The organism is Pseudomonas sp. 5.2, assembly GCF_059025405.1.
The window spans coordinates 57672-115342 of sequence record NZ_JBYBHH010000005.1 but is presented as its reverse complement, the minus strand read 5'-3'; the positions used below and the strand labels follow the sequence as shown (position 1 = coordinate 115342).

45 protein-coding genes (2 of these 45 cut by a window edge) are annotated in these 57671 nt (G+C 59.7%); 25 read left to right on the top strand and 20 right to left on the bottom strand.

Annotated features, from left to right (window positions below; genetic code table 11):
• The 7 genes from AC5PZ0_RS09780 to AC5PZ0_RS09750 form a co-directional block, all read left to right on the top strand.
• Nucleotides 1-1007, top strand: the 3' portion of a protein-coding gene (locus AC5PZ0_RS09780; RefSeq protein ID WP_027596759.1) for a GNAT family N-acetyltransferase. It extends 148 nt beyond the left edge of the window; 1007 of the gene's 1155 nt are visible here — the last part of the coding sequence; its start codon lies off the left edge, out of view; its stop codon occupies nucleotides 1005-1007.
• A 43-nt stretch (nucleotides 1008-1050) separates the two neighbouring features.
• Nucleotides 1051-2169, top strand: coding sequence for a glycosyltransferase 61 family protein (locus AC5PZ0_RS09775; RefSeq protein WP_493854811.1), 1119 nt, complete (start codon nucleotides 1051-1053; stop codon nucleotides 2167-2169).
• A 410-nt stretch (nucleotides 2170-2579) separates the two neighbouring features.
• Complete coding sequence (gene eppA / locus AC5PZ0_RS09770; RefSeq protein ID WP_077068395.1) at nucleotides 2580-2756, top strand: EPS-associated small membrane protein EppA; 177 nt, start codon at nucleotides 2580-2582, stop codon at nucleotides 2754-2756.
• Between the two features lie 347 nt (nucleotides 2757-3103).
• Nucleotides 3104-3661, top strand: a complete 558-nt coding sequence (locus AC5PZ0_RS09765) for a polysaccharide biosynthesis/export family protein (protein WP_493854810.1) — start codon at nucleotides 3104-3106, stop codon at nucleotides 3659-3661.
• Nucleotides 3662-3684: 23 nt separating this feature from the next.
• A complete protein-coding gene (locus AC5PZ0_RS09760; protein ID WP_085273383.1) occupies nucleotides 3685-4800 on the top strand; it encodes a hypothetical protein in 1116 nt (371 codons plus the stop codon).
• Between the two features lie 20 nt (nucleotides 4801-4820).
• A complete protein-coding gene (locus AC5PZ0_RS09755; RefSeq protein WP_085273382.1) occupies nucleotides 4821-6380 on the top strand; it encodes a GumC family protein in 1560 nt (519 codons plus the stop codon).
• A gap of 11 nt (nucleotides 6381-6391) precedes the next feature.
• Nucleotides 6392-7198: a CpsD/CapB family tyrosine-protein kinase gene (locus AC5PZ0_RS09750; protein WP_027596764.1), complete on the top strand. Its 807-nt coding sequence runs from the start codon at nucleotides 6392-6394 to the stop codon at nucleotides 7196-7198.
• A gap of 453 nt (nucleotides 7199-7651) precedes the next feature.
• On the opposite strand, the gene galE is transcribed toward AC5PZ0_RS09750, so the two are convergent.
• From galE to AC5PZ0_RS09735, 3 genes are all read right to left on the bottom strand, one after another.
• A complete protein-coding gene (galE, locus tag AC5PZ0_RS09745) occupies nucleotides 7652-8620 on the bottom strand; it encodes a UDP-glucose 4-epimerase GalE (RefSeq protein WP_493854809.1) in 969 nt (322 codons plus the stop codon).
• Nucleotides 8621-8728: 108 nt separating this feature from the next.
• The gene (locus AC5PZ0_RS09740; protein ID WP_493854808.1) at nucleotides 8729-11335 is read right to left on the bottom strand and encodes a cellulase family glycosylhydrolase; all 2607 of its coding nucleotides are present in this window, start codon (nucleotides 11333-11335) and stop codon (nucleotides 8729-8731) included.
• Entirely contained in the window at nucleotides 11335-12861 is a 1527-nt protein-coding gene (locus tag AC5PZ0_RS09735) for an O-antigen ligase family protein (protein WP_099454023.1), read from the bottom strand. The genes AC5PZ0_RS09740 and AC5PZ0_RS09735 overlap by 1 nt, the downstream gene beginning before the upstream one ends.
• Nucleotides 12862-12955: 94 nt before the next feature.
• Between AC5PZ0_RS09735 and AC5PZ0_RS09730 the strand changes: the two genes are divergently transcribed.
• The 11 genes from AC5PZ0_RS09730 to AC5PZ0_RS09680 all read left to right on the top strand — a co-directional run bounded on the left by AC5PZ0_RS09730 (nucleotide 12956) and on the right by AC5PZ0_RS09680 (nucleotide 25105).
• Complete coding sequence (locus AC5PZ0_RS09730; RefSeq protein WP_238211729.1) at nucleotides 12956-14332, top strand: oligosaccharide flippase family protein; 1377 nt, start codon at nucleotides 12956-12958, stop codon at nucleotides 14330-14332.
• Between the two features lie 275 nt (nucleotides 14333-14607).
• Nucleotides 14608-16074 (top strand): FAD-dependent oxidoreductase, encoded by a 1467-nt coding sequence (locus AC5PZ0_RS09725; protein ID WP_099429447.1) that lies wholly within the window; start codon nucleotides 14608-14610, stop codon nucleotides 16072-16074.
• 106 nt (nucleotides 16075-16180) lie between these two features.
• On the top strand, nucleotides 16181-16798 hold the full coding sequence (locus AC5PZ0_RS09720) for an acyltransferase (RefSeq protein ID WP_238211725.1): 618 nt from the start codon (nucleotides 16181-16183) through the stop codon (nucleotides 16796-16798).
• Nucleotides 16791-17747: a glycosyltransferase family 2 protein gene (locus AC5PZ0_RS09715; RefSeq protein ID WP_238211723.1), complete on the top strand. Its 957-nt coding sequence runs from the start codon at nucleotides 16791-16793 to the stop codon at nucleotides 17745-17747. The genes AC5PZ0_RS09720 and AC5PZ0_RS09715 overlap by 8 nt, the downstream gene beginning before the upstream one ends.
• 8 nt (nucleotides 17748-17755) lie before the next feature.
• The gene (locus AC5PZ0_RS09710; RefSeq protein WP_027596772.1) at nucleotides 17756-18286 is read left to right on the top strand and encodes a serine O-acetyltransferase; all 531 of its coding nucleotides are present in this window, start codon (nucleotides 17756-17758) and stop codon (nucleotides 18284-18286) included.
• A gap of 5 nt (nucleotides 18287-18291) precedes the next feature.
• The gene (locus AC5PZ0_RS09705; RefSeq protein WP_493854807.1) at nucleotides 18292-19269 is read left to right on the top strand and encodes a glycosyltransferase family 2 protein; all 978 of its coding nucleotides are present in this window, start codon (nucleotides 18292-18294) and stop codon (nucleotides 19267-19269) included.
• 7 nt (nucleotides 19270-19276) lie between these two features.
• A complete protein-coding gene (locus AC5PZ0_RS09700; protein ID WP_085273372.1) occupies nucleotides 19277-20278 on the top strand; it encodes a VirK/YbjX family protein in 1002 nt (333 codons plus the stop codon).
• 49 nt (nucleotides 20279-20327) lie between these two features.
• Nucleotides 20328-21530, top strand: coding sequence for a glycosyltransferase (locus AC5PZ0_RS09695; RefSeq protein ID WP_454243662.1), 1203 nt, complete (start codon nucleotides 20328-20330; stop codon nucleotides 21528-21530).
• A complete protein-coding gene (locus AC5PZ0_RS09690) occupies nucleotides 21527-22714 on the top strand; it encodes a glycosyltransferase family 2 protein (protein WP_493854806.1) in 1188 nt (395 codons plus the stop codon). Before AC5PZ0_RS09695 ends, AC5PZ0_RS09690 begins: the two co-directional genes overlap by 4 nt.
• On the top strand, nucleotides 22714-23478 hold the full coding sequence (locus AC5PZ0_RS09685; protein ID WP_027596777.1) for a WecB/TagA/CpsF family glycosyltransferase: 765 nt from the start codon (nucleotides 22714-22716) through the stop codon (nucleotides 23476-23478). The genes AC5PZ0_RS09690 and AC5PZ0_RS09685 overlap by 1 nt, the downstream gene beginning before the upstream one ends.
• Before the next feature lie 211 nt (nucleotides 23479-23689).
• The gene (locus AC5PZ0_RS09680) at nucleotides 23690-25105 is read left to right on the top strand and encodes an undecaprenyl-phosphate glucose phosphotransferase (RefSeq protein ID WP_085273370.1); all 1416 of its coding nucleotides are present in this window, start codon (nucleotides 23690-23692) and stop codon (nucleotides 25103-25105) included.
• 32 nt (nucleotides 25106-25137) lie between these two features.
• Here AC5PZ0_RS09680 and AC5PZ0_RS09675 read toward each other — a convergent pair whose 3' ends face one another.
• Nucleotides 25138-26073 carry a LysR substrate-binding domain-containing protein gene (locus AC5PZ0_RS09675; protein ID WP_085273369.1) on the bottom strand — a complete coding sequence of 312 codons (936 nt, stop codon included), beginning with the start codon at nucleotides 26071-26073 and terminating at the stop codon, nucleotides 25138-25140.
• 146 nt (nucleotides 26074-26219) lie between these two features.
• Here AC5PZ0_RS09675 and AC5PZ0_RS09670 point away from each other — a divergent pair, with 146 nt between their 5' ends.
• Nucleotides 26220-27596, top strand: coding sequence for an L-serine ammonia-lyase (locus AC5PZ0_RS09670; RefSeq protein WP_265969040.1), 1377 nt, complete (start codon nucleotides 26220-26222; stop codon nucleotides 27594-27596).
• 165 nt (nucleotides 27597-27761) lie between these two features.
• Here the strand turns inward: AC5PZ0_RS09670 and AC5PZ0_RS09665 are convergent, their stop codons facing one another.
• Nucleotides 27762-28439, bottom strand: coding sequence for a DUF3313 domain-containing protein (locus AC5PZ0_RS09665; protein ID WP_265969038.1), 678 nt, complete (start codon nucleotides 28437-28439; stop codon nucleotides 27762-27764).
• A 251-nt stretch (nucleotides 28440-28690) separates the two neighbouring features.
• On the opposite strand from AC5PZ0_RS09665, the gene AC5PZ0_RS09660 reads away from it, so the two are divergent.
• Nucleotides 28691-29074, top strand: coding sequence for a type II toxin-antitoxin system RelE/ParE family toxin (locus AC5PZ0_RS09660; protein ID WP_493854805.1), 384 nt, complete (start codon nucleotides 28691-28693; stop codon nucleotides 29072-29074).
• Nucleotides 29055-29360, top strand: coding sequence for a helix-turn-helix domain-containing protein (locus AC5PZ0_RS09655; protein ID WP_186676873.1), 306 nt, complete (start codon nucleotides 29055-29057; stop codon nucleotides 29358-29360). Before AC5PZ0_RS09660 ends, AC5PZ0_RS09655 begins: the two co-directional genes overlap by 20 nt.
• A gap of 131 nt (nucleotides 29361-29491) precedes the next feature.
• Here AC5PZ0_RS09655 and AC5PZ0_RS09650 read toward each other — a convergent pair whose 3' ends face one another.
• The 3 genes from AC5PZ0_RS09650 to AC5PZ0_RS09640 all read right to left on the bottom strand — a co-directional run bounded on the left by AC5PZ0_RS09650 (nucleotide 29492) and on the right by AC5PZ0_RS09640 (nucleotide 33377).
• Entirely contained in the window at nucleotides 29492-30787 is a 1296-nt protein-coding gene (locus AC5PZ0_RS09650) for an NAD(P)/FAD-dependent oxidoreductase (RefSeq protein WP_493854804.1), read from the bottom strand.
• 14 nt (nucleotides 30788-30801) lie between these two features.
• Nucleotides 30802-31890, bottom strand: coding sequence for a polyamine ABC transporter substrate-binding protein (locus AC5PZ0_RS09645; protein ID WP_027596783.1), 1089 nt, complete (start codon nucleotides 31888-31890; stop codon nucleotides 30802-30804).
• A gap of 128 nt (nucleotides 31891-32018) precedes the next feature.
• Nucleotides 32019-33377: a glutamine synthetase family protein gene (locus AC5PZ0_RS09640; RefSeq protein ID WP_027596784.1), complete on the bottom strand. Its 1359-nt coding sequence runs from the start codon at nucleotides 33375-33377 to the stop codon at nucleotides 32019-32021.
• 152 nt (nucleotides 33378-33529) lie between these two features.
• On the opposite strand from AC5PZ0_RS09640, the gene AC5PZ0_RS09635 reads away from it, so the two are divergent.
• Together AC5PZ0_RS09635 and AC5PZ0_RS09630 are read left to right on the top strand one after the other, a co-directional pair.
• Nucleotides 33530-34429, top strand: a complete 900-nt coding sequence (locus tag AC5PZ0_RS09635) for a helix-turn-helix domain-containing protein (protein WP_099429435.1) — start codon at nucleotides 33530-33532, stop codon at nucleotides 34427-34429.
• Nucleotides 34430-34510: 81 nt separating this feature from the next.
• The gene (locus AC5PZ0_RS09630) at nucleotides 34511-36424 is read left to right on the top strand and encodes a DEAD/DEAH box helicase (RefSeq protein WP_252824250.1); all 1914 of its coding nucleotides are present in this window, start codon (nucleotides 34511-34513) and stop codon (nucleotides 36422-36424) included.
• A 36-nt stretch (nucleotides 36425-36460) separates the two neighbouring features.
• On the opposite strand, the gene AC5PZ0_RS09625 is transcribed toward AC5PZ0_RS09630, so the two are convergent.
• Nucleotides 36461-37846, bottom strand: a complete 1386-nt coding sequence (locus AC5PZ0_RS09625) for an aldehyde dehydrogenase family protein (RefSeq protein WP_493854803.1) — start codon at nucleotides 37844-37846, stop codon at nucleotides 36461-36463.
• Between the two features lie 106 nt (nucleotides 37847-37952).
• On the opposite strand from AC5PZ0_RS09625, the gene ptrR reads away from it, so the two are divergent.
• Nucleotides 37953-38843 carry a putrescine utilization regulator PtrR gene (ptrR, locus tag AC5PZ0_RS09620; protein ID WP_099430907.1) on the top strand — a complete coding sequence of 297 codons (891 nt, stop codon included), beginning with the start codon at nucleotides 37953-37955 and terminating at the stop codon, nucleotides 38841-38843.
• A 77-nt stretch (nucleotides 38844-38920) separates the two neighbouring features.
• Here the strand turns inward: ptrR and AC5PZ0_RS09615 are convergent, their stop codons facing one another.
• The 7 genes from AC5PZ0_RS09615 to tssF all read right to left on the bottom strand — a co-directional run bounded on the left by AC5PZ0_RS09615 (nucleotide 38921) and on the right by tssF (nucleotide 50413).
• The gene (locus tag AC5PZ0_RS09615; RefSeq protein ID WP_493854802.1) at nucleotides 38921-39184 is read right to left on the bottom strand and encodes a PAAR domain-containing protein; all 264 of its coding nucleotides are present in this window, start codon (nucleotides 39182-39184) and stop codon (nucleotides 38921-38923) included.
• A 64-nt stretch (nucleotides 39185-39248) separates the two neighbouring features.
• Nucleotides 39249-39650 (bottom strand): hypothetical protein, encoded by a 402-nt coding sequence (locus tag AC5PZ0_RS09610; RefSeq protein WP_493854801.1) that lies wholly within the window; start codon nucleotides 39648-39650, stop codon nucleotides 39249-39251.
• 148 nt (nucleotides 39651-39798) lie between these two features.
• Nucleotides 39799-40287, bottom strand: coding sequence for a hypothetical protein (locus AC5PZ0_RS09605; protein ID WP_157767035.1), 489 nt, complete (start codon nucleotides 40285-40287; stop codon nucleotides 39799-39801).
• Complete coding sequence (locus AC5PZ0_RS09600) at nucleotides 40284-44777, bottom strand: RHS repeat-associated core domain-containing protein (RefSeq protein WP_493854800.1); 4494 nt, start codon at nucleotides 44775-44777, stop codon at nucleotides 40284-40286. Before AC5PZ0_RS09600 ends, AC5PZ0_RS09605 begins: the two co-directional genes overlap by 4 nt.
• Before the next feature lie 64 nt (nucleotides 44778-44841).
• Nucleotides 44842-47586, bottom strand: a complete 2745-nt coding sequence (locus AC5PZ0_RS09595; RefSeq protein WP_493854799.1) for a type VI secretion system Vgr family protein — start codon at nucleotides 47584-47586, stop codon at nucleotides 44842-44844.
• A 243-nt stretch (nucleotides 47587-47829) separates the two neighbouring features.
• Nucleotides 47830-48633, bottom strand: coding sequence for a type IVB secretion system protein IcmH/DotU (gene icmH, locus AC5PZ0_RS09590; protein ID WP_493854798.1), 804 nt, complete (start codon nucleotides 48631-48633; stop codon nucleotides 47830-47832).
• A gap of 16 nt (nucleotides 48634-48649) precedes the next feature.
• Nucleotides 48650-50413, bottom strand: a complete 1764-nt coding sequence (gene tssF, locus AC5PZ0_RS09585) for a type VI secretion system baseplate subunit TssF (RefSeq protein ID WP_493854797.1) — start codon at nucleotides 50411-50413, stop codon at nucleotides 48650-48652.
• 285 nt (nucleotides 50414-50698) lie between these two features.
• Here tssF and tssM point away from each other — a divergent pair, with 285 nt between their 5' ends.
• Nucleotides 50699-54367 (top strand): type VI secretion system membrane subunit TssM, encoded by a 3669-nt coding sequence (tssM, locus tag AC5PZ0_RS09580; RefSeq protein WP_493854796.1) that lies wholly within the window; start codon nucleotides 50699-50701, stop codon nucleotides 54365-54367.
• A 65-nt stretch (nucleotides 54368-54432) separates the two neighbouring features.
• Here the strand turns inward: tssM and tssK are convergent, their stop codons facing one another.
• The 4 genes in view from tssK to tssG are tightly spaced (at most 30 nt apart) and all read right to left on the bottom strand, a layout consistent with a single transcriptional unit that may run on beyond the window.
• Entirely contained in the window at nucleotides 54433-55767 is a 1335-nt protein-coding gene (gene tssK / locus AC5PZ0_RS09575) for a type VI secretion system baseplate subunit TssK (RefSeq protein WP_493854795.1), read from the bottom strand.
• Between the two features lie 30 nt (nucleotides 55768-55797).
• Nucleotides 55798-56580: a type VI secretion system lipoprotein TssJ gene (tssJ, locus tag AC5PZ0_RS09570; protein WP_493854794.1), complete on the bottom strand. Its 783-nt coding sequence runs from the start codon at nucleotides 56578-56580 to the stop codon at nucleotides 55798-55800.
• Nucleotides 56577-57146 (bottom strand): FHA domain-containing protein, encoded by a 570-nt coding sequence (locus AC5PZ0_RS09565; RefSeq protein ID WP_493854793.1) that lies wholly within the window; start codon nucleotides 57144-57146, stop codon nucleotides 56577-56579. The genes tssJ and AC5PZ0_RS09565 overlap by 4 nt, the downstream gene beginning before the upstream one ends.
• A protein-coding gene (gene tssG / locus AC5PZ0_RS09560) for a type VI secretion system baseplate subunit TssG (protein ID WP_412764773.1) crosses the window boundary here: on the bottom strand, nucleotides 57143-57671 show its 3' portion. Its footprint extends 482 nt past the window's final position; only the last 529 of its 1011 coding nucleotides appear in the window; the start codon falls outside the window, past its right edge; the stop codon is at nucleotides 57143-57145. Before tssG ends, AC5PZ0_RS09565 begins: the two co-directional genes overlap by 4 nt.

Sequence of the window (57671 nt, the reverse complement as noted above, 5' to 3'; positions counted from 1 at the left end):
AAAGCCCCTACGAAATCCTCTACATCGGGCGCAAGCAGCAGCGCGAGATGGCCAAGCTGCTGATTGGTGGCAAGGCTCCGGGCAATGCTCCGGTTGCCGGCAGCAGTGCAGAGCCAGACGCGTCGAACCATGTGGTGGTGGTGAGTGAAATGCCCACCACAGGGGCGTTGTCCGTGCCGCACTACCTGAGTGCCGTGGTACCACTGGGGCGAACGCTGGATGACATTACCGCCCGCTACGACAGCGAGTTGCGCCGTAGCATTCGCAAGAACCGGCCGCTTTATCAGATGAGGCAGACGCTGTCGGATGAAGAAATCGCAATGGCTGACAGCCAGTTGCTGCGCCCCTATGCCACGGCCAGGCAGGGTATTCATGCTGCGCAGTTTCCCACGGACGATGTGTTCCGCATTGCCAAGAGCGTTGGGCGCCTGGACCTCATCACCTTGGGCGACGAAGTGATCGGTTGCCACCTGGGTTGTGAAGTCACGCGCGGTGGCAAGCGCTACTGGAGCACCCTGCGTTTTGGTTATAGCGAAGCGGTGTTTTCAGATGCGAAAAAACTGCGTGAGGTGAACTCCATCACCACCTTCATGGCGCTGGAGTGGGCGTTGCAACATGGCTTCGATTATTACGACATTGGCCTGTGCCTGGCGCGGCCGGATGACGGTTTGCTGAAGTGGAAAAGAAGGCGCGGTGGCGACATTGATTCGTTGGGCAACCACGCCTACCTGTTCGTGCGGCTACCCAAGACCGGGACGGCGAAATTTCTATGGGAAACGCCAATGTTCGCGGTTGAAGGCGACAAATTGACACTGCACCTGGGCTTGCCGGACGGGCCGAGCGATGAAGAGGTCGCCAGCCGGTACCACGAGATGGTCTTTGGCGGCCTGCACAAGATCTACCTCTATGGTGACCAACGTTCGGGCGAGTCGTTTATCGAGACCTTGCGCACGCGTTACGCCAATTTACAGTCGCCGCCGACGATGGAAAGGATCACATCCAACTGAGTCGTTCAAAGGCTTGTGACCACGCCACCCCGGGGAGCACTTCATGGGCAGCGATATCTCCAAATTCAGCGCACCGTCTGCCGGTAAACGGCATAAGTGGACCCTTGCCGCGTACAAATACATGGCGCGCAAGCGGCTCGCACGTAATTCTGCCATCGACCTGAAAAGCATCGCGTCAAAAAGCTGGGATATCGCGCCTGGTGAAACAACAGTTTCCCCGCCCGCCTTCTATTTGCCCAATCAGCTGGAGCGGGTGACGGGGTGGGAGGCAAAGCGCTTCTACCCCTACGTGCATCCCGCCCGCACGATGGAGGGTGGGCTCAGCGTGGCGCAGGGCCCTACACGAGGGTACCTGATCAAGGACGTGTGGTTGGTCGATGGCGCGCTCTACAAAGGCAAGGCCAGCCACTGGTTATCCTTGAAACCGAGCACCTTCCCGCGGGTTGTGGTGGAGCACGAGATCGAGCGCGCGGCCATCTACTGCACGCAAAATGGCAACTCCTGGTTTGGCACCTGGTTGATGGAAGACTGCGTCACCTATGCCCTGGCCTGCAACGAGGGCGTACCGGTGACCACTGCGCCCTCTGCGCGCTACCCACTGTTTACCCAGGCGCCGGCTTATGAAGACTGGCTGGGCATGAAGCCCCTTCGTTTGCGCAGTGCGTTTTTCCGTGAGCTGGTGCTGTTCGACGACCAGAGCAACAACCAAAGCCGCCACTTGCGCTACCGAGCCATGGGCGAAAAGCTGCAGTCGCATGTGCCCCACGAACCACACCCCGGTGTGTTCATATTGCGTGGTGGCGACGGCGACTTGCGCTTCCTGCGCAATGAAATGGCCGTAGCAGAGCACTTGCGCACGCACTGGGGCTTTCGCATTGTCGACCCGCTGAAAACCGACGTGCCGAGCATTATCGCGGCGTGCGCGGGCGCCAGAGTGGTGGCCGGGGTCGAAGGTAGCCAGCTGGTTCATGGCGTGAACGTGCTGCAGGCCGGTGGCTCAGTATTGACGTTGCAGCCACCGAACCGTTTTGTCAGTTATTACAAATACCTGACAGACCGCGACCAGCAGCACTTTGGCTTTGTGGTGGGCATGCCGGAAGGCGACGGGTTCAGGATCGACATCGATGAGGTGGAGCGCACCCTGGATTTGATGCCGGTGTAGCTACCGGCCAAGCCTCAGGTAAACGCGCCAGATTTCGGTTCGGAAGGCCAACCATTAGCATTTGGTTTCTCAGCGATGAAACGCAAGAGCTTGCCTCCTTCACGTCTTCGTTTGATGAGCAATCACGATAGCGCCAGCCGCCGGGGTCTCCTGTGCGGCTTCTATCGCAGAAAAGTTCGCTATATCAGCGCCTTACACTTAATTGACCATTATCTAGCAGTACCGAGAAATGCCTGCAGTTTATGTGTGACGGCATTTTGACGAAGCCACCCCTTGCTCATTGAATTTTATTATGGTGTCGGATCATTGACGTAGTGTCATTGTGCCCATAAGCTCAAATCAACAGCGAGGAAGTCTCCCGCTAAACCCACCAATAAATATTTTTATTATCCTCTTTATAGGAGGGGGTTATGCGCTCGACACTGTTCATTAAATCAATATTCTTGTTGGTGCTTTTAAGTGGCGCTGCCCGTGCTGCTGATTCGTATGTCAATCAAAACAGTGTCATTCCTGTCGCAACGGCAGGGTGGTTCTTCGCCTTTGCAGTGATCGGTTTTGTTGCCGTTGCCAATAGAAGAAAGATTTAAACGTTCTCGCGTGGCAAAGGTAATAGGGGGCTTTAACAGTTGATCAATTACGGGGCTTTTTTGGACTGTCGGTAAATTGACGTCTGAGGTTTGTTGTTGATGGCTTCGCAGCCGCTGACAGCTTGTCAATTTTCCAACTGTTGCTATATTCCAGTGGCGACTCATCGCCATTAGCCGTAGGGTGTCGCAGCGGACGGGTCAGGCAGGGTGTCGAGGTGTCAAGGTACAGGGCCTCCAGGAAGGTTGAGGCCATCGCAGCAGGCAGTGCGGTTGCGAAGTGGAGCGAGAGTTGGTGTGCCGTTCTCATTTAGTGCTCTTTGTCAGGCCAGTAGGCCGGAGGGACCCTCATGGTACGTTCATTGTGTTCCGCTTTTTGCGTGCTGATGCTGTGGTCTGGTACCGGCAACGCGGTCGAAAATAGCGCAGCTTATCGGCTCAGCCCTGGCGATGTGGTGATGGTGTCCGTCTGGCAAGAGGACAGCCTGCGTCAAGAAGCCACCGTGCTACCCGATGGCAGTATCACCTTCCCCTTGGCAGGGCGGATCGATGTCGCCGGCCTTGATGCCACGGCCGTTGAAAAACAGGTCGCTGCCAAACTCGAAAAATTCCTCCCCGACCCGAACGTCAGCGTTGTCGTCAAAAGCATCGCCGGCAACCTTGTGTACGTGCAGGGCAAAGTGATCAAGCCAGGGCCCGTACAAATGGCGGGGCCCACGGCCGTATTGCAGGCCTTGAGCATGTCGGGTGGTTTGGACAAATTCGCTGACGAAAGCGACATCAAGGTGGTCCGCGGCCAGGGGGCTTCCCAACGGATTCTGCCCGTGAGATATAAGGACCTGGTTTCCGGGCGTGACATGTCCACCAACATTCAACTTCAGGCTGGCGATACGCTGGTCGTTCCTTGATCTTGCCTTAATAAGAACACTTAATGCCTCTTCTTAGAACAACTAGCATTGCAACGGCAATCATGGTCTTGCCGTTTACGGACGCGGTCCAGGCAGCAAATTGGCAGTCATCGGTGGTGGTACCGACCTCGGTCGAATACGACAGCAACCCGTTGTTGCTGTCGTCTGAAGAAAAGGGTGTGACGCGCACCATCATTGCGCCCGACTACACCCTTGTCGGTACCTTCGACCGCGACGAATTACGGTTGGGTCTTGGCATGCACGTGTTGCGTTCTTCAGACACGGACATCGTCGACGACCGCGAAGACCCCAATGTAAGCCTGGGCTGGCAACGCGACACCGAGAAAGGGCGTTTTGGCCTGGTGGCTCAGTACAACGAAAGCTCTACGTTGTCCGGCATTGTCCAGGACACCGGTGTGGTAACCACCGACGGCACGCAGAAGCTGTATACGCTGGCAGGCAATTGGAGCAGCGCCATCACCGCGCGCAGTACGTTGTCCAACGAAACCAAGTACAGCCGAGCGCGATACGACATCAACACGCTGACCGGCTACAACGAGCTGGGCAACGTGACAACCTGGACCTACGCCTGGAACGAGCGGGCCGATGTGTATACCCGGTTTGGGGTGAGGCGCTATGAGCCCGAACAGGACCTTACTGCGACCGCCTCTAACAGCTACACCCCTGCAGTTGGGGTGAAGTATCAGTTCTCCGAGCGCCTGAGTGCCGATGCGCACGTTGGCGTCAACCAGGTGTCCGGCTCTGAAGGCGGTCGGCGCGGGGAGGGCGGGGCCTCGCTGCTGTATACCGGGGTGCGTTCCGACCTCAGCTTGAGTGCCGAACGCAGCACGGTCGCCAGCGCGGAGGGTGGTTTTGCCGAGCTCGACATGGTGCGCGGTATCTACAGTTACGCGGTCAACGAGCTGACCCGCGTCGGCGCCGATGCCACCTGGCAAGACAGCAAAGGGCAAACCCCCAACACACTGCAAATGTACAGTGTCTGGGCCAGCCGGGAATTTTCGCCTTTTTGGGATCTGCGCCTATCGTTGATGTACAAGGAGCGGCGGCAGGACGATGCACCCACTGCGGACGCAACAATTGTTGGTTTGACGTTGACGTATAGGTACCCCGACCTCTGAACTTCAGCCTGGTGGCCTTTATGAAGTCTGACTACGAGCTTTCCCTTAAAGATTACATCGCCATCATCAAGGATAGGGCCCTGTTATTAGGGATCAGTATCGTAGTCATTCTTGCCGCGACCGTGGTGGTCGCGGTCAGCGTGCCACCGATCTATCAGTCCACCGGGACCATTCTGGTGGAGTCGCAACAGATCTCCCCCGAGCTGGTATCGGCGAACAACAACAGCTTTGCCGATGAGCGCATCGAGGTCATTCGCCAGCGCGTCATGACCCGCGAGAACCTGCTGCGGATCATCGACAAGTACAGCCTGTTCGCTGACAAGCGGCTCAGCGAAAGCGACAAGATCGACCAGATGCGCAATGCCATCGTGGTCGCTACCCTCAGCACGTTCGTCAGAGGGCGGGGTGAGGCCACAGTCGCATTCAATGTGTCCTTCGAGCACAAGCAAGCGCAGGTGGCCAAGGATGTCGCCAACGAACTGGTGACGCTGTTCCTCAACGAAAACCTCAAGCAGCGCACCGAGCGCGCCAACGAAACCACCGAATTCCTGACCCAGGAAGCCAACAAGCTGGGTGCCGAGCTTGCCAGCCTGGAAAACCAGCTGGCGGACTTCAAGCAAGCCCACGCCAATGCCTTGCCTGAGCACCAGTCGCTGCGCATGAGCATGTTGTCGCGTTCGGAGCTGGAGTTCCGGGAGGTCGACCGCGATTACAAGACCGCGCAAGAGGAACTGCGTTACCTGGAGCTTGAATTGTCGGCGGCCAATGCCGGCTTGACCACCAAGGCTGACGGTACCCGGCCGTCCAGTGTCGACCAGCCACAAGACCTGCCCAGCCTCAAGGCCGAGTACGCCCGGCTGCTGACCAAATACAAGGACGCGCACCCGGACGTAGTTGCGGTCAAGCGCAAGATCGATGCCCTGCAGGCCAGCGGCGGCGGCAGCAAGGCTGCGTCGTCGGTCAGCCTGGATGTGGCGAGGGTGCGTGCGCGGATTGGCGCGGCCCAGGAGCGCATCACCTCACTGGCGGAGCAAAAGCGTGAGCTGGTGAAGAAAATGGAAGGCTACGAGGCGGAGATTCTTGAAGCCCCGCAAGTGGAGCGTGGCCTGGTCACCTTGATGCGCGACCACGACAACGCGCGCAAGAAGTACGAAGAAATCCGTGCCAAGGAAATGGGCGCGAAAATTACCGAAAGCCTGGAACAGGAAAACAAGGCAGAGCGTTTTGTGCTGCTGGAGCCACCGCTGCTGCCTGAGAAGCCGATCAAACCCAACCGCAAGAAAATCGCCGCGCTGGGCCTGGTGCTGGCACCGGCAGGCGGTGGCGCGTTGGTGATGCTGCTGGAAATGCTCAATCAGCGGGTACGGGGGGTGGGGGCGTTGGAGAGCGTGTTGGGCAAGCGTGTGCTGGTGACGGTGCCCTTCATTACCACCCAGGCGGAACTGGCAAAGCGTAAACGTTGGCGCAACCTGCTGATCCTGGCGGTGCTTGTGCTGATTGCTATGATGGTAGTGCTGGTGCACGTGTTCTACATGCCGTTGGATGTGTTGCTGTTCAAGGCTATGGCGCGGTTTGAATAGGGAAAGCAGTGATGGACAGGATCAAGCCGGTAGTTGGCAATGGTATTCATCAAGTTTCTCCAGGTGCTGCCCAGGCACCGCAAACCGCCCACGGGGCGGAGCCTCCAGAAGTGCCAGGGCAATTCGATTACGTGAAGACCAAGGTGGTGCCGTTGCGTGCGGAGCACCTTGAGCGCAATCGGATTGTCGCGTTCAACAAGAACTCGAACATGAGTGGGCCGATCGACCTGTTGCGCACGCAGGTGCTGCAGGCGATGGAGGAAAACGGCTGGCGTACCTTGGCCATCACCTCGCCAACGCCCGAGGCGGGCAAGACGGTGCTGGCGATCAACCTGGCCATGAGCATCGCGCACCATACGACCAAGACGGCGCTGCTGGTGGACTTCGACCTGCGTCGCCCCAAGGTCGGCAGCAGCCTGGGCTTGCCGATGGAAAAGGCCCTCAACGAGTTGCTGTCTGACCAGGCCGGGCTGGAAGAGGTGCTGGTCAACCCGACGTTGCCGCGTTTTGTCGTGCTGCCGACGCGGGTGCCTATTCCGATGTCTACCGAAATGCTGTCCTCCCCCCGGGTGAACAACCTGATCAGCGACTTGCGCAGCCGCTATGAGTCGCGCATCTGCATTTTCGATTTGCCGCCATTGTTGAGCTCGGACGATGCAATCACCGTGATGCCCAAGTTCGACTGTGTGTTGTTGGTCGTCGGCAACGGCATGAACAGCAAGCAAGAGATCGAGGAATGCCTGCACCACCTGGCGACAGTCAACCTGATTGGTACGGTGTTGAACAAGGCGGATGAAAAGCCGCGCACCTATTACTGACTATTCACTATCGAGTGTAGGAGCAGCCTTGTGCTGCGAAGAGGCCGGTGACAGCAGCGAAGATTCGCTGTGTTTTCACCGGCCTCTTCGCAGCACAAGGCTGCTCCTACCCCCGATAGTGAATAGCTGAATGATTACGGCCGATGCCACGGGTACTGCAACTCCCCCCCAGGCATGCGCCACGATCTGCTCCGCGGTATCGATCACTTGCTGCACGGAAAAGCTCAGGCCATTGCCCAGGTTGACGCCGTGCTGGGGCCGCCAGCGACCAGGCACGGTGTTGAACAAGGCGGATGAAAAGCCGCGCACCTATTACTGAGCTATTCACTATCGGGGTAGGAGCAGCCTTGTGCTGCGAAGAGGCCGGTGACAGCAGCGAAGATTCGCTGTGTTTTCACCGGCCTCTTCGCAGCACAAGGCTGCTCCTAAACCCGATAGTGAATAGCTGAATGATTACGGCTGACGCCACGGGTACTGCAACTCCCACCCCCAGGCATGCGCCACGATCTGCTCCAGCGATGCATACGCTGGCCGCCAGCCCAACACACTCATCGCTTTGCCAGCATCCGCCACCAACCTGGGCGGGTCGCCCGCACGGCGGGGGGCATCGAGTGTGAGTATCTGCCGCCCCGTCACTGTGCGGGCGGTGTCGATCACTTGCTGCACTGAAAAGCCCAGGCCATTGCCCAGGTTGAACGCCGTGCTGGGGCCGCCAGCGACCAGGTAGTCCACCGCCAGCGCATGTGCCGAAGCCAGGTCGGCGACATGCACATAATCACGAATACAGGTGCCATCGGCGGTGTCGTAATCCCGGCCAAACACCGTGACCGCCTCACGCCTGCCAGCGGCCGCCTGGAGGATCAACGGTATCAGGTGGGTTTCCGGCTCATGGCGCTCGCCCAGCTCCCCGTCAGGGTCAGCCCCTGCGGCGTTGAAGTAGCGTAGGCACACTGACTTCAGCCCGTATGCACGGTCGAAGTCCTCGAGAATTTGCTCGACCATCCACTTGCTGAGCCCATAGGGGTTGATCGGTGCCTTGCCATGCGCCTCGTCGATGGGCACATACAGCGGGTTGCCGTAAACGGCTGCGCTGGAGGAAAACACCAGCCGCTTGATGCCCGCATTCACCATCGCCTGCAGCAATGTCAGGGTGGCCGCTACGTTGTTCTGGTAGTACTTGCCAGGGGCGCAAACCGACTCGCCCACCTGAATGAACGATGCGAAGTGAAAGACCGCATCGAAGTGGCACTCGGCGAACAGCACATCCAGCGCCGGCTCGTCGGCAATGTCGAGCTTGGCCCATTGCACCCCAGGCCCTGGCGACACAAGGTCCGCCACCACCACATCATGGCCCGCGGCCAGCAAGTGCTTGACCATGTGCGAGCCGATATAACCTGCGCCACCGACAACCAGAAACTTCATCCGTGCCTCCTGGACTCTGCTGTTGTACAGACGCCGCGGGTCGTCCCTGAATCGAACAGGTGGGAGTATCAGCTACAGGTCTCTTGAGACTGTAGATGGCCAAATGCCCTATTTCAAGAACAGCCAGTTGGACATGTACTGGCCATCGAACGTGATCACATAGCGCCCGTTCTGGTACGCCACTGGCAATTCCTTGAGTTGCGCTTGTGCATCGCGCGCGAACAGTTTCAGGCCGGCCGCTGCCTTGATGGCCAGCGTGCCTTCGAAGGGCTCGACATTGAACGGTGTCTTGTCGTCGGCCTTGGGCACAGCCCGGGTGCCCAGTGAGATCAGCAGGCTGCGAGCCTGGCCCAGCGGTTTGGCATCCAGGCTCTGCACGACGACACTGGCATAAGGCGTCTTTGCCTGTACCTCGACCTGCCCAAGGTTGAGGGTTCGACCGCCCAGCCAGCCGGTCGCCGCCTGGGTCAGGGGGGTATCGATGGTGTAGAGGCCTTGTTGCCAGTTGCGCTTGAGCTCCCCGGTATCGGTTACCGACTCGGTGGCGTCAGGGGGCAGCAACGATTGGGCAGGGTCACGCAGCACTTGGGCATCGGCCGGGATGATGCTGGGTTTCAGCCAGGGCAACTCCGGCGTCTGCGGCATGGCGATCTGCAGCCTGCCTTTTTCCATGGCGGTGCGCAGCAGCAGCGAGTTGCGCGGCGTGATGTCCTGGTTGAACAAGGTGGCGGGTGTTGGCGCGAAGACGTAACGGGTGGTGGCTTGCTGCACGTCCGCACGGCGGTAGAGCAGGGCAGCCGCGGGGAGCGTGGCCAGCATGGCTGGGTCGTTGTACGCGTGCCAGTTGTCTGCCGTGCGCCAACCGCTGTTGAAGGCCTGCTGGCTATAGGCATATTGCATCATGGCGTCCCAGCCTTGGTGGCTGGCCGTGCCCGCCACATACAGGGGCAGCGAATGGCGGTCGGGCAGGGGGAAGGGTTCAGCGTTCCATTCGGTGACCGTCAGGGGCAGGCCGACGACCTGGGCCGCGGCAATCCAGTTGATCATCCCGTCGCTGGTCAGCGGGTTCTTCTCGAGCTGGCCGATGGCGCCGTAGCTGTGCGCATCGATCACATCGCCCGAGGTCAGCGCGGGCAGCGCGCTCAGGCCATTGCCGCCCCAGGTGCTGGTGGTGGCAATGGGTACCTTGACCCCCAGACTGCGCAGGTGCGCAATCATGTCGACATCGAAACGGCGTTCCAGATCATTCAAGAAGAGCTTCGACGGACCATGTTCCCAGGCGCGCCAGGTGCGGTCTTCAGACAGGTTATTGCGCTGGGCGAAGGCATCTGCCTGCTCCCGGTAAAGCTTGGTGTGTGCGGGGACTTTTTTGTCCGGCATCAGGGCGTTGCCGTAGTGCTGGGTGATGTCGTTCTCGTTGGTGATCAAAACCGCAGCAATGGCCGGGTCGTCTTTGTAGGCTAGGCCGGTGTAGGGGTTCACATGGGTCATGTACTGCTCAATAAAGCGTTTCATGGCCTTTTGAATGCTCTGGTTCACATAGGCGTAGCCTTTAAGGTCGACCCTGGGCTCGCCCTTGGCCAGCTCATCGAAATCTTCGATGTTGTCATTGGCGGTAAGGGCGCGCTGTACGTGCATGTCGAGCCAGACGTAGATGCCCTCGTCCTTGAGGCTTTTGACCCACAGGTCGATCTTGCGCAGCGACTCGGCATTGAGCTGCTGGGTATCGCGAATCAAGGTGCCGTCGCCAAACACGTTCGGGCTGACCCACGGGGAGTCGTGGTGGTGCAGCCGGACGAGGTTGAAACCCAGTGCCGACAGGCGTTTGGCCTGTTTGATGATTTCCTCGTCTGGCGTCTTGAACAGCGAGTACGCAGACAGGTTGGTGCCCCAGAAACGCACGGGGGTGTTGTCCTCGAACGCCAGTTGCTCGCCGGAGGCCTTTACAAAGCCGCGCTTGCCTGCTGGTTTCTCGGGTGCGTTGAGAAAAGACAGGTCGACCGGCGAGGTTTGCCAGTCAAGCTGGTCGTCGGGCCACTGCGCGGGGTCTTGCAGGCCAAAGCGCTCGGTGGGGGTTGGGCCCAGCTCGATATCGCCCGTCACGTTCAACGTCGCCTTGATCTGCTGCTGGCCGGCGCTGATGGGGTCTTTGTAGAAGAACGCGCGGATCTCGGCATTGCTACCCGGTTCGAAGTACACCTTTGCCAGTGCAGGTTCGAAGCGCATCTCGATGCGCCTGCCTTGCGCATCCTTGCCCCAGGACCAGCCACGGTTGTCGGGCAACAGCACGGGCGCGCCCATCTCCCCATTGAACAGGGCCGGGTCGAACTGGAAAACGATGCCGCCGCCCATCACGTTGGACTGCCTGCTGTGTGCGGTCAGGTCGAACGCCCAGCTCAAGGTTTGTGTTTGCGGCTTGCGGATATCCGCCGTCAGGTCGAAGTCCAACTGCTTGTTCTTGCCCTGCAGGGTGTAGCTGTAGGGCGCATTGACCTTCATGGCAGTGTAGAAGCCAGTCCAGCTCCAGTTAGCCGCCCAGAAGTCGAACTTGGCTTTCATCACCTGCCCGCCACCGCGTGTCACGCTGGGCAGGCCGTTTTGCTCTTCGACGCTGACGACCCACCCGGAGGCCCAGCCAGCCTGGGACATGACGGCCAGGCCAACGAACAGGGATACCCGCATGAAGGGGCGCAAGGGGAAACGGCTCATGGGCATCACCTGGTTTGAAGGCCGGCAGCGGGAAGGTCGCTGGCCTGGCTGGAACGGAGCCTGCGCACCCGCTGTATGTAGGCCACCCCAAGCCCTGCGACCGACCAGTACACGGTGGGGATGATAGTGATGCTGCTGACGGTGAAGATGATCACCAGGATCCCCACCAGCGTCGCCAACAGCGCCCGGCCCAGTTGCCGTTGCTCGTCATCCTTGTCGGGGAACGCGCGCATGGCCTTGCGGATGCCCAGCAACACGGTGACGAAAAACGCCACGAACAGCGCGAGCCCGACCAACCCGACCCGCAGGGCCAGGCTGACGTAGGTGTTGACGATGTCGATAATGCCTTCCCCCTGAATCATCGACTGCATTTCAGGGGTGTTACGGAAGTCGAACGAACCGAACAAGGGGTTACGCTGGATCACGATCCAGGAGTTGTCGATCAAGCGTTCCCGGTAGGTGATGTTCTCTTTTTCGATATTGCCGATGAAAGGCAACAGGTCCAGCACCTTGTCGCCCCCAGGTAGCACAGTCAGCAGCGGCAGAGCCAGTACGCCGGCAAGGGCAAGCACAGTCAGGCGCTTGATGGCGCCTTTGCCCATGGCAATGAACACCACGACGATGACCACGGCGCCAATCCAGGGGCCGCGGGACAACGGCGCGAAAAGCCCGGCAGCCAGCAGCAGGGCGCCGAGCACCCGCTGCAGCTGGCTGCGCACATACCCCTGGACGAACAGGTACAGGCCGATGGCCACACTCATCACGTAGCCCAGTGCAATCGCCTGCCCGGTGGTGGCGCTGGCGCGCAATGAGCCGCCACGGCTCAGGTAGCCGGACATGCTCCACTGCACGCCCATGGCATCGATCAGGGCGTTGTACAGCAGCCAGTGGCGGACGAACTCGGCAACGCCGATCAGTGCCAGGACGAAGGATGCCAGCACGAATGCCAGCATGGCGTCCTTGAAATCGCTGATTTCCTTGAGCCCTCGGCTGGCGACGTAGTAGGGCAAGAACACATCGACATACAGGTAGAGCGCCTGGCGCAAGGTGTCGGTCAGGGTGGTTTCACGCAGGTACAGCACACTCATCAGCACCAGGCTGGCCGCCAGCAGCTTGTCGGGCCAGGTGCGGCCAAAGCGCAGGGTATCGCTTTGCCTGCTCAGGGCCAGCGCTGCCGGCAGCAACACGCACAGCGTCAGCAGGCGAACATGGTTGAGGTCGACCAGGTAGTTGACCACGCCAAACCCAGGTATTTGCACCGAGGCCGGCGGAATCAGGAACAGCAACATGAAAAACAGCGCCATGGCATTGCGTTCGCGCCGCCCGGCGATGTACATGATGAGCCCGGCAGCGGCCACGTACACCCAGAAGCTGTGGGAGGCGAAGGCCACCAGCGTCAGGACGAACCACAGGTTACGCCGGCGCTTGAAGTCGCTGTAGGGGATGAGGTCTGTCGCCGGGCGGCGCGCCATGACAAAAACGACGCCTGCCAGAAACAGAATGACGATCAACGCACGAAAATGTTCAGGCATTGGCTAAGGACACCTTTCCCTTGGTGGGCACGGCTAGCATCATGGCTAATTGAAACTATAGTGACTTTTAGCCAATCAGTCAGAGATTGAAGTCATGCCGTCGATTGATGTGTCAGCCTCCGCGAGCCTGCGCAAGCGCGCACTGAAGGCCGGGTCATGGAACCTGGTGTCGCTGGTGGCGTCACAGGTCATGCGCCTGGGCGGCAACCTGATCATGGCCCGTTTGCTGCTGCCGGAAATGTTCGGTGTGATGGTCATCGCCACCACGGTTTCGGTACTCCTGCACTTGCTGTCCGATGTTGGCCTGCGCCAGAACATCATCCAGAGCCACCGGGGCGACGACCCCGAGTTTCTCAATACCGCCTGGACCGTCCAGATCATCCGCGGCTTCGTGCTGTTTGCCCTGACCTTGCTGCTGGCCGCCGCCTCCTGGTTCGCGCAGCTGGCCAACCTTTGGCCGGCGGACTCCACTTACGCCGCGCCCGAGCTGCCGATGGTGCTGGCGGCGACTGGCCTTTCGGCCATCATCTGGGGATTCCAATCGACCAAGATAGATGTCGCCGTACGAACTTTCCAACAGAAGCGCGTGGTATTGGTGGACCTGGCCTCGCAAGTGGTCGGTTTGATCGCGATGCTGGTGATCGGTTATTTCACCCGGTCGATCTGGTCGCTGGTGATCGCCGGCCTGGTCAGCGCCCTGGCGGGGACCTTGCTGGGGCACCTGGCGCTGGAAGGGCCGAACAACCGCCTGCAGTGGGACCGAAGCGCGCTGAACGAGCTGATTGTGTTTGGCCGCTGGATCCTGCTGTCGTCGATGGTCGGTGTACTGGCCATGTACGGTGACCGGATCTGGTTTGGTGCGAGCATGACAGCGGGGCAGTTGGGGGTGTACTCGATTGCCGTGCTGATCCTCGGGTCCGTGCAGACCGGGTTGCTGAAACTGGTGGGCTCGGTGGCGCTGCCCGCGTTCAGCGAAGCCGCTCGGGAAGGTGACAAGGCACGCCTGAAGGCGCTGTACTACCGTTTCAGGTTGCTGGTCGACCTTGTGATGCTGTTTGCCTGCGGGGTGTTCCTGACCGCCAGCCCGCTGTTGATCGGCTGGATGTACGACGCGCGCTATACCGAGGCGGGTACGATTCTTGCGATTCTTTCGCTGTCGTTCTTCACGCTGCGCTATACCTTGGCACATCAGATATGGATTGCCCTGGGCCTGACGAAATACCAGGCCATGGACAACATCATCCGGCTAGTCTCGTTATGGGGGTTGTTGCCACTGCTGCTGGCGATTGGCGGTGTCGACTACGCAATCTGGGGGGTGGCCCTGCATACCTTCCCGACGCTGCTGTTGATCGTCTACGTTAACTGCAAGCTGGATATCTTCAGTGTCAAACGCGAGTTGGTGGTACTGCCGATGGTGGCCGTGGGGGCACTCTGTGGGCTGTTGGCGACCCGTTTCTTCGAGTGGCTGTGATGAGGCCAGAGGCGGGCGATGGTGCAATGTGGGGGCGGTCGAGTGACTGATTGTTAACACTTCATCGAGATAGGTCTGGGGATCATGGGGAAGCTTACGTTGTGTACTCCGCAGTTGGGTCGTAGGGGTTTTCTCCAGAGCTGTGTCCTGCTGGGCGTTGGCGGCGCGGTGTTTGGGGTGGCCGCAGACGTTGCACGCAAACCCGTCGAAAAAACCGGGTTCGTGGTGATCAACGGCTGGGTGTTGCCTTCTCAGTACTTCCGGAACGAGCCAGCATGATCAAGGACTATCAGCAGCAGAAAACGCTGCGTGACGACTATGATTTTTGCATCATCGGGGCCGGCCCCGCTGGCATTACCCTGGGCCTGCGGCTGGCAGCTGCGGGTTGGAACGTGCTGCTGGCCGAGGGCGGTGGGCGTGAGTATTCGCCGCACTCGCAAGGGCTGTACACGTGCGCCTCGACGGGGCTCGAACTGTACGCCGCAGAAACACGCCTGCGTTACCTGGGCGGCACGTCCAACCACTGGGCAGGGCGCTGCCGGCCGTTCACCCCCTCAGACTTCGCCATGGCGCCGCCCGGCGACTTGCCCGGCTGGCCGATCCCCTACTCGGAGATCGAGGGCTACCTGGCTGCGGCCATGGACATCGTCGATTTGCCGCCAGGCTCGGAGTTTCACGCGATGAACACCGGGCTTGCGGGTGATGACTTCGAACCCGACCGCTTCCTGCTGAGCCCCCCAACGCGCTTTGCGCAGAAGTACGCGACTGCACTGAACGAAACCCACGGGCTGGACGTATTCATCAATTGCAACTGCGTCGACCTGGAGTTCGACAAAGCCTCGGGCCATGTGGTGGCTGCGGTGGTGTCCGATTACGACCGTCATCGTCAGCGCGTGGTGGCCAGAAACTTCATCCTGGCGACGGGCGCCATCGAGAATGCCCGGCAGTTATTGAACAGTGAATCCCTGTTGGCCGCGGGTATCGTCAACAAGGAAGGGCTGACCGGGTGTTGCTTCATGGAGCACCTGAACATCGACATGGGCACGTTCATCCTGAAGTCGGACCAGGACACCCAGATGCGTCAGTACTACACCACCGACGCCTTTGTTGAGGAATACCAGGCCGGTAAAGGCAATATCACCGCTGCACTGCTCTCGGACGTGCAGACGTATGGCCGCACGGCCGAGGTCAAACACTTTCTGGAAAACCTTGCCTGTGACATGGGCGTTGCCGACAAGATCGCCTTGGTCGCCAAGTTCAGTTGCCCGGGCGACGGTGTGATCGGCACCATGATCGAGCAGTTTCCCAACCGGCAAAGCCGCATTTCATTGCTGAATGAGAAAGACGAGCTGGGGGTGGCCAAGGTCAACGTGCATTGGGCACTGAGCGAAAGTGACAGGCATACCATCAAGTGCATCGGCACCGAACTGGCCAAGCAATTTGCCGACATGGACTTGGGCTTCGTCAAGCTCAACGACTTCGTCTACGACACATCGGTGCCGTTGAAGATGGCGCCACATGCCCATCACATGGGCACCACGCGCATGGCTGCGTCACCTGAGTTCGGTGTGGTCGACGCCAATTGCAAAGTGTTCGGCACCCAGAATCTCTATGTGGCGGGAAGCAGCATCTTTGCCAAGGGCGGCGCGTCCAACCCGACCATGCCGTTGTTGCAGTTTGCCGTCAGGTTGGCGGACCACCTCAATGAAAAGTTGAAATCGGCTACGGGTGCCGCGGTGTAACGCACGTTGTAAACGGGTTGAGTGCGAGGCGGTCAGCACCAAGAAGAATGAGACCGAAGTCGCCTCAGGGACAGTTCAGAATCGCTTTGATTGTGAGGCTCGCAGAATGAATGGATGGATACGGAGTGCACTGACGCGTTATGTCAACTCGACCGGGCGGGGAAGCTCGACGTACAAGAAGTTGTGTAATCCAACGGGGCGAGAGTGGGGGAGCTATCTAACCCGTTGGGGTAAGTTTCATTCGGTAGGGGCCAACTTTCATATGAACCCAGGGTGCAACGTGACCGACCCTGCGCTGGTGCGCATCGGTAACAACGTCGGCCTGTCGGATTGCACACTGATCGGCCACGACGGCGTGGTGGCATTGATCGAGCTCTGCTACGGGAAACACCTCGACTCGGTCGGCTATATCGACATCAAGGACAACTGCTTCATCGGCCATGGCGCGATTGTGATGCCCCGCGTGACCATCGGGCCCGATGCGATCGTCGCTGCCGGTGCGGTGGTCACCAAGGATGTGCTGCCGGGCACCGTGGTGGGTGGCAACCCGGCCAAATTCATCTGCACCACCGAAGCACTGATCAAGAGGGTGGAGGAGCGCTGCGAAAGCTACCCGTGGATAGAACTGGTCAAACAGCGCAAAGGTGCCTTTGACCCGACCGTGGAGCCTGCCCTTGCCGCGCAACGACGGCAGTACTTCTTCGGGGACAGTAGCAATGGATAGAAAACCCGTCGATGTGATGGTGGTCAATTTCAATACTGCGTCCTTGCTGCAGCCCATGTTCGATGCGCTGCGCCAGGCCGACAGCGAAAAGCTCGCCAGTTACCTGGTCGTCGACAATGCCTCGGTCGATGATTCTGTGGAACGCATGGCCAAGGTGTGCCCCGAGGCGCTGTTGCTGAGCAACAAGAAGAACGTCGGTTTCGGGCGCGCCAACAATCAACTGCTGGCGCACTTGAAGGGCAAGTACGCACTGCTGCTGAATACCGATGCCTTCGTGGCGGCCGATTCACTGGCCAAGACCATCGAGTACATGGACAACCACCCCGAGTGCGGCGTGCTGGGCGTGCGCCTGGAGGGCCGCGATGGCGACCTGCAACCCAGTTGCCGCTACTTCCCGACACCCCTGAACGTTTTTGTCGGCCGTACCGGGCTGGGCCGTTTCTTCCCAGGGTTGAAAATGGTCGATGAGATGACCTGGGACCATGGCTCGGTACGTGAATGCGATTGGCTGCCCGGTTGTTTCTACCTGGTACGTCGCGAAGTGTTGGACCAGGTGGGCCTGTTCGATCCGCGCTACTTCCTCTATTACGAGGAGGTTGACCATTGCAAGCGGGTCAAGGAAGCGGGCTGGAAGGTCGTCTTCTATCCCCATACCACGGTGGTGCATATCGGCGGCGAAAGCTCCAAGTCGGTCAGCGAACTGGAAGCGGCCAGCCGGCAGATTTCCAGCTACCAGATCGAAAGCGAACTGCTGTACTTCCGCAAGCACCACGGCGTTGCCGGGCTGGCGCTGCACATGCTGCTGGTGTGTGTGGGTGACCTGGTACTGGCACTCAAGGCACTGTTGAAGGGGCGAGGTCGCGCGGCGATCCGGGCGTGCTGGCGGCACTGCCAAACTACCTGGTCGCTGTTGTTCAAGACACGGTTCGCAAGCCAACCCACACGGTAGGTGACGTCATGTTCGAGAATATCCGCGCCGACTTGCGTGCACACGGTGGTGATTGGGGCGCCCAGGGGTTTTGGGTATTGCTGGTGTATCGCTTCGGGCGCTGGCGCTATAGCGTGCGCCCAGCACTGTTGCGCAAACTGTTCTCCATCCTCTACAAGATCCTGTTCAAGTTCGTGCAGATCATCACGGGTGTTGAATTGCCCTGCGAGGTCGTGATCGGCCGCAACTTCGTCATCGACCATTTCGGCGGTATCGTAATCAGCGGTTATGCCCGCTTTGGCGATGACTGCCGGATTCGCAACGGCGTGGTGGTGGGGCTGAAGAATGTCAGCGAGCCGATTGCGCCGGTGTTCGGCAATAACGTCGATATTGGCACAGGGGCCAAGGTGCTGGGCAACATCCGCATCGGCAACAACGTGGTCATCGGCGCCAACGCCGTGGTGCTGGTGGACGTGCCAGACAACGCGTTGGCGGTCGGCGTGCCTGCGACCATCAAACTGCGCAACCCCACCGAGGCGGCGCAGTGCACGGTCGAGTGAGGCCCATGGAGACAGGTATCGGCGTTGTAGTGATTGGACGCAACGAGGGCCTGCGCCTGGAGCGCTGCCTGCGCTCGTTGGCGCACGGTGCGGACCGGGTGGTGTACGTGGACTCAGGCTCCACCGACGGTTCCGTGCAGATGGCACAGGCCCAAGGGGTCGAAGTGCTGGCGCTAGACATGAGCCGGCCGTTTACCGCAGCCCGGGCCCGCAACGAGGGCTTCACCCGCCTGCAACGCCTGTTGCCGTCGATACGCTACGTGCAGTTTGTCGACGGCGACTGCGAGGTGGATGCGGCCTGGCTGGGCAATGCCCAGGCCTTTCTTGATGCACGCCCAGACGTAGCGGTGGTATGCGGGCGGCGCCGTGAGCGGTTCCCGCAACGCTCGGTGTACAACCTGCTGTGTGACCTGGAATGGGACACGCCCATCGGTGAGGCCAAGGCCTGTGGGGGGGATGCGTTGATGCGCGTCGATGCCTTCACGCAAGTGAGCGGCTTTCGCCCGGACCTGATCGCCGGCGAAGAGCCGGAACTGTGCGTTCGCTTGCGCGCGAAGGGGTGGAAAATCTGGCGCCTGGCCGCTGAGATGACCTTGCACGACGCTGCCATGACGCGTTTCAGCCAGTGGTGGCGGCGCAGCTTGCGCGCCGGCCATGCCTATGCCGAGGGTGCCTTTTTGCACGGGCGGGCGCCAGAGCGCCATTGGTTGCGAGAGTCCCGCCGCGCTTGGCTCTGGGGCTTGGGCATCCCCCTGGCGATCGTGTTTGCCAGTGGCCTGCTGGGTGTGTGGGCGCTGCTGCTGTTGCTGATCTACCCGCTGCAAGCGGTGCGCCTGGCGCGTCGCGCTGGCAAGCCGACACGCGAGCGCTGGCTGCAGGCGGTGTTCCTGGTGCTCGGCAAATTCCCTGAAATGCTTGGGCAGGTAAAGTTCCTGATGAACAGGTTCTCTGCCGGCAAAGCCGTGCTGATCGAGTACAAATGAGATTCCTATGATTGCCAGATCGATAGTGAAAAGTGTGCTCACCCTGCAGCCCGGCTACTCGCTGCGGGCCTTGAACAACAAGGTCAAGCTGACGCGGCAGATCACCCGCGAGTGGCCCGCGCTGAAGGCCTTCATGCAGCGCATGTCGACAGCGCTGGGTGATGACCGATTTGCAAGGCTTGGGGTCGATTGCATTGGCGTCGTGCAGTGGCCCTACATCAGCAAGGGCTGGGAGGCGCAGGAGCGGCTCGGTGTGGTGGCGTCGCATTTTGAGGTGGTTGCCCGGCAGTTTCCCACGTTGCTGCTGCTCGGTCGCGACGAGCGCCTGACCCTGTGCGACCTGTCGGCCTATTCGAAGGGCTGCGCCCTGGTGCTGGACCGGCCGATCTGGTTCAAGCGCGAAGGGGAGCTGGTGCTAAACCTGTTCCAAGGGGATTTGCGCGTGGCGTCGCTGGCGTTCAGCCTGTGCCGCCAGCACGGTGAGCTGTGCGTGTTCATCGGCGCCGTGCAGGGCATTCACAAAGGCATCGACAGCGAAACTTCGCTGAACATCTACCGTGACCTGACCAAGGACTTCGAGGGCCTGCGCCCGCGCAGCTTCCTGCTGGAGGCCTTCAAGTGCATCGCCAGAACGCTGGGGGTGGTGCGCATCTACGCAGTTGGCGATGCGCACCGGCATCATCGCCATCCTTACTTTGGCGCTGACAAGGCGCACGACCTGGCCGCCCATTACGATGCCATCTGGCTGGAAAACGGCGCAACGCCTTCGGAGCGCGACGACTTCTTCAGCCTGCCGCTGGCCGCTGCCAAACGCGCCGCAGACGACATCGCGCCCAAGAAACGTGCGATGTACCGCCGCCGTCATGCCTTGCTGGATGAGGTATTCGCGCGCGTTGAAGCGGCTTTATCAGGCAGCGAGCCCGTCCATGGGCTACAAGGGATGAAGGGGGATGTGCTTGAACGTGCATCGGCAGGGAGCCCGCCGCCGGCGATCGACAGCCTGAAGTAACGGGTTGCAGTTGGTAAGGCTCATTACGCAGGCATTGATCTGGATTCCTATGCGCATTGCTTACTTCATCAATCAGTACCCGAAAGTCAGCCATAGCTTCATTCGACGCGAAATTCTGGCGTTGGAGCGCCAGGGCATGGAGATCCAGCGCATTGCCTTGCGGGGTTGGGATGCCGAACTGCAGGATGACGAGGACATCGCCGAGCGGGGCAAGACCCGCTACGTGTTGCAGCATGGCCTGAAGGGGTTGTTGGCGCCCACGCTGCAGGTGCTGCGTGCCGAGCCACGACGCTTTTTCGCCACCCTGTGGTTGGCCCTGCGCCTGGGCCAGCGGGCGGACCGCGCCTGGCCCTATCACCTGGTGTACCTGGCCGAGGCCTGTCAGGTACTGCTCTGGTTGCAGGCCTTTGGCGCGAAGCATGTTCATGCGCATTTTGGCACCAACTCCACCGAGGTGGTGATGCTGGCCCATGCCCTTGGCGGGCCTGCCTACAGCTTTACCGTGCACGGGCCGGAAGAATTCGACAAACCACAGTTTCTGCACGTGGGCGAAAAAGTCCGGCGCGCCGCGTTTGTGGCGGCGGTCAGCTCGTATGGGCGCAGCCAGTTGTTCCGTTGGGTGGCGCACGAGCACTGGGAGAAGGTGAAGGTCGTGCATTGCGGCCTGGAGCGCGACTTCCACGCGGTTGCCGCCGTTGTCGCACCCTCGGCGCCACGCCTGGTGTGCGTCGGGCGCCTGTGCGAGCAGAAGGGCCAACTGTTGCTGATCGAGGCGGCCCACCTGCTGGCCACCCAAGCCATTGCATTCGAGCTGGTATTGGCGGGTGATGGCGAAATGCGCGAGCAGATCGAGGCCTTGGTCACTCGGTATGGTCTGCAGGCGCAGGTACGCATCACCGGCTGGATCAGCAGCGCCCAGGTGCGGGAGGAAATCCTCGCTGCCCGTGCGCTGGTGCTGCCGAGTTTCGCCGAAGGCCTGCCGGTGGTGATCATGGAGGCCATGGCATTGCGCCGGCCGGTGCTGACCACCTACGTGGCCGGCATCCCGGAGTTGGTGCGCCAGGGCGAAAACGGCTGGTTGTTCCCCGCCGGCACGGTAGAGGAGTTGGCTGCGGCAATGGCCGACTGCCTGTCGCAACCGGCCGACGTGTTGCAGCGCATGGGTGAAGCCGCTTACCAGCGGGTGCTGCAACGCCACGATATCGACACCGAGGCCGCCAAGCTGGCCCGCTACTTCAAGGCATCCGCATGATCAGCATCGTGGCGTGGTTATTAAGCCTGGTGGCGTTTTGCATCTTCGTGCCCGCGCTGGTGCTGTTTGCGCAGGTACTGCTGGCGTGCCTGCCGGTGCGATCACGACCTGGGGCGGATGGCAGGCGCCCGCGCGTGGCGGTGCTGGTGCCCGCGCACAACGAGGCCTTGATCATTCGGTCGACCCTGGCCAGTGTCGGCCCGCAATTGCTGGCGCATGACCGCTTGCTGGTGGTGGCGGACAACTGCACCGACGACACCGCGCAGTTGGCACGCAGCGCGGGCGCTGAGGTGGTGGAGCGCGACAACGACCTGTTGCGCGGCAAGGGGTATGCGCTGGACTTTGGTGTACGGCATCTGGCGCAGCGTCCACCCGAGGTGGTCATTATCGTTGACGCCGATTGCCAGGTGGGCGAGGGCACCATAGACCTGCTGGCACGCCGTTGCCTCGAAACTTCACGGCCGGTACAGGCGCTGTACCTGATGCGCGCGCCCGCCGGCGCGGGCCTGAAGGTGCAAATCGCGGAATTTGCCTGGCGGGTCAAAAACCTCGTTCGCCCGCGTGGTTGGGCACGCTTGGGCTTGCCCTGCCAGCTGATGGGCGCGGGTATGGCCTTCAGTTGGCGCGACCTGGCTGCGGTCGACTTGGCCAATGGACACCTGGTGGAAGACTTGAAGCTTGGCCTGGACTTTTGCCGAATCGGCAAACCGCCGCTGTTTTGCCCGGATGCGCAGGTCACCAGCCAGTTTCCGCTTAGCCAGGAAGGCTTGAGCAGCCAGCGCACCCGCTGGGAGCATGGCCACCTGGGGGTGATCCTGGCCGAGGTGCCCAAGCTGCTGGTGAGCGCGGTCACTCGGCGTAACGCGCCCTTGCTGGCCATGACCCTGGACCTGCTGGTGCCGCCATTGGCGTTGCTGGTCATGGCCCTGGTAGGGGTTGCATGTGTTGCCTGGCTGGCCGCGCTGCTGTTCGGTATCACTGCACCTGCATGGGTCGCCACGGGTGCCCTGGTCATGCTGGGTGTTGCAGTTCTGCTGGCGTGGGGCCGGTTTTCTCGTGAACTGATCCCCTTTTCGGTCTTGCTTTACGCCCCGTTCTACGCCGCGAGGAAGATACCCCTGTACCTGGGGTTCTTGATCAAGCGACAGGTGGAGTGGGTGCGCTCGAAACGGGATGACAGCTAATGGGCGAATGGCAAAGCAGCTGGAAAGCGATTATCGGCAAACTTCAGACCGTGAGTGACCCTGCACACGAGCAGCGCTTGCTCGAGGCCCTGTGCCAACCTGAGGCGCCCACGGTGCTGGGTTTCGTCAACGCCCACGCCATGAACCTGGTCGCGGGCAATGCCAATTACTGCCAATCGCTGGCCTCGGCCGATGTGCTGCTGCGCGATGGTGCCGGCATGTCAATCCTGTATCGCCGCCTGGGGCTGGCTCCTGGGCTGAACATGAATGGCACGGATTTCATCCCCAAGCTGCTGGCGGCCTTCAAGGGGCGGCGGGTGGCATTCTGGGGCACTCAGGAGCCGTTCTTGAGCCGGGCCGTAGCGTGCAGTGAGGCGCGGTTTGGCGTGTTGCCGGTGTCGGTTCACGACGGGTTTGCTGAAATGGCCACCTACCTGGAGCTTGCGCGGGCAACGCAGCCAGAGCTGATCGTGCTGGGCATGGGGATGCCCAAGCAAGAAGCCGTTGCCGCTCGCCTGGCTGCCAGTGGGGGGCCGTGCCTGATCGTGTGTGGCGGGGCGATTCTGGATTTTCTCGGCGGCAAGGTCAGCCGGGCACCGCAATGGCTACGGCGATTGGGCGGGGAGTGGGTCTACCGCTTGCTGAGGGAGCCCAGGCGCTTGTTCATGCGCTACGTGGTGGGCAACCCGCTGTTCCTGTTGCGCACCCTGTTGTGCACCAAGGCAATGACGCTCGAGGCCCGAAACACCCCAAGGCGCATCTGATGATTCTGCCACCTGAATCGTCTGAAACGGCCAAAAGCCAGGGCAGGGGTGATTCTGCCCGCTGCGTGGGCGGGCGACTGCTACAGTAATAGCAAGCGCCCAGGGGGGCGGCGAAGACCATTCAGTGTACAGGATCATATTTTAAAGGCTGGTATTGATTGACTGAATAAGCTGCCGGGCATTTGCTACGCGCTAATTAATGAGGTCTGAAATGGTTCTCGAACCCAGAAGCAGTCGTTCCTTACTTCAACGAAGAAGCAGCGTAAGTAACGCCATTCAGGCCGGCCTTGATGGGATTGCAGTCACCGGCGTCGCCTGGTACTTGATCTACGATCAGTTTGGTCACATTACTTCGGATTATGTGATCATGCTGCTCTTGTTGATTGGGGCGCTGGCCGTTATTTATGATCATTATGCGATCTATCGGACCAACGTTGGCTTGTCCATCAAGGCGTTCAGGTTATTCAAGGCCTGGTCAGCAACGTTTTGTTTTCTGGTGGTCATGGCGTTTTTGACCAAACAGAGCGAAACGTATTCGCGGTTGTTGGTGGTGCAGTTGTTTGTCATTGGTTATGTCGTGCAGTTGTTTTTGCATTTTGCAGTGCGTGAACTGCAAAAACGGTTTACCGCGCACGCCCGGCTGGACAACGCACTGATTATTGGCGCCGGCGACCTGGCCAACTTCCTGCACCAGAAGATCAGCAACAACCCGTGGTTCGGTGAGCGTGTGCTGGGGTGTGTGTTGATAGACGATGTGGCTGAGCAGGGCGCGCCTGATGCAAAGCAACGCCTGCCTGTGCTGGGCCACGTCGCTGACCTTGACGAGATCGTTGCCAAACATGCCATTCGCACGGTGTACTTGGTGACGCCATTAGGCGGCTCGGCGGTCATTAACGAAGTGTATTTGAAGTTGCTCGACAAGTGCATTGCAGTGAACTGGGTGCCGGATATCTTCTCGCTGCGTTTGATCAACCACAGCGTCCGCGAAATTGCCGGTATCCCGGTATTGACGTTGTCAGAAACGCCGTTGACCGGTATGAGCCTGTTTCTTAAAAACCTCGAAGACCGAGTACTCGCCGCACTGATATTGTTGTGTGCATCGCCGGTGCTGTTGGCAGTGGCCATTGCGATCAAGCTAGACAGTCGCGGCCCGGTATTCTTCAGGCAAGAACGCATGGGCTGGACCGGTGAATCGTTCCGCATCTGGAAGTTCCGCAGCATGCATGTTCACCAACCGGAAAACGGTGTGGTCAAACAGGCCCAGAAGAACGACCCGCGGCTGACCCGCGTTGGGGCTTTTATTCGCAAGACCAGCCTGGATGAACTGCCGCAGTTGTTCAATGTATTGACCGGCGAAATGTCGTTAGTGGGGCCGCGCCCGCATGCACTTCAGCACGACACGCTGTATTCGCAGGATATTGTCGACTACTTCGCGCGACACAACATCAAGCCCGGCATGACAGGCCTGGCACAGGTCAGGGGGTTCCGGGGTGAAACCAAGGACATCGAGCAGATGATCCAACGGGTCGACTCGGACATCGAGTACATCAACAACTGGTCCTTGTGGCTCGATTTCGTCATTTTGGTGCGCACGCTGAATGCTTTTACCGGCAAGCAGGCCTATTAGCCGGGGCCGACCAGCGGCCCCGTGGCAGGCACTCAACCCAACGGGTGCAATTCCCTGAACCCACGGGCCTCTTCCACCAGCCAGTCATGCACCGCGCGGGCACCGGGCTGGGTCAGCCCGCCCGGTGGGTAATGCACCACGTAGCGCTTGTGGTTGGCGATCGCCACGCCGAACGGCACGATCAGCGCCCCCCGTTCCAGTTCATCGTTGAGCAAGGTCCGCCGCGCGATTGCTACGCCAACCCCGGCAATCGCCGCTTCGATGGTCAGGTGGTTGCGGTTGAAGGTGTGGCCCCTGCGCACGTCCAGGCCACCTGCGCCAATGCCTTCCAGGTAGAACTCCCATTCAGCGTATTCCGAGGCCCCCCGCCAGGCGGTGATGTCGTGCAGCAGCGGGTAATGCGCCAGGTCAGCCGGCCCGTGCAGCGGCGGGCGACCGCGCAGCAGGGCGGGGGAACAGACGGGAAAGATCTGCTCGTCCAGCAATGGCGTCGACAACATGCCAGGGTAACTGCCGTCGTTCAGGTCGATGGCCAGGTCGAAGTCGCCCGGGTGCAAGGCTTGCGCACTGTCTTCGGCCACCAGCCGCAACTCGATGTCCGGATACCGCTGTTGAAAGCGCGGCAGGCGCGGCGTCAACCATTTGGCCAGGAAGGAGGGGATCGAGCGCAGGCGCAGGGTGCCGCGGATCTCGCCGGCGTCCAGGCGCAGCAGCTCGGCCTCGATGCTGCCATAGGCCTCTGAAACCGTTTGCGCCAGGCGTTGACCTTCAGCGCTCAGCTCAACCCCACGGGCGCGGCGCAGGAATACGCGATAGCCCAGCCGTTCTTCCAGCTGGCGCATTTGCTGGCTGACGGCGCCAGGGGTGATGTGCAGTTCTTCGGCGCAGCGGGTAAATGACAAATGCCGGGCCGCACAGGAGAACACATGCAACCAGACGAACATTTGGCCATTGAGTTGTCGTCGCATCGTTTAGTACCACTAAAGGCTTGCTTAGGAAGTTTCGTTGGTCATCCACGCGGGAGCAGGTCAGTATCGCTCAAGTTCGCAGTAGTGTTCAATTTCCCCAGAGAACCGCGCATTGGCGATTCTGCCCAACGCGGTCAGGCATTAGTATGGCTATCAGTGTTTTCGACCTCTTCAAAATCGGCATCGGCCCTTCCAGCTCTCACACCGTAGGCCCGATGCGTGCAGCGGCAACCTTTGCCCAGGCCCTGCGTGAGCGTGGTTTGCTGGCCCGGGTCAGCCGCGTCGAAGTGCGTCTGTATGGCTCGCTTTCGGCCACGGGAGTTGGCCACGCCACCGACCGTGCCTGCCTGCTTGGCCTGATGGGGCAGTGGCCCGACCGGATCGACCCGGCCACGATCGAGCCACGCATCGGCCAGGTGATGCAGGAGCAATGCCTGATGCTCGATGGCAGCCATCCCCTGGCGTTCAATTACACCCGCGACATGCTGCTGCTTGAGCAAAGCCTGCCGTACCACCCGAACGCCATGAGCCTGGAAGCACTTGACGGGCAGGGCAGCCTGTTCAGCCAAACCTACTATTCGGTGGGCGGTGGTTTCATCGTCGAGCAGCAAGAAATCGATGCCCCCCAAAGCGAGGCGAATGCGGTCGAACAGCCGTATCCGTTTGCCAGTGCGGCTGAGCTGTTGGCGCTGTGCAAGGCGCACGGAATGGGCGTGGCGCAGCTGATGATGGCCAACGAATGCGTCTGGCGCCCGGAAGCCGAGGTACGCGAAGGCTTGATGCGCATCTGGGCGGCGATGCGTGAATGCGTCGACAATGGCCTGCGCAATGAGGGCATCCTGCCGGGCGGGCTCAAGGTCAAGCGCCGGGCTGCACGTTTGCACCGCAGCCTGCAGGAGTTGGGCAAACCAAACGTGATCGGCTCGACCCTGAGCGCCATGGAATGGGTCAACCTGTTTGCCCTGGCGGTCAACGAAGAAAACGCCGCCGGCGGGCGCATGGTGACAGCGCCCACCAACGGTGCGGCGGGGATCATCCCGGCCGTGTTGCACTACTACATGAAGTTCAACCCGGATGCCTGCGACGACGATGTGGTGAGGTTCCTGCTGGCGGCGGCCGCAGTCGGCATCCTGTGCAAGACCAACGCGTCGATCTCCGGTGCTGAAGTGGGTTGCCAGGGTGAAGTGGGCTCGGCGTGCTCAATGGCAGCCGCTGGCCTGGCCGAAGTGCTCGGTGCTACGCCGCCGCAACTGGAAAATGCCGCGGAAATCGCCCTGGAACACAACCTGGGGCTGACCTGCGACCCGGTGGGTGGCCTGGTGCAGGTGCCGTGCATCGAGCGTAATGCGATTGCCGCGGTCAAGGCGATCAACGCGGTGCAAATGGCCCTGCGCGGTGATGGCGAGCATTTCATCTCGCTCGATCAGGTTATCCGCACCCTGCGCGACACCGGTGCGGACATGCATTCCAACTACAAAGAAACCTCGCGCGGCGGCCTGGCCGTCGCCTTTGTCGAGTGCTGATTCGCAGCCCGAGGTTTATTCAGGGGGCCGTTGCCTTACTCGATCAAGGGCATTGACACGCTACCCGGTAGGAGCAGCCTTGTGCTGCGAAGAGGCCAGTGAACACATCATCAATTTTCGCTGCTGTCACTGGCCTCTTCGCAGCACAAGGCTGCTCCTACACGGTCAACGGCTCTTCTGTTTCAGTGTCAGGAAGCTCGCGCGCATGTCTTTGGCCCAGCCGTCGAGCACCGGTTTGACGTCATTGAGGGTGAGTTTCTGGGTGTCGTTCTCCAGCTCCTTACCCGCGCCCTTGCGCACCACCTGAGCGAGCACTTTCTGACTGGCACCGTCCAGGAAGGCCGCCTCTACGCCAACATCTACTTCCTGGTCACGGCCGCCCATGGCGGTATTGACGCCCGCCGAGATCAGCGCAATAGGGATGACCTCATAAGGCTTTAGGCCTTCGTTGCTGGTAGACACCGCGGTGATCGCCGGGCGTACCACGATGGTGCCTGGGCCGGGGGCTTTGGCCAGGGTCAGCACGCTGCCCAATTCACGTCGCATGGCCTCGTTGAAGTAACGGGTAATCTCCTGCAGCGTCTGCGCCGAAATAACCGCTGTCGGTTGCGGCTTGGGGTAGAACTGGCTGGGCTCGATGAACACCTGGCTGTATTGATTGACGTTGACCTTGGGGTCGATCCAGCGCATCACCGGCGCGCCGGATGGGCTTTCAGCGGGCTGCAAGCGGCTGTAGTCCTTCAGGAAACCGGAGTAGTCACTGGGGTCCACGCGGTTGCTGGAGCAGGCGGCTACGGCAAGCAAGGCTGCGCACAACAAGGTGATGCGGGGCAATGATTTCATGATCGTGATGCATCCATGAGAGGTCGGCCAGAACAACGCTAGCAGGTGCAGGGCAGTTGGCCAGTGGGCAGGGCAATCTTGGGAGCTGGCGCAGTGGTGTAATGGGGCGAAGGCGCCTTCGATTGGCGTAAATGCCCGAAGCCCGATGTGTAACAGAGAAGATTCCTACGCCACAGTAGGATCACGATGGCTTTTCATCTGCGCTCGCTATTGGAAAACTATGCCCGTAACGGGTATGGTTGGAGCGAGTCATGGAGATTTTCAAGCGCAAGGATTTCGCGCGTTGGCAAGTCGGGCAAAGGCTTACTGACAGTATGTTGTGCAAGGCGGTAGAAGGAATGCGCAGAGGGTTGGTTGATGCCAGCTTGGGTGGCGAGTTGTACAAGCAGCGCATTGCGGGCCACGGCGCAGGTAAACGCGGCGGTTTTCGGACTGTGCTCTCTGCTCGGATAGGCAGCCGTTATGTTTTTCTGCATGGGTTTGCCAAAGGCTGCAAGGCGAATATCACGCTGGAAGAGCAAAGGGCGCTGCGCTTTGCGGGCAGGGTTTTTCTCGAGTTGTCATCTATGGCGCTCTGCTGGGCGTTACAGTCAGGTGTATTAATGGAGGTCTGTTGTGAGCAGCAAACTGATTGAGTCGTTGCGTGATGACCTTGCCCTCCTGCATGAAGCAGGTGCCATCGGCAAGGTCACCCTACGCGATTTCGAAGCAATCTGCCCCGCGCCGGTGCGGGATTTCAGCCCGCTGGACATAAGGCATTTGCGTGAGGCGCTGAATTTCAGCCAGCCAGTGTTTGCCATGCACCTGCACACGAGTGCTTCAACCGTTCGAAAATGGGAGCAAGGCGAGACACGTCCAGCAGGGCCGGCGCTTAAACTCCTTAACGTAATACAATTCAAAGGCTTACAGGCTATTCTTTAAGTATTTTATTCGTAGTGGATTCTAACGTTAATCAATAGAATTCAATAAGTTAACTATTACTCTTCATGTACTGTCTTATTGTCGTCGCCCTCATCGTGCAAGCGTCCACGACGAGGGCACACAGGCAGCACTTACCCCAGCACCTCGCGCAACCGGTACCACAACATCCCCAACGCCAGCAGCGGTGAGCGCAATGCCTTGCCGCCCGGGAAGGTCAGGTGGGGTACCGCACTGAACACGTCCAGCCCTTGGCTGTGGCCCACGGCAATACCCTCGGCCAGCAGCTTGGCTGTCCAGTGGGTCACGTTCAGCCCGTGCCCTGAATAGCCTTGGGCGTAGTAAACGTTAGGGTGCTGGCGCAGCCGCCCGACCTGCGGGAAGCGGTTGGCCGTGATGCCGATCATGCCGCCCCATTGGTAGTCGATGCGTACTTCGGCCAACTGCGGGAACACCTTGAGCACTTTCGGCCGCATGTACGCGGCGATGTCCTTGGGGTCGCGCCCGGAATAGTGGCAGGCACCGCCGAACAGCAAACGACGGTCGGCAGTGAGGCGGTAGTAGTCCAGGCCGACCTTCTGGTCGCAAAGCGCCATGTTTTGGGGGATCAGGCTATTGGCGAGCGCCTCGGGCAGTGGCTGGGTGGCCACCACGTAACTGCCGGCCGGCAGCACCTTGCCGCTCAGGCGCGGCTCCAGTTCATCGAGGTGCGCGTTGCAGCCAAGCACCAGGCTCTGTGCCCTGACCTTGCCGCGGGCGGTATGCAGGGTCACGGTCGGGCCGTGCTCGATGCGTAGCACCGGGCTCTGCTCGAAAATGCGCACGCCAAGGGCTGCGGCCGCACGTGCTTCGCCCTGTACCAGGTCCAGTGGGTGCAGATGGCCCGAGCCCATGTCGACCAGGCCGCCGGCGTACTGGTCGCTGGCGACGATCTGGTGCATGTGCTCGGGGCTGACCAGGCGGGTTTCGTGGCGATAACCCAGCGCGGCCAGGTCCTCCTGTTCTGCCTTGAAGGCGGCAAACTGGGCGGGGGTGTTGGCCAGTTCGCAGAAGCCCCACCGCAGGTCGCAGGCAATGCCGTATTGCTCGATGCGCCTGGCCACCAACGCCACCGAATCGATGCCGGCCTGTTGCAGGTAGCGCACGCCGTCCTGGCCGACATAGCGGGCAAAACCACTGACGTCATGGCCGATACCGCGGATCAGCTGGCCGCCATTGCGCCCACTGGCACCCCAGCCGATGCGCCTGGCTTCCAGCACGATCACCGAAAGGCCGCGCTCGGCAAGCTCCAGTGCGGTATTGACCCCGGTCAGGCCACCGCCGACCACGCACACGTCGGCGCTCAGTTCGCCGTCCAGGCTGGGGTAGGGCGCCGTGTCGCGTGCCGTGGCGGCGTAGTACGAAGCAGTGTGCAGGGTATCGAAAGGCATGGTGCGTTCTCGGCTCAACGGTTGGACTTGATCTTGCTCCAGGAGCGGGTCATCACGCGCATAATCTTGGGGCTTGGCGTGCTAGAGATGTACAGCTTGTCCAGCACTTGCTGGGGTGGATAGACCTCGGGGTTGTTCACCAGGGACGCATCCATGTAGGCCTGGGCGTCGGGGTTGGCGTTGGCATAGCCGACCGTGGCACTGACTTTGGCGATTACTTGAGGCTCAAGCAGGTAGTTGATGAACGCCAGTGCCTGGTCCGGGTTGCTGGCGTCCTTGGGGATGGCCAGCAGGTCGAACCACAGGTTGCTGCCTTCCTTGGGAATGCTGTAGGCAACCTTGACGCCGTTCTTGGCTTCCACTGCGCGGTTGGCGGCCTGGAACACGTCGCCGGAGTAGCCGAAGGCCACGCAGACATCGCCGTTGGCCAGGTCCGAGACATATTTGGAAGAATGGAAGTAGGTGATGTAGGGCCGCAGTTCGAGCAGGCGGGCTTCAGCCTTGGCGTAGTCCTCGGGCTTTTCGCTGCGTGGGTCCATGCCCAGGTAGTTGAGAATGGCCGGGAACAGCTCGTCGGGCGAGTCCATGAAGGCCACGCCACACTGCTTGAGTTTTTTCAGGTTCTCGGGCTCGAACAGCACCGCCCAGGAGTCGATGTGGTCCACGCCCAGCGCAGCTTTGACCTTGTCGACGTTGTAGCCGATGCCATTGGTGCCCCACAGGTAGGGCACCGCGTACTGGTTGCCGGGGTCGTTCTGCTCAAGCTGTTTGAGCAGTTTAGGGTCCAGGTGCTTCCAGTTGGGTAGCTTGCTGCGGTCCAGCGGCAAAAACGCACCGGCCTGGGCCTGGCGGGCGAGGAAGTGGTTCGAGGGCACGACCACATCGTAGCCAGTGCGGCCGGCCAGCAGCTTGCCCTCCAGGGTTTCGTTGGAATCGAACACGTCATAGACCACCTTGATCCCACTGCTGGCCTGGAAGTCGGCCAGTGTCGTGTCACCGATGTAGTCGGTCCAGTTGTACACGCTGACGGTCGGAGCGGCCTGGGCAGCTGCGCCGAACAGTAAGGTGAATGCAGCGGGAACCAGGGATTGCAGATGACGCATGTCGACACCTCGTTGGTCTTGTTCTTGGGTTCGGTGTATCGGGGGCTGCGTTGCAGCCCTTTCGCGACGCAAGGCCGCCCCACAGGAAAGCGTGGCCTTGCGTCATCGCACGGGCAGTGCCCTTGGGTTTAAACGCTGAGCATCAGGAATTCACGTTCCCAGGAACTGATCACCCGTTTGTAGTTCTCGTGCTCGGCACGCTTGACCGCTACATAGCCTTGGACGAACTGCTTGCCCAGGTACTGCTGCACGGTTTCGCAGTCTTCCATGTGCTGCAGGGCATCCTCGATGGTGATGGGCAGGCGCAGGTTGCGTCGCTCATAAGCCCGGCCCTGCACCGGCGCACTCGGGTTGATCTTCTCGACCATGCCCAGGTAGCCACACAGCAGGCTGGCAGCAATGGCCAGGTAAGGGTTGGCATCGGCGCCCGGCAGGCGGTTTTCCACGCGCATTGCATCGGGGCTGGAGGTTGGTACACGCAAGCCGGCGGTGCGGTTTTCTTCACCCCACTCGACGTTGACCGGTGCCGACGTGTCCGGCAAGAAGCGGCGGAACGAGTTGACGTTAGGTGCGAACATCGGCAGCAGCTTGGGGATGTACTTCTGCAGCCCGCCGATGTGGTGCAGGAACAGCTCGCTCATGCTGCCGTCTTCATTGGCGAACACCGGCTTGCCGGTCGCGATGTCGACCACGCTCTGGTGCAGGTGCATGGCACTGCCAGGTTCGTCAGTGATCGGCTTGGCCATGAAGGTGGCCGCCACGTTGTGCTTGAGCGCGGCTTCGCGCATGGTGCGCTTGAACACGGTGATCTGGTCGGCCAGGTCCAAGGCGTCGCCGTGGCGGAAGTTGATCTCCATTTGCGCCGGGCCGTCTTCATGGATCAGGGTGTCCAGGTCAAGGCCCTGCAGTTCGCACCAGTCATAGACGTCCTCGAACAGCGGGTCGAATTCGTTGGCGGCATCGATCGAGAACGACTGGCGACCGCTTTCTGCGCGGCCCGAGCGCCCCAGGGGTACCTGCAGCGGCAGGTCTGGGTCTTCGCAACGCTTGGTCAGGTAGAACTCCATCTCCGGTGCGACAATCGGCTGCCAGCCTTTGTCGGCGTACAGCTTCAGCACCTTCTTCAACACGTTGCGCGGCGACAGCTCGATCGGGTTGCCTTGCTTGTCGAAGGTGTCGTGAATCACGATCGCGGTCGGCTCGATTGCCCAGGGGATCTGGTACACCGCAGTCGGGTCAGGGCGGCAGACCATGTCGATGTCGGCGGCATCGAGCAGGCTGTAGTAGATGTCGTCGTCAACGTAGTCGCCGGTGACCGTCTGCAACAGCACGCTCTCGGGCAGACGCATGCCACGTTCGTGCAGGAATTTGGCGGTCGGTGCGATCTTGCCGCGGGCGATGCCGGTCAGGTCGCTGATCACGCATTCAACTTCGGTGATCCGGTGTTCTTTCAGCCACGTGGACAGCTGATCGAAGGGGGCGTTCATACAGACCTCTTGGTTGGGTTTTTGTGTGCGCGGCGGGAGCGGGTGGCTTCCCAGGTGACGCGCTGGAGACTATCTTGGTCGCAGCCCCCCGGGGCGATCTATCCACTTTCTACGCTAATCAATGCACCAAAAGAGTGCATACAGGACAATGCGTGACAACGCTCAACGCCTTGCAGGTTCAGGCTTTCCACACCACCGACGTCACCGAGCAGGTGCGTGCCACCCCTGGCTGGCAACAGCAATACCGGCAAATGTCGCCCGGGCATTTCAGCGGCGAACTGCGTTGCCTGGGGCTCGATGGCGTGGAGGTTTATGAAGAGCGGCTCAATACCCGAGTCGAGCAGTTCTTTCGCCCCCCCAGTGGATCGCTGGCGTTCTGTTTCGACCGCAGCGAAAACAGCCTGTACCTGCTCAACGAGCAGAGCCGCAATATCTGGATCACCCCGGAGAACTACGAAGAGGTGGCCGTGGTGTTCGACCAGGCGTTTCTGGCCCGTCATGGCCTGGATACGCAGCGCCTGGAAGGCTTGTTCATGGTGCCATTGGGCAGTGGCCAGAACGCCTTGTTCGGCAGTTGGCTGAGCGCCACCCTGACCCGTTTGGGCAACGCCGATTGCCCGCTGCAGGGGCAGGCGCTGGCGGAGCAGTTGCTGGAAGACTGCCTGTTCATCCTCGACAGTGCCTGCCAGCGGCTGGACAGCGGTGCGCTGGGCAGGCGCAGTGAAGAGCGCTCGATCATGCGCCGGGTCAGTGAATGGGCGGCGGACTGCCCCGAAGAAACCCTCAACCTGGTGGCACTGGCTGACGTGGCCGGCGTTTCGCTGCGCCAGTTGCAGCAGGCGTTCAAGGCCTTTACCGGTATGCCGCCGGGGACCTGGCTGCGGTTACGCCGGCTAAACGGTGCGCGACGGGACTTGTTGCGCGGTGGCGAGGTAACGGTAGCGGAAGTCGCCATGCGCTGGTCGTTCTGGCACCTGGGGCGGTTTTCCGAGAGTTACCGGCAGCTGTTCAAGGAGTTGCCGAGCGAGACCCTGAAACGGCGCAGGGGCTGAGGGCCGGCAGCCGGCACATTGAACCCAGCACCCCCCACGGAAAGTTGCTATCGTGCCGACCTGTTTCCACCCGAGGTCCCGATGTTCTACCTGCCATTGCCCAGCGACCAAGCCGACCGCCTTGCCAGCGAACCCACCGCCAGCGACTTTTTCCCGACTGCCAGTTTGCTGGAGGCCGCGGCGGTGCTGTTCGTGCAAAACCTGCCACGCCAGCCCGCCACTGCAACGGCCGACGCTCAGGAGCGGCGCTTTGCCGAAATCGTGCGCATCGCCAACGAGGTCGAAACGGCCGCGCCGGGGCGCTTTCAAGGCCAGGTAGCGCAGCACTTCGACCGCGAGGCATTCGCCATGGGCCTTGGCATGCTGGGTGAGAATGGCATCGGTTTGCTGTCCGCCGAGGTCAAATACGACGTCGAGGACCTGCACGATGACCAAGGCCAGTGGAGTTTCCAATTTGCCGATACCTACCGCCAACAGGTCACGCCGCTGCACCCGGTCTATCTGCCATCGCTGGCCAGCGACCTGCTGCTGAGCGATCAACAAAACCGCCTGCTGCGCGAGTTTCTGTCAGGTGTTGACGAGTCGGTGGCGGTGCAAGGCTTTGCCGGCACCGGCAAGACGTTCCTGATTCACCAGTTCGCCCGTTTGCTCGACCCCCAGCGCACGCTGCTGCTGGCCCTGACCGAGGGCCAGCTGCGCGCGTTGCAGGCACGCGTCAAGGACGCCCAAGCCTACACCGCACTGACCTTCGGCCAACTGGCAGACGAGCTTCTCAACCGAGACCTCACCAGCAACGGTTGGCGCTTGCGTGATCCGTACCGCACTAAATTGTCCTGGCGCCCGCAGGAGGCGCAGGTGGTGAAGTGGCTGAATATCCCCGATATCGGCCCGCTCGCGGCCCGCGACGTGGTTGCCTTGTGCATCAAGGCCGTGCGCAGTTTCTGCCGCAGCGGCGATGCAGAGGTCCAGCTTCACCATTTGCCCTGGGCCGGGCCGGGCACCTCGCCACTGGACCAGGAAGTGCTGCTGGAAAAGGCCCGGCTGTACTGGCAGGAGCTGATTCGCCCCTCAGCGCGGGAGATTCAACTGCCGGTGCGTGATTACCACCGGGTCAAACTGCTGTCGCTGACCGCTGACATGATCGACAGTCGGTACACCCACGTCATCGTCGACGAGGCCCACGAGCTGTCGGCACCGATGCTCGCCGTGCTGGACCGCAGCCCGCAGTCGATCATCACCCTGGGCGACGAGCTGCAGAACCTCAATGGCCTGAGCCCGCACCACGGTGGCTTCATCCGCCAGCGTTACATCGACCATTCGCTGCGCGCCGGGCCCGCCATGGATAACGTCCTCAACCCGCTGATCCAGGCGCATCCGGCCAAGATCCAGGCGGCATTCAGCGGCAGTGCCGAGCACTACACCCGGGTCAGTTTCTTCGACACGGTCACGGTGCCAGAGCAGCCCACGGCACTGATTGTCGATGACGAGTGGGGCCTGTTTGGCTGGTTCCAGCGCCTTACGCACCAAGGGGTGCCGTTCGTGTTGTTGAAGAGTGCGCGCAAGGATTTCGAGCTGTTCGTCGAAGATTGCATCGAGCTGTACCGCTACGGCACCCGGCCGCGTCACCCCATGCTGTTCCGCTACGCCAGTTGGCAGGCGCTGGAGCAGGACAAGGGCGACGACAAAGCCTTCGTGGCGGTCGCCAACATGCTGCGCAAGGGCTATACGCCAGAGCATTTCGCCAAGGCCAAGAGCCGTTATCGTTGGGACAAGGCGCCCAAGCTGTTCCTGGGGCGGGTGCGGGACGTGAAGAACATGGAATTCGCCCGGGTGATGGTGTCACCGGAGCTGATGGTCGCGCCCGTGGCAGCGGGCAATCGCAACGAACGGGCGCGGATGCTGGCGGGCCTGTATACCGCCTGTTCGCGGGCACGGCATGAACTGATCGTGCCGGGGGGGATGCTGGACTGGGTGAAGGACCAGGTCAGGGACTGAGGAAATCGGGGCCGCCAAGCGGCCCCGATTGTCCCGTCAGTTACGGTCCAGCCAAACCGTTTGCGCGTTGGTGAATTCCCGCACGCCAAAGTGCGACAATTCGCGGCCAAAACCACTCTTCTTCACACCGCCAAAGGCGACGCGGGGGTCGGATGCGCAGTAGCCGTTGATGAACACGCCACCGGTATCCAGTGCTGCGGTCATGCGTTCAGCCAGCGCATAGTCGGCCGTATAGATGGTCGACGCCAGGCCGAATTCGCTGTCGTTGGCCAATGCCACGGCATGGTCGGCATCCCGCGCAGTGATGATCGCCGCCACTGGCCCGAACAGTTCCTGCTTGAACGCGGTCATTTCCGAGGTGACGTTGGCAAACACGGTCGGTGCGTAGAAGTTGCCCACGCCTTCGATCTTGTTGCCGCCCAGCAGCAAAGTAGCGCCTTCGGCGAGTGTCGCCTGAACCTGCCCATCGAGTTCATCGCGCAGGTCGTAGCGGGCCATCGGGCCGATGTAGGTGTCGTCTTCCAGCGGGTTGCCAACCTTCAGCTGGCGCGTTGCTTCGACAAACTTTTGAGTGAACGCTTCAACGATGCTTTCTTCGATGATCAGGCGTTTGGCCGCCGCGCAAACCTGGCCGGTGTTCTGGTAGCGACCGATGACGGCCGCCTTGACTGCGGCATCCAGGTCGGCATCAGCCAGTACGATGAACGGGTCCGAACCGCCCAGCTCCAGCACGCACTTCTTCAGCGCGGCGCCGGCTTGCGCACCGATCGCCATGCCAGCGCGCACGCTGCCGGTGAGGGTCACGGCGGCAATGCGAGGGTCGTTGATGGCGCGGGTGACACCGTCCGGCGTGACGTTCAGTACTTCAAAGACGCCTTCCGGCAGGCCGGCATCCTTGAACAGTTCGCCCAGCAAGTAGGCGCTGCCCATGACGTTCGGGGCGTGCTTGAGCACGTAGGTATTACCCGCGAGGATCGCCGGCACAGCACCGCGCAGCACTTGCCAGATCGGGAAGTTCCACGGCATCACGGCCAGGATCGGGCCCAGCGGGCGGTACTCGATGCGCGCTTTTTCGACCTGGGTTGGTTCCGCTGCCAGCATGGCAGGGCCGTGCTCGGCGTACCAACGGCACAACCCGACACACTTGCTCACTTCGCCCCGGGCCTGGGTGATCGGCTTGCCGATTTCACGGCTGATCATTTGCGCGAACGCTTCGGCCTTGGTTTCCAGCGTGTTGGCCAGGGCGAGCAACCACTCACTGCGCTGACCCAGCGACACCTGGCGCCATTGGCCATAGCCCACCTTGGCGCGTTGCAGCGCCGCTTCCAGTGCGGCGTCGGTATCGAACGGGTAGGCGCCAATCTGCTCGCCGCTGTGCGGGTCGAGGGAGATGGCGTGGGTCAGGCTGCTGATCGCGCTCATGGTGGAAACTCTCGCTGTTGTTGATCCGTGACGCCAGACTAGTGGTGTAGGGATTTAATGAAAACTGAATAATAATGAGCGAAACATTCACGTTTGGAGAATGACTGTGGACCTGGTGCAACTGGAAATCTTCAAGGCAGTGGCCGAGCAAGGCAGCATCAGTGCCGCCGCGCAGCATATCCATCGGGTGCCCTCGAACCTGACCACGCGTATCAAACAGCTGGAGGAAGACCTAGGTGTCGAGCTGTTCATCCGCGAGAAAAGCCGCCTGCGCCTGTCGCCAGCGGGCTGGAACTTTCTCGAATACACCCGGCGCATTCTCGACCTGGTGCACGAGGCGCGGCTAACGGTGGCCGGCGAAGACCCGCAGGGCACCTTTGCCTTGGGTTCGCTGGAAAGCACCGCAGCCGTGCGGATCCCGGCCTTGCTGGCGGCCTATAACCAGCGCTACCCCAAAGTCGACCTGGACCTCTCGACCGGGCCGTCGGGGACGATGCTCGAAGGGGTGCTGTCTGGGCGATTGGTAGCGGCCTTCGTCGATGGGCCTGTGTTGCACCCGACGCTGGAAGGCATGCCAGTGTTCGAGGAAGAGATGATGGTCATCTCACCCCTCAACCATGCGCCGGTAACCCGCGCCCAAGACGTCAACGGCGAGAACATTTACGCATTTCGGGCCAACTGCTCGTACCGCCACCACTTCGAGAACTGGTTTGTGCAGGATCAGGCCGTGCCGGGCAAGATCCACGAGATGGAGTCGTATCACGGCATGCTGGCATGCGTAAGTGCCGGTGCCGGGTTGGCCATGATGCCGCGCAGCATGCTCGACAACATGCCGGGGTGTAGCACGGTGAGCGCCTGGCCGATGTCGGAGGATTTCCGGTATTTGAAGACCTGGTTGGTGTGGCGGCGGGGGGCGGTTTCGCGCAGTTTGAGTATGTTTGTGAAATTGTTGGAAGAGCGGCAGGGGAGTTTAGGTATGGCTGTAGATACCGTATAGATCTACTTGTGAGAGCAGGGGCGTAGCTACCGGCGCTTGCCACGACCCGAAGGCTCTCTCTTCTTGGTTTAATCAACTCAGCGATGGACGCTGCTGTGTGAAGCGCTGGCGATCAGGCTGGCGCCGCACGCGGTCTTCATGCCGTCAAGGGCGACGGGTACTCCGTTGATGCGGTACGTGTCACTGCCTTCGATGATTGGAAACTCGCCTTTGCACAGAGGGCAGAAAACCATGCTGCCTTCGCCGGCCATTGGTTTGCCGTTGAGGTTAGTATTGTCTATGGAGCCGATCACCATACCACCATGGTCGGTTGGATCCCCAGTCCTTACAATGCTCTTCATGTGAATTTCTCTCGTGTGTTTCAGGTAGGTTAGGTCACTCAAATGACCCTTAATGCGGCGAATGCTACTGTGAGGGGGTTTTAAGTGCGTACAGATTTTTGTAAAAATCCCAATGAATAATTTTTGAGTTATTTTCATTTACGTATAGAGTGTTTACGTAATCTAGTTCTTGTGCGTATGGTTGCCATTCTTTCAGAGTGGTTATAATTGCTGGGAAGGCATCATCTATGTTGATGATCATTATGATTTCTGATTCCTTTAGGTCTATGAGTGATGCTGCGGCGAGTATCTCCATGATTAATTTGTCTCTTTGGATAGAGTGTGCTTCATATTTGTCGGGGATTTTATCCCAATGAATGTTGGATGCGCCTGTTGGTAGTAGGCTCCCAATTTTTTTTAAAAGTTCATCCTGGTTTTCATAGAGGTGGGTGTCGATGTAAGCTTGGCATTCTGGTGTGAAGCTCATCGGTTAAATCTCCTTATTATTTTTCCAACTGTTTTTTGTGTTGCCTCAAAGCAAATTGTTCTTTCGTTTTTCCTGTTGAAAGCATTTATATGAGCCTTGTGTCTGTTGTCATATCCCATACGAAATCCCCAGGTGTTCATCTTAATTGTCATGAAGGTAGGGGTGCCTGATTTGGTAGTAGTCGCCTGATGGTGCACTCGTATAGTTTTTTACTTCCATAAGAAGAGTAGTCAATTGAGATTTGAATTGAGAGGTCGCTAGTAAAAAATCTTAATTCGTCACTGACGCTTTTGTCAAAGTCAAATTGAGGATTTATAATGGTTTTTTTTGGTAGTTTTATGGCTCCATAGTATTTCCAGTCTTCGTCGATGAATGCGTAGAATTCTTTTTGATATAATTCGGGCGAGAAGCGGTTCAAACACTCGGAAAAGGAGTGGAGTTCCTCGTTTAGGCAGGTTTTTAGTTTTAATTTTTTTATTTTATTTAGTACATCATCTGTCTCAGTTAGCTTTAGTTTTGCTATTTTCTGATGGTTGTTAGTAAATATTTCTCGGATTTTTTTCTCGTGGCTATTCTGTATTTTTTTTCCTTGTGCTTTTCTATAGAGCAACTCTTTATCATATGGAGTGATAGTCAATTGCAGCACTCCTTAGTGTAAAAGGCTTTTCCTTTTCCATTTCGAATTTGTGGCCGATTATGTCTGCTCATTCTGGGGTTTCCATCGTCATCTAGTTTAACCTTTCCCGCTTCCCAGTGTGGTTTGTCGATATGGCTGCTATCTAACGTTTGCTGCTGCACAGATGCAAGGCCTTTCGCTCCTCCTGGTTGCGCCATCTCATAACGGTATTCAAATCCGGATTGGTTCCTGGATTGACTAATGGGTTGCTGACTTGTAGGGATTTTTGCCTGCCTCATAGCTTCACGCCGAGCTCCCCTCGAAGTGGCAAACGGATTGACTTCACTTCCTAGTGCTTTGGGCTCAGTTTCAAGCCCTAGAGGATCCGTCCAATTCGTTGGGTTCGGGGCATACACGTAAATGTTAATGCCACCCGTGAATCCAATCGGATCCTTTCCAATAAAGCGACCTAGGCTCGAATCATAGTAGCGATATCGGTTGTAATGAAGACCGGTTTCGATGTCAAAATACTGGCCCTGAAAGCGTAATGGATTGCGGTTCGGTACAGGTTCGGTACCATTACCTCGATTCTCCTCTGCATGTCCCCAAGCTCTATATGTTCCTTTCCACCCTACTTGTCCATTCTTGGATGTTAGCTCCATCGGGGTGCCCAAATGATTAGACTGGTACCAAGCAAGGGCGTCGAATGGCTTCGGTGCTGACTTTTGCTGCCAAACCGGATCTCTGTCTACGTTATACGGGAAGTCATAGTTCGGCTGATGCAGCATCTCCTCAACGTGATTCATTACCCCTTGTGCCACCGGAACGAACGTCCCAGGCTCAAACACGAAATGCGTGGTCTGCCCCTTGCCATCCCGGCCTTTCTGCTCGAACGCCAGTGTGTCGCCGTCCCAGATGAACAATGTCAGATCGCAGCCCAGTTTCTCATCCAGCGCACGCTGCGCATTCTCGTTCCAGATAGGTCCAGCTTGTGTCCGGTTGCGGTACTTCGAGCGTGAGTCCTTGTACACACGGCGGCCTAAGGCGTCATATCCAAACTCGACAACCAGTCGATCATCCTCGTATCGACGCAGGCGGTCATACAGGTCCCAGGTAAATTTGCCGGTCTTGCCGTTCTCAATCTGCTCCAGCAGATTGCCGCGCTCGTCGTAGCGGTACTGCGTGCCGCAGTAGCTGCGCAGCACGTTGTCCATGAGCTTGCGCGGCGAGTGCGGATTGGGCCCCGGTGGAGCTTCGGGGTCCAGCAGGTTGCTCGCCGGGTCGAAGGCAAACGTTTCCTTTTCGTAGTTAAGGCTGGCTTCGAGCAAGCGCCCCACTGGGTCATAGCGGTAGCGTAGATCACCACGGTTCAAGTCTTTGATATGGTGTAACTGACCCGCCTCGTCGTAACGATAGGTGCGCGCTGCTATGCGTTTGGACTCACCTTGCCGAACCAGGGTCTGTTCCAGCAACTGACCATTCGGGCTCCAGGTTTGTCGCTGGACCAGGCCATTACCTTGCACGCGGCCGATCTCCCGGTGCAGGTCATCACGCTCGTAACTGATCAACTCATGGTCGTCGAGTTTGAGCGCGAGCAGGTGACCGCTGCCGTAGGTTAGCCAGCTAACCCGGTGGCCATCGGGGCGGGTGGTGGCGATGCGTTGGTTGAGGACATCGTACTCGTGCTTGAACACGGCCACCTGCGGTTTGACCAGATAATCCAGCCACTGATGCTCACGCGTGTTGTTGCCTGCTGCATCGTAGAACCATTGCAGCCTGCAGGAACCGTTGTTAGCCAGCAGCAGCTTGCCATTGCCGTCATAGGCAAAGGTCTCAACCTCCCACTTCTCGCCGCCACGTCGTCCGGCCTTGCGCTGGATAAGCCGGCCCATGGGGTCGTACTCAAAGTGCGTGGTCCGGTCGCCATCCACGCGGCGGGTGGGCAGGTTGCTGCCGTTGTCGTAGAGGTAGTGGGTGGTTTCTTTGTCGAAGCCGGTTTCCTTGAGCAGTCGACCTACAGGGTCATACTTGAAGCTGGCTTCGCTGTTGTTCTCGTTGCGCAGGCGCACCAGTTGACCGAGCTTGTCCCAATGGTAGGTGAGGGTGGTGTCGTTGGCGTTGTGGCGTTGATGGATCAGCCCGGCTTCGTTGTAGTCCCAACGGGTGCGTCGATACAGGGCATCGGTGTGGCTGAGCAAGCGGCCTTCGGCATCGCGCTCGAAGCGTTCGGTGGTCTTGTCCGGATGAACGAGCAGCACCAGCTGGCCGGCTTCGTACTGGTACTCGGTGATCTCGCCAGCGGCGTTGATCAGTTTGGCCAGTTGACCCAGCGCGTCGTATTTCCATTGCGTGGTCTTGCCTGAGCAGTCGGTGTAGCGGGTCAGCTGTCCGTCACGGTTATAGGCCAACTTCTTCTCACCGCCGTTGGCATCGGTGATGGCGATGGGCAGGTTGTCGCTGTTGTAGGTGTAGAGCGTCTTGTTCTCTAGCGGATCCTGGGTTTCGATGATGTTGCCGCGCTGATCGTAGTCGAACTTCCACAGCCCGCCTTCTGCATCGCGGGTCTTGAAGCGCTGGTCCAGATCGTCATAGGCATGGTGGATCGACGAGCCGTCCGGGCGGGTGTGCTGGAGTAGGTTGCCGCGCTCGTCGTACGCATAGACATCGCTACTGCCATCCGTGTGGATGTGCTGGGTGACGTTCTTGGCGGCATCCCGGTAAATCCATTCCTCGTTCTTGTCGGGATGGATGATGCGATAGGGGTAGCCGAGAATGTCGCAGAAGTGCTGGGTTTCATTGCCGTTGGCATCCACGATGCGTGTCAGGCGGATGTTCGGGTCCCAGCTCAATCGAGTGTCTAGGTTGCCATCGTCCCCCCACTCGCGAACAGCTTTGGCATCAGCACCTTCTCCGAGCCATTCGAGGTTCATGCCCCGACCGGTGCGGTCGGTATAACGTGTTACGAGGTGGTGCTTGTACTGATACGTCCACTCGGTCCCATGCTCGCCCTTGGCGCTGCACAGGTCGCCGTGTGTGTCATAGGTGTATGACGCCAGTTGGCGTTGTGGCTGACCTTCATCCATCAGCCAAAGCGCGATGACACGTCCCTGATCATCAATTGTCGTATGGATATGGTGATGAGGTGTGCCGTGTTGATAGGTCACCAGGTCGGACAGCACGGCGCTGTCGCCTACACAATGTTCGTAGTGCAGGGCAATGCTGGAACCGCCCTTGTTCTTGATGGTGCTCAAGCGGAACTGGTTGCCGTGCCGCTGATAGATCTCTTGGCTCTCATGACCCCTGAGCAGGGCAAGGGTGTCTTTGGCGATCCGAGCAATGACCACATTCTCGATGGAATCGTAATGACTGCCTTTGAGCTTCGGCAGTGAGTACTTTTGACTTCTGCCGTCAGTGCCATGATAGGTGAGTTGATCTTCGACCAGATCGAAGCGAGCTGCGAACGGCGTGATCCAGCGTGATCCGTAGGGGCCGTTGTCAAATGCGGATAATGAAGAGCGATAGGTGCGGTTCCACTCGATGAGGAACACGCCAGGTAGCTGGAAATCGGTGTGTACGATTGTTTCGCTGCCTGTGGCGAAGCTGATGCTGCAGTTAGTGCCCGCTTTCGTACCGCGTTTCTTGCAGTTTGGATCTGCCTTTGCTGCCCGCTGCCCTGGAGCCGCCTCGGTACCCTGACGGCCCTGCACGTTACGGCTTTGGCTGGTTGAGCCAGGCGCGATGCTGCTTCGTCTCGGCTTGTATCCTCTTTTGATCAGAGCCAGTCTGAGTACACTCAGAATTGAAGCGATGCTGCCTGGGTCCGTCTTACTGCCGATGGCAACTATCTTGTTGCCTGCCATACGCCCGATGCTTTCAAGGCTTTGTGCGACAGGCTCAAGCAGGGTTTTCAGCTTTTCGCTCTCTCCGAAGCCCAGTTGGTTTTTGCTGAAGCCAATCCCGGTCTTTCGTTTGAAGTAGTCAGATGCTTCAGCCACCAGCCGCATACCGGGGAACAGGGCCGTCAAGGCGACATCCTTCACCGTTCCATCTGCCACCGACCGGATCAAGTCAGCGAGGAACTTGCAGACCTCGACAATCTTCTTGGCGAAGCTGGCAAGAATGCTCTGCAACTGCGCTTCGATCTCCCCAATGAACTCCTCAAGCTCTCCCGGACAAACCTCGGCAAGTGCCGCTTCAATCGTTATGAGCAGTGCTTGAGCAATGCCGTCCTTGGACGCGGTTCTTAGCGACTTCAGCGCTGGGCGCATGACTATCCGTGCGGGCCCGACACCAGGCAGTGGCGCGATAGCAAACAGATTGATACCAAGACCTACCCAGTTGAACGGGTCAGCCCGATAGGCACTGTCACCCTTGGCCAGTTCTATGATGTCGCCAATGGCATCTGTTGCAGCAAAGATGGACCCGGCTACAGGGAGAACTTCGCCAACAGAGATGACTGTCCTCCAGTTGACAATGTCTCCTGTGAGGTCCGTGAGCCATTTGGCTAGCATTTCGGTGCCAGCTCTTACGTCCTCCTCATCGAAGGTCTCTTTAGGGGCAACTACCCCGCCACACCTATCCATGTTGGGTTGTCCTTGTAGTGGGGCGCGCCATCGGAAGCGAGAGCTCTTTCAACGGGGCTGACTTAATGGCGGATTGGGTGAATTGCTTGGCATCGTGAGCTTCCAGCTCGCCGGATTTGATGAGTTGGCTCACGGCTTCCTGCATTGCCGCAGCTGGGGTAAGTGGCGCTTTTTGATCGGCGGTGGGTGGTGAGGACTGCTCCGCGAACGGTGTTGCCGAGATGGCCTTGGTGCGGTCACGGCCGAACAGAACTTTCACTGGCCCAGTGGCGAGTCCGGAAATGGCAGCGAACCCGTTATCATCTAATGTGCCTTTGACGATCTGGCCCAAAGCATCCTCAACTTCGTACTCGGCGCCCTTGAACGCATGGTTGTTCGCGTAGTGCTGGAACAGCTCCAGATTGCCGTTACCCGCCTTGATGTCCTCGGGAAATGCCGCTGCTTGGCTTTTTGAGCCCTTGTAGATGAAGTCAGTCGCGTGTGCCGTGTACTGCCCAGCCGTGGTGTGCAATATCCCGCCCGCGTTGTAGGTCGTACTGCTGCCGCCGGCCTGGATGACCAACTCCTCCTTGGCGCTGAGGGTGATGCGTTCGGCGGTGACGCTGACCTTGAGCTTGGCTAGGAGGTTGATGTTGTCCTTGAGCGCTTTCAGGTCGATGTCGCCTGACGCGGCCACCAGTCGCCAGCCCATGCTCTGCACGAACTGCCGCACGCCCCGACTGGCACTGATCAACAGGCGCTTCCCGATGGCCATGCTGGTGTGGCCGCCCGTGCTCAGACCCAGGTGCTCGCCGCTGGCGATATGGGTCGACTCAGGGGTTGTGGTGGCGATCCCCGCTGGGCTGGCGATCACCAGTTGCGGGTCCGCCAGCTCGGGGAAGCGGTTGGCTTCAGGGTTGCCACCGCTGCCGCGTATGGCGTCGTGCTGGGCCTTGAGGGCATCACCCACTTCATCCTGATCGCCGCTTTCCTGGGCCAGGTGATCGCGGGCTTCACTGGCAAAGGTGGTGTGGTACTCCTGTGCGACCTTCAGGCGCTCGGCGGTTTCGACGAGGTCCGTATGGTGTTCACTGGCGCGAGCACGCATTTCGGTGGTCAGCAGCAGGCCACCGCCGGCGCGTAGCACGCCGTGGGTATCGGTGCGCAGCTCGAAGCCTTGTCCACGCGGCTTGCCGCCAAAGTGGCGAGGATGGGTGAGGTAACCAAGGTTCAGTGCCGAGTGGTCGTGGTCACTCATCAGCGCTGCGCTGATCTGCCCGGTGGTGTCGTCCAGGCGCAGTTCGTTGTGGCGCTTGCCGTGGTGCTCCTTGCTGCGGATCGGGCTGAGTGCCTTGAACTCAGGCAGCCGGTACGGCGGGCGGTTGACGATGTGATAACTGCGCCCGGTGATCATCGGCTGATCGGGGTCGCCGTTGAGGAAACTGACCACCACTTCCTGGCCGATGCGGGGAATGGCCATGTGGCCCCAGGTGGCGCCGGCCCATGCTTGAGTGACCCGCACCCAGCATGAGCTTTTATCATCGTCCTGGCCGAGACGGTCCCAGGGGAATTGCACGCGCACACGGCCGTGCTCGTCACAATAGATTTCCTCACCGGGTGGCCCGACTACCTTGGCCATCTGCGGGCCTTCGATTACCGGTTTTGGGCAGGCAGGGGCGTGCCATTCGACCACTGCCGGAATCAAGGTCGCAGTGAGGGTGTAGGACGTGCCGACCTCGGCTTCGGCAGCATCCTCTTCCAGTGCCGCAAACTGGCGGCCCTTGTGCGTAATGCGCAGGGGGCGCCAGAGGATGTTCATGTCCTCGCGGGCGTGGCCGGTCAGCTCGAATGCAATACCCGGTTGCAGGCGAGCATCATCGCCTTCGACTTCGGCCACGCGCGCATCGCCGAACAGGGCATTGACTTTGGTCTGGGTGAACGGCTTGCCGGTGTTGTCGTGCTTGTAGCGGCCAGGGTAGTCGTAGCGTTCGTAGTCGTTGCTTTGATTGCCCATGTCCTGAGGGAACATGGTGTGCTCATGGTTGTAGCGTGGGTGAGTAAAGGTGTAGTCGCGCTGGACTTGGCTGCTGGTGCGTACCTGTTCGCGGTAGGCGAAGTGGCGCAGGCAGGGTTGCTGCTCTATGCCGCCGCGGTTGGCGACATACAATACTGGCTCGCCTTCCAGGCTACCGAAATTGCTGATGTGATCCGTCTGGATCACCACGTGGTTGGCTGCGCTGTGCTCGAAGGTGCAGATCAAGCCTTCCTCGGCCGACAGGCGCCAGAAGAAACCCAGGTCCAGGTCGCCGGCCTGGACGCAGAATTCGCGGCTCTGGTGTGGGTTGACCACATACTGGATCAAAGTGCCCCATTGGCGTTCGCGGAACAGTTCCTCTAACAGCTGCGGGATCGGGCGGTGCTGGAAGATACGCCAGTCCGATTGCAGGCCAGCGCGGGCCAGTTGTGGCTCGATCACGGCGCGGTAGCGGGTGCGGCGGTGGCCGGTTTTGCCTTGTTCGAAACTGCTGATCAGGCCGTGGACATGGCGCACTGCTTCCTGCTGCTGCCAGATGGTCAGCACGGCGGGTTGGTCTAGAAGGGTGGCGAAGTCGGCGTCGTCGGCGAAGCTGACCAGTTCGACCTCCAGGCGGTACAACTCGCTGACTCCTTCGGTCAGTTCGAACGACACCACATCAAACGCTATTGCCTCATCGGCGGGTGTGCTGAAGGTGAAGCGCACATCATTCAAGTTGCTCATGCGAACTCCTGCTGTTCATCCTTTCGGGCAGGTTCATGGGGCCGAACGCGTATATAGAACGCGCGGCATCAGTGCACTCAAGACCGTAGCGAGGAATCCATTCCAGGTCGCCGTTATCACGTCCTAAAAAGTTGTAGGAAGTTTCTCTAAATGCGGCGCTATTTGTTTTTATGGGCATAACCGTACTCGCCGTGCATATAGGCACGGTGACTGTTGAGTTACATCAAAGCAGCCTTGCTGAAGTTATTGCTGGAGCATGGTCTGCAGTGATGCCAACACCTGTTGGGTAATGCCGTTGAGTTTGGTGGTGAAGTACAGATAGATGCCGGTGCAGCACACGCCCATGACCGCCCACGGTGTCCACCAGGGCAGTTGACGGTTCATGCGATAGTGCCGGGGCGCCACGTTGGTGAACGGGTCGGTCAATCGTTCGGCAGTGGGCCGGCTGCCGCGCAGCTCAATGATTCGCTCGTGCAGGCGATTCATCCAGATATCCAGCTCCTGATCGCCGTTGGTCTGGTTGGCATACTTGCCTCGGTAGCCCAATGCCAGGCACCAGAACAGGAACACGAACAGGTCATAGCGATTCTCCGGCGCCTCTAGCAGGCGTTCGAGCACGCTGAAGAATTTCTCGCCGCCCCAGGTCTCTTGATGGATGGCGCTGAGCAAGGACTGCGCCTTCCAGGGCGACTCGCGTCCCCACGGTGTGGCCATCACAGCTTCGTCCACCACGCAGCACAGGCAGTAGGAGAACACTACACGGTCACCTTCATCGCAGTGCTCAAGTTGGCGCACTTCCTCGACCATTCCATGGATCATGGTTTTGACATGAGCGTACAGCTGTTCGACATGGTCATACTGCTCGGTACCCTCCATGCGAATGACCAGGCCGAGCAGCGGCGAGGCGATGTCGTGGACGGGGTTGCCTGTGTTCGAGCGGGTGTCGAATCCCAGGGCATCGACTTGCGGGAATAGCTCGCTCAGTAAAGGCGATTCGCGCGTGTCTATCCGGTCTTTGTCATACGTTTGAGAGGATGTAACGGTCATAAGGTGGACCTCCTGGTCACATCACCGGCTGCCGCCCGGTCTGGGCAGGCCAAAGCTGGTGGGTTGCATTCGCCGTATTGACGACCTGCAGTTGATGAAAGGAATTGCTGCTGGCGTACAACGCCATGAAGTGGGAAAGCACATTGCCGAACAGCTGCAGTTCCCCCTCGCACGCAAAACCGGCAGGATCGATGTGCAGCGTGGTGCGCCGGCCGCGCACGGGCTGGCCCTTGATCAACCAGTCATACGGTTCGCTGTCCACCTGCTTGATGGCATCCAGCCGCTGCGTAGTTAGGCGTTGTTGTTGCAGGTCGTGCACGGCCACGAAGTCGTAGGCCCGCAGTACCGAGGCGAACGCAGACGGCGAGGAGAGCGACAGATTGTTCAAGGTGAGGTTGGAAATCAGCGCCCAGTGCCGCTCACCCTGACCACCGCTTTGCAGTAACGGCGGGTATGTGCGGCTGGGCCGTGACAGGTTGCGGTAGGTGACGAATGAGGGTGTATCTTGCGTCGTGACATCGATGTGGCCCACCTCCAACTGCTGCGCCAGGGCGCCGTTGGTACAGGTCAGCTCGATGCTCAGTGCCTCTTGCTGAGCCAGGTAAGGCGTAAGGTTGCGATGCACCAGGCGTAAGCGGTGCTCCACCTTTTCAGTGATCGGGTTCTGTTCGAGATCCAGCTTGTAGTAAGGCGTGGGCTGCGCCTCAGCTAGTGGAAAACTGGGGTCGAGGGAATCGTAGGGTTTGAACTCCCGCAGATGCTCCCGGGTTTTCTGGCGCTGGCTGCTGACACGATCAATGCAGAAGATCTCATCTTGCGCGCCGTCACGCCGCGCCGTTTGAATGGTCTCACGCAGCGCCTGCCCATTCAGCGGCATGGGTTGCGCCGAGCAGGAAAACAGGTTGATGGCGGGGATGCAGTTGAGCAGGATCGTCGTCTGGTCGATCAGCAGATCAGGCGGAAGAGGGGCATTGAAGCGAAATTCCAGTTGGATGTGCGCTGCGGCCTCGTCGGGCCAATAGGCTGAAAGCCCTTCGATACAGAAACCGTAGAAACGCTCGGGGAACCAGAGAAACTCTTGCAGAATGCGATAGCCGTCCAGGTGTTCGCCGGCGCTGGGCAACAGTGATTCCTCCTTCTCGAAGCCGACGAAGGAAACAGTGGGCGGCAGTGTGAAGCGGTACTGGTTGATGTGCAGGTACAGCTTGTCCAAATGCTGCGACAGCCACTGGTACAAGGTCAGTGCATTATGGCTCCCGCCCGCCAGGTGAAAGCGAAGGTGGTCGCACTTCATGCGCCCCAGCGGTTGTTCGGATAAGGCGCCCAGGTCGATGCGCACCACGGGCGCTTCGGCACTGCGCAATGTTGTAATGTTACGGATTTCTAACGGGGCGATGGCCAGGTCCGCACAGGTGCGGAATTCGCAACTCACGCCCTCTACCGGGCGGGAAAACACCGGTGTGCCTTTGGGCAACACCTGGGTCTCGCTCAAGGCGTGGTCGATGAGCTGGAACTGCATCAGCGTGACGCTGGGCAAGGGCCGCAGGACGTTAGGACAGAGCAGCTGCAGCAGCGGATGGGTCAGCTCGGGCAGGTGGTCTTCAATCTTCATCACCAGGCGAGCGGTGAGAAACGCGAAGTTCTCCATCACGCGTTCGACATCCTCCCCCGAGGCCGTTCGGCCGAGGAAAGGGGCCAGCTGTGGGTTGTCCTCGACGAAGTCGTCGCCCAATTGTTGGAGGTGCCGCTTTTCCTGTATGAACCAATCTTTAAACTTCATGTTTATCGTTTTTGACTCTAATCGGGTGGCTCTCGTCGGTGCGAGAAAAGATTCCAGTCAATTCGTGGGAAATTTCCTACAAGTTGCGGGCTTAGAAGGTTCTGATGCAGTGCGTACTCCTTTTCATAGTTCAAGTTGTTGCCTGTCGTCTGCAAGAAAAGTGTTAGCGGGTATTTCTTCATAAATATCATTGAACAGTGTTTTGCAGTGCTGCTACTGTCTTTGGAAGTGTGCGCCTCTTAAGTGCCTCCATCTTCGAAAATGCAGTCGGTAAGGTTTACCGCTATGAAACTGAAAAAGGATTATTTCCTACATGGTTTGTCGTTGTTGCAGCGCCAAGCAATGCCCGTCGTTGTTGCTGCCATAATCATTGGTATTGCAGCAGCATTAGTCTGGCTCTGGTGGTTGGGGCCTGAATGGCGTTGGCATGAGCGGCAGCCACTGGCTGATCTACCCGTTCGCATTGCGGCAACCGTGCTGCTGATGGCCCTGCCACTGCTGATCTGGAGTGCGCAGGTGCATCGGCGTAACCGTTTGATCGTGCGCGAACAGCAACGACAGGCGCGGCAGGTGGAAGACCCCTGCTTGGCGTATGTCCAGGCCCAACAACGTTTGCTCGACACCAGCCTGGCCCGGTTGCGCGATAGCCAGGGTGGGCGAGGGCATCTCTACGATGTGCCGTGGTATCTCATCCTTGGCGAAGAGAATGCAGGAAAGTCCAGCTTTGTCAGCCGTTCGGATCAGCGCTTTGCACTGACGCGTACCGAGCGCAGCGCAAGCCAGCGGGCCACGACAGACCCGGACCTGGCTTTTGGCATCGATTGGTGGGTTGGCGACGATGCCGTGTTGATCGATCCGCCAGGCGAGTTCATCAGTCAGCCTGAACGGCCAGTGGTCGTGGCTGATCCCATCAAGCAGCCTGTGACCAGTGGCGCCGAAGGGGAGGTCGAGACGGTTGAAGTGGATGAAACGGCAGGCCCGAATGTAGAACCCATCGGTCTGCCACCTGGCATCGAGCGACGCTTGTGGCAGCACCTGATCGGCTGGCTCGCAGACAACCGCAGCCGACGTCCGCTCAACGGCGTGGTGTTGCTGGTGGACATGGTCAACCTATTCGCACGGTCGGCAACTGAGCGCCGTGACTTGGCCTTCGTGTTGCGTGCTCGCTTGACTGAGCTGGGTGGGGAGCTGGGTACGCGGTTACCGCTCTACGTGGTGATGAGCAAGTTCGACTTGCTGGACGGCTTTGACGAACTCTTTGCCAAACTACCGGCACGTGAGCGCGAAGAGGTGCAGGGGTTCACCTTCACCTTGGCGTCGGTGAAGGACTTCGATGCCTGGCTTGAGGAGTTGGGTAGCGCCTATTTGGACTTCGTTGGGCGACTCGGCGATCGGATGATGAGTGCGACGATGGGAACGCCAAGTGCGGGCCGCAAGAGCGCTTACTCACTGCTCAAGGAATTGAGCGGCGCCCAAAACCTGTTGCTGAGTTTTCTGGGCGATGTCCTGGGCAGCGATCGCTACAGCACACCGGCCTTGGTGCGGGGCCTGTACTTTTCTTCGGTTTATCAGCGGGGCGAGGTGCGTAACCTCTTTGCCGATGCTTCAGCCCGCGCCTTCGCCTTTGCTTCGCCGGCGTTGTCAACCAAACCGCAAGGCACCTCGGTGGTGTACTTCGCCCAGCAGCTCTTGCAACGGGTGGTCTATCCCGAGGCCGGCTTGGCGGGCGACAACCAGAAGGTCGTTCAGTACAAGACGCAGCTGTTGAAAGGTGGTGCAGTGGCGGCGGGGTTGTGCGGGCTGGCCATGGCCGGTGGCTGGTTGCATTTCTACAGCGTTAACCGCGACAAGGCGGAGCATGTACTGGAGAAAAGTAACGCGTTCACTCAAACGAGCATGGACGCAAAAGACGATCTGACCGGGCGTAGTCTGCTGATGCCCCTGAATGACATCCGCGAAGCTGTGAGCCTGTATGGCGATTACCGTTCAGGCTGGACCGTGTTCACCGACATGGGACTGTACCAAGGCAAATCTATTGGCCCACAGGTGGACCAGGCTTACCTGAATGCCCTGGCCAGGCGCTTCCTACCGGCAATCGCAGGCGGTGTGGCGGCCACCATCAAACACTCTATCCCCGGGAGTGATGAGCAACTGTCGGCATTGCGCATCTACCGTATGATCGAGGATCGCAATAACCGCCGACCGGAACTGGTAGAGCAGTGGATGGCCCGTGAATGGCAGAAGGCATATCCGGGGCAGGGGCAATTGCAGGTCGCGTTGATGCGGCACCTCAACTACGCACTGGCTTATGCCGACGTCGAGCTGCCCGAGTATCGGCAGATGGTGGCCGAAGCACAGCAGCAGTTGCGCAAGCTGCCATTGGCCCAACGGGTCTATATTGGCCTGCGGCAGCAGGCGCAAGAGCAACTGCACGGTGAGCTGGATTTGCGCAACGAAATCGGCCCGGCATTCGATATCGTGTATGTGCCACTGGCCGAGCGTGATCACCAGGCGGGGGTCGATGGCAACCTGTCTCTAGCTCCCTTGTTGACTGCGAGCGGTTTTCGGGACTACTTCGATCAGCACAGCCAAAATGCGACCGACCTTGCCCTGATTGATCAATGGGTGCTGGGCGAGCGACGACACCTCGACTATTCAGAGGTGGACCGACAAGCCCTGACCGAGCGGTTGCGTGCCCTGTACAGCGCAGACTACATCGACAGTTGGCGGCGCGTGCTGAACCAGTTCTCGGTGACCGAGTTCAGCGACCTCACGCATGCATTGAGTGTGCTAGAGCAGGTCACAGGGCCCGCCGCGCCGATACGTCGACTGCTGGAAACGGTGCGTGGCAACACGATGATCTATCCGCAGGTGGCGGACAGCGAAAAGCAATCGCAGCCCGCCCAGCAGGCGCACGCCCAGGCGATGGGTATCTACCGTTCCTTCGCCGGCCTGTCCGGCATGCTCGACGTTCAGGGCGATAAACCGTCTTATTACGACGAAACGTTGCAGGCCATCAGCGCCGTCTACGATTATGCAAAGGCGGTGCAGGATAACTCGAATCGGGGCAGGGCGGCGCTCGCGGTAGCGTTGAGCCGCTTCTCGGAAAAAGACCCTGACCCCATTCGTAATCTGCAACGCATTGCTACGGGGCTACCTGAGCCGCTGAACCGTCAGGTACGCCAACTGGCTGAGCAAACCTCGCAGGTGCTGATGGTCATGGCGTTGCAGGAACTGGAGCAGCGCTGGGGCGCCGAGGTATACAGCGTCTACCTGGAGCGTTTGGCATCGCGCTATCCCATCGACCCGGCCGGCCCGGATGTGTCGCTCAAGGATTTTGAGGCGTTCTTTGGCCCCCAAGGCCAACTGAAGCGCTTCGAGGATCAGTACCTCACCGTGTTCCTCAAAGACAACCTCGATGCGCTGCAATCGAGTGCCGGCGAAGGCTTTCTGGTGCGCCCCGAGGTGATTGCGCAGCTTAAGCAGGCCGAAGTCATTCGCAACGCTTTTTTCGATAACCGCGGCGAGCTGAACGTCAGTTTCGGCCTTGAACCTGTGGCGATCAGCAGCGGGCTGCGGGGCAGCGTATTCGGCCTTGATGGACTGTTGCACGCCTTTGCGGACAGAGGTAAAGAGCCCATCGGCATGACTTGGCCAGGGCCCGCCGGGGAGAGCGGGCATAGTCGCGTCACCTTGGTGCAGGCCACAGGTACCACGGTCAGCCAGAGTTACCACGGCCCCTGGTCGCTCTATCGTCTGCTCAGCCGAGGTGGGCTCAATGCGCGCACTCCAACCAGCGTGGATTTGAGCTTCAAGATTGCAGGCGATTCTGCCCGCTATAAGTTCCACGCTACCGGTGCGAACAATCCCTTCACCCGCCAGCTCTTTGCGGGCTTCGCGCTACCGCAGCGCTTGCTTCGAGATGACATTGCCAGTGAAGTAGCGCAGCAGTAGCGCTTCACGGCCCACAACAAAATCCCGATGCCAGTGACCTGGATCGGGATTTTTTCCTACGGGGTCTACTCCGGCCTGATAGCCCAAAGTTGCATTTCCAGGTTCGGGAACTCGCCAGCAATGTGGAACCCAAAGCCACTTGCCTGCTTCATTTGCTGCCACGATTCATGCTGACGGTCGAGTTCGAAGTAGACGAACCCGGAGTGGTGAGGCAGGAAGCGAGGTGTTACCAGCTGCGGAATCAGCGGCATGCCAGGCATTTGCAGTTGTACGAAGTGATGCAGTTGCTCGATCGAAGTGACTTTGCCCTGTTGCTGGAACTTCTTGCGCAGATCCTCACCCGGTAGGTCTGCCCGTACGGCCAGAATGAAGGTGGCGTCTTCCAGAAGTTTGCGCTCATGCAGCGTTGCCGTGAGCACGCCATATTGCTGCTCCTGGATCGGCAGCGACACGGCGCGGGGCTGGAGGATGGTGCTAAGGGAACGGCGCAGGGTCTCCTCCAGCATGTGGAAGGATTCGGCCAAGTCATCATGTTGGTAAGCCGGGTACTCCAGTGGCAGCCGACCGTCGTCGGTGAAGGTTACCAGCTCGCCACAGGCCTGCCCTAACGCGATATGCAACTGCTCAGGGTGCACGTTGCGACGACGAGCCAGGTGATGGAAATAGGGGTGGAGCCGGTTCATAACTTGCAGCAGGGCAAAGTCGGTGATATCGGCGATACCGGACTGGCCGGGTGAGCAGATCCGCTGCGCGAGATTGCGTGCGCGCTCGCGCATCAGCCCCGTCGCCTCTTCAAGGAAGCCCAACAGGGCCGGTGCCGCCTTGAGCGAGATGCACGTGGGATAGAAACGCGGGTCCAGTAGCACACTGCCATCGGGCCGCTTGTCTAGCACTTTGGCTAATGCCAGGCAGCTGTAGGCGCTGTTGTCGTCCTGCAGCCTGATCTGTACGTTCGGAATGGCGACATCGAGGATCATCGAGTCGCCGCTGCCGCCGTGGTTGTCCATGATCGGAACACCTTTGGCAATAAAGCGACCGCCTGAATGGTCACTGTCGGGCCAGCGCACCTCGGGGGCGCCGGGTGCATGTAGAGGGAGGGCGAGGAAGATGACCTTGTTGGCAGCATCCAGAGGGATTTCCAATGGAGGAGGTGGTGGCATGTCGCCAGGAATATCGAAGACCGTGCCATCAGGCATTACACCACGGGCACGGGTGATCGCGATTTTGCCGAAGCTCAAGTACTCGGCGTTCAGTTCCAACTCGCTGAAACCGTAGAACGCATCGTTCAAACTGGTAATACGTTGTTGCAATGCCGATTCGGCGGCGTAGGCCATTTGCTGAAAATGCTGGGGTTTGACGAACAGCCCTTCTTTCCACAATACCGCGTTGCGTGAACTCATGAAGATGTTCCTCTTGGTTGGGTAGCGGACTCACTGGTCACGGCGGTATTCGCTGTCGTGCCGAAGTTCAACGCCATTGTTTTCAAAGTGGACATGTATGGTGTGGTTATAGCCGCGAGGTTGGATGCGCACGGCATCCTTCCAGTTGCCCAGCGGGCTATCGCCCAGGCGCGCAATGACGGCGATGTAGCGAGTGCGTTCGTTGAGTTCTTCGTGCTCGATGAATTTGAAATGGCCGGGCATCAGACGATAGTCGTCAGCGCTGATCAGTGTGGTCCCCAGTGCTTTGTCCAGGTCTTCCTCTACTTGCTCGTAGGTAGCATCCAGCAGCAACGAATCGTCCCGCAGTTGCAGGACTTTGAACGCGATGGATGACGGTGTTTGGCGTTGGGGCGGGCTGCTGGGTTCTGAGGGCAGCGCGGGTCCTGCCGCTGCGTAACTGGCCAATGGCGCGGGCGATTTCGCATCGTTGATGGCCTGCTCATGGTCCGCGGAAGTGGGGTAGTTCTGGTGCAGCTGTTCGGCCAGTGAACTGAGCCTGTCCGTCAGCGCTACGGCGTCCTCGGCGCTGAGGCTAGCCGCCAATAATTCGGGATGGCCATGCGCCGGTGCGGGTGTACCTGACGTCTCATGCGCCGAAGTGGCAAGTGCTGGTAGATCAGCAGCATACAGGCTCAGTGCCACGTGGCTGATATCGTTGTTGGGGCCGCCGATAGGCAAATTTGGATTCACTGCCACTTGATAGATCCTGCTGATCGACGTGCAGCCAGTGAGTACCAGGCCAATGAGCAACCATCCAATGGTCGTTTTCATCGAGCCTCCTTGCCGAAGATGCGCGCGATGGCCGGATCAATCCGGGCTTCTGCAGCTCGGTCCAATAAGGCCAGCGGGTCAAGTTCGTCGACCGGTGCGGTCGTCACAGGCTGAAGAAACCTTAAAGTGTCGGTCATCGGTGTGCCAAGCGCTTGTAGCGGGCAAAGCTGTGTGGTTAGCAGCGCAGTAAGCGGGTTTTTGGCTGCACAGTGTTCTGGCCTCACAGCGTCTTCGTTAAACAGGCGTATGGCGATCTGATAGGTGCCGATCTGCAGTCTGTCGTTATGCCTTAAACGGATGAATGTTCCCGAGAGAAGCCCGGTATCACTGCCATTCATGAAGCTTTTGCCGCTGTGGTCGATGATGCAGAAGTGGCCGTCATGCCAAGCAATTTCGCAGTGCACCGGCAGGATGTTCGTCTGGCGATCATGTAGCTGCCACGTGCCCTGACTGCCAATGGTGCCGCCTGCGATGTCGAATCGGTGTTGCGGTTCACTGCCATGCAGCAGCTGTTCTGGGTTAAGAATGGAGAGGGTGAGACTAGGTTGGATAACAGGTGGGCTCATGCGCGTACCGTGATGCGAACAGGGGGTGGCGTAGGGTCATTGGGCTCTGCGATGAAGCTGGTCCATCCTAGGTGGGTGCCGTGCTCAGCCCGCAAGCTGAAGGGCGGCGCTTCCTCAGCACGCATGCGCAGTTCCAGGTCATAGGCACCGACATCGCGGAGCAGGAAGTCCACCAGGTGGCTCAACTTCTGGAAGTTACCGCCGCTGGGCAAGAATTCGCGAAACTGCGGCTGATTCAGGCCAGCGATCACGATGGTGAACTTGCTGTTGCGTGATTCGGTGCTGTCACCGATCAAGAAGTTGTTATCAAGTTGGCAATTGCGGGTGCCTAGGCCATTGCGCTGGGGCAAGGGAATCGGCACCGTACGTTTTTCGTATTCACGGATGGCCACCTGCTGCAAGTCGAAGCAGTGCGCGATCATGCCGGCCACCATGCTCGGTGATCGGCTGCGGCTGGCGATCATCCCCACATAACTGAGCAACCGGCTCCACGGTAGCGGTGTGGCGCCTCGCAACGCTGAGTCA

What these genes read in the sequence shown, in the direction of transcription:
- AC5PZ0_RS09775 (WP_493854811.1), top strand. Translation starts at nt 1,051, where the DNA reads ATGGGCAGCGATATCTCCAAATTCAGCGCACCGTCTGCCGGTAAACGG.
- eppA (WP_077068395.1), top strand. Translation starts at nt 2,580, where the DNA reads ATGCGCTCGACACTGTTCATTAAATCAATATTCTTGTTGGTGCTTTTA.
- AC5PZ0_RS09765 (WP_493854810.1), top strand. Translation starts at nt 3,104, where the DNA reads ATGGTACGTTCATTGTGTTCCGCTTTTTGCGTGCTGATGCTGTGGTCT.
- AC5PZ0_RS09760 (WP_085273383.1), top strand. Translation starts at nt 3,685, where the DNA reads ATGCCTCTTCTTAGAACAACTAGCATTGCAACGGCAATCATGGTCTTG.
- AC5PZ0_RS09755 (WP_085273382.1), top strand. Translation starts at nt 4,821, where the DNA reads ATGAAGTCTGACTACGAGCTTTCCCTTAAAGATTACATCGCCATCATC.
- AC5PZ0_RS09750 (WP_027596764.1), top strand. Translation starts at nt 6,392, where the DNA reads ATGGACAGGATCAAGCCGGTAGTTGGCAATGGTATTCATCAAGTTTCT.
- galE (WP_493854809.1), bottom strand. Translation starts at nt 8,620, where the DNA reads ATGAAGTTTCTGGTTGTCGGTGGCGCAGGTTATATCGGCTCGCACATG.
- AC5PZ0_RS09740 (WP_493854808.1), bottom strand. Translation starts at nt 11,335, where the DNA reads ATGCCCATGAGCCGTTTCCCCTTGCGCCCCTTCATGCGGGTATCCCTG.
- AC5PZ0_RS09735 (WP_099454023.1), bottom strand. Translation starts at nt 12,861, where the DNA reads ATGCCTGAACATTTTCGTGCGTTGATCGTCATTCTGTTTCTGGCAGGC.
- AC5PZ0_RS09730 (WP_238211729.1), top strand. Translation starts at nt 12,956, where the DNA reads ATGCCGTCGATTGATGTGTCAGCCTCCGCGAGCCTGCGCAAGCGCGCA.
- AC5PZ0_RS09725 (WP_099429447.1), top strand. Translation starts at nt 14,608, where the DNA reads ATGATCAAGGACTATCAGCAGCAGAAAACGCTGCGTGACGACTATGAT.
- AC5PZ0_RS09720 (WP_238211725.1), top strand. Translation starts at nt 16,181, where the DNA reads ATGAATGGATGGATACGGAGTGCACTGACGCGTTATGTCAACTCGACC.
- AC5PZ0_RS09715 (WP_238211723.1), top strand. Translation starts at nt 16,791, where the DNA reads ATGGATAGAAAACCCGTCGATGTGATGGTGGTCAATTTCAATACTGCG.
- AC5PZ0_RS09710 (WP_027596772.1), top strand. Translation starts at nt 17,756, where the DNA reads ATGTTCGAGAATATCCGCGCCGACTTGCGTGCACACGGTGGTGATTGG.
- AC5PZ0_RS09705 (WP_493854807.1), top strand. Translation starts at nt 18,292, where the DNA reads ATGGAGACAGGTATCGGCGTTGTAGTGATTGGACGCAACGAGGGCCTG.
- AC5PZ0_RS09700 (WP_085273372.1), top strand. Translation starts at nt 19,277, where the DNA reads ATGATTGCCAGATCGATAGTGAAAAGTGTGCTCACCCTGCAGCCCGGC.
- AC5PZ0_RS09695 (WP_454243662.1), top strand. Translation starts at nt 20,328, where the DNA reads ATGCGCATTGCTTACTTCATCAATCAGTACCCGAAAGTCAGCCATAGC.
- AC5PZ0_RS09690 (WP_493854806.1), top strand. Translation starts at nt 21,527, where the DNA reads ATGATCAGCATCGTGGCGTGGTTATTAAGCCTGGTGGCGTTTTGCATC.
- AC5PZ0_RS09685 (WP_027596777.1), top strand. Translation starts at nt 22,714, where the DNA reads ATGGGCGAATGGCAAAGCAGCTGGAAAGCGATTATCGGCAAACTTCAG.
- AC5PZ0_RS09680 (WP_085273370.1), top strand. Translation starts at nt 23,690, where the DNA reads ATGGTTCTCGAACCCAGAAGCAGTCGTTCCTTACTTCAACGAAGAAGC.
- AC5PZ0_RS09675 (WP_085273369.1), bottom strand. Translation starts at nt 26,073, where the DNA reads ATGCGACGACAACTCAATGGCCAAATGTTCGTCTGGTTGCATGTGTTC.
- AC5PZ0_RS09670 (WP_265969040.1), top strand. Translation starts at nt 26,220, where the DNA reads ATGGCTATCAGTGTTTTCGACCTCTTCAAAATCGGCATCGGCCCTTCC.
- AC5PZ0_RS09665 (WP_265969038.1), bottom strand. Translation starts at nt 28,439, where the DNA reads ATGAAATCATTGCCCCGCATCACCTTGTTGTGCGCAGCCTTGCTTGCC.
- AC5PZ0_RS09660 (WP_493854805.1), top strand. Translation starts at nt 28,691, where the DNA reads ATGGAGATTTTCAAGCGCAAGGATTTCGCGCGTTGGCAAGTCGGGCAA.
- AC5PZ0_RS09650 (WP_493854804.1), bottom strand. Translation starts at nt 30,787, where the DNA reads ATGCCTTTCGATACCCTGCACACTGCTTCGTACTACGCCGCCACGGCA.
- AC5PZ0_RS09645 (WP_027596783.1), bottom strand. Translation starts at nt 31,890, where the DNA reads ATGCGTCATCTGCAATCCCTGGTTCCCGCTGCATTCACCTTACTGTTC.
- AC5PZ0_RS09640 (WP_027596784.1), bottom strand. Translation starts at nt 33,377, where the DNA reads ATGAACGCCCCCTTCGATCAGCTGTCCACGTGGCTGAAAGAACACCGG.
- AC5PZ0_RS09630 (WP_252824250.1), top strand. Translation starts at nt 34,511, where the DNA reads ATGTTCTACCTGCCATTGCCCAGCGACCAAGCCGACCGCCTTGCCAGC.
- AC5PZ0_RS09625 (WP_493854803.1), bottom strand. Translation starts at nt 37,846, where the DNA reads ATGAGCGCGATCAGCAGCCTGACCCACGCCATCTCCCTCGACCCGCAC.
- AC5PZ0_RS09615 (WP_493854802.1), bottom strand. Translation starts at nt 39,184, where the DNA reads ATGAAGAGCATTGTAAGGACTGGGGATCCAACCGACCATGGTGGTATG.
- AC5PZ0_RS09610 (WP_493854801.1), bottom strand. Translation starts at nt 39,650, where the DNA reads ATGAGCTTCACACCAGAATGCCAAGCTTACATCGACACCCACCTCTAT.
- AC5PZ0_RS09600 (WP_493854800.1), bottom strand. Translation starts at nt 44,777, where the DNA reads ATGCTAGCCAAATGGCTCACGGACCTCACAGGAGACATTGTCAACTGG.
- AC5PZ0_RS09595 (WP_493854799.1), bottom strand. Translation starts at nt 47,586, where the DNA reads ATGAGCAACTTGAATGATGTGCGCTTCACCTTCAGCACACCCGCCGAT.
- icmH (WP_493854798.1), bottom strand. Translation starts at nt 48,633, where the DNA reads ATGACCGTTACATCCTCTCAAACGTATGACAAAGACCGGATAGACACG.
- tssF (WP_493854797.1), bottom strand. Translation starts at nt 50,413, where the DNA reads ATGAAGTTTAAAGATTGGTTCATACAGGAAAAGCGGCACCTCCAACAA.
- tssM (WP_493854796.1), top strand. Translation starts at nt 50,699, where the DNA reads ATGAAACTGAAAAAGGATTATTTCCTACATGGTTTGTCGTTGTTGCAG.
- tssK (WP_493854795.1), bottom strand. Translation starts at nt 55,767, where the DNA reads ATGAGTTCACGCAACGCGGTATTGTGGAAAGAAGGGCTGTTCGTCAAA.
- tssJ (WP_493854794.1), bottom strand. Translation starts at nt 56,580, where the DNA reads ATGAAAACGACCATTGGATGGTTGCTCATTGGCCTGGTACTCACTGGC.
- AC5PZ0_RS09565 (WP_493854793.1), bottom strand. Translation starts at nt 57,146, where the DNA reads ATGAGCCCACCTGTTATCCAACCTAGTCTCACCCTCTCCATTCTTAAC.